Below are 56,786 nucleotides of genomic sequence, written 5' to 3'. Positions count from 1 at the left end.
GGCCTGGCTCCGGAAGCTCCACGACGAGGTCCACGTCACGAGCCTCTTCGTCACCCACGACCAGCGCGAGGCGTTCGAGGTCTCCGACCAGTTGGTCGTCCTCAACGAGGGACGCGTGCAGCAGGCCGGCTCGCCCCAGGAGCTTTACGAGCGGCCCAACAGCCCGTTCGTGGCCTCGTTCCTGGGCCAGGTGAATATCCTGCCCTTGGGGACGATCGCGCCGCATGATCCGCCTCGGGACGTCACCGCGGGCGACCCGCTCCTGCTGGCCGGGGCCGAGGCCGCGGCCGACGCCCAGATTTATGTCCGCCCCCACGACATGGAGATCCACCGCGAGCGCAACGGCCGCCCCGCCTGGCGGGCCGTCGTCACCCGCGTCACGCCTTTGGGCGGCGCCGCGCGGCTCGACCTGACGATCGACGACTCGCACGGCATCCAGCTCGAGCTGCCGAGCGACCGCCTCGCCGGCCTCAACCTCCACGCCGGCGACGCCGTCTTCGTCGTCCCCCGCGTCGCCAACATCTTCGACCCCCACTCCCGGACCTTCCAGCCGGTCGGCGGCGGGACCGACGCGGCACTCTAAGCGCATCGGCCATGAGATTGCCCCGCATCCGCCTGACCGTGCGACAGATGATGGCCCTGGTGGCCGTCGCGGCGGTTGTCCTCGCCCTGGTTCATGGCGCCCGAGAGCTCGTCGCGCCATCGGACTGGGTCGATGTCACCGTGCGGAATGTCCCGCCGGGACTTCGCCAGATCTACCTCATCGCGGATGGTCCGGACGGGCCGAGGGCATTCAACTGGTACTTCGACAAGCTGCTGGCCTGGACGGAGTCCTCTCAGCTCGGTCAGAACTGGTATCGCAACCCCCCATCAGGTCAGCGGTTCGGCCACGTGCAGTGGCCGCTCGCCGGGCGGTACGGCGCCGTGGCGCAACGCTCGGACGGGACGTGGGAGCTGTGGTGGCTTGGGCCCGACGATCTCCGGGGGCCGTCCGCCATGAGATACATCGCGGGCGGAGGGACGGCGGAGGTTCGAATCCCGGACGAGTCGCGGGCCACGTCCCCCACGCCGGAGTTCCTGAAGCAGCTCGGGCTGCCCGATCGGCCGCGGGGCACGCCGTGAGATTTGTCGCCGGACCCTGTAAGCGCCGGTCCTCCCGGGTAAACTGCGGCTCCCGCCGAGTCGGGCCAGCGGTGCCGATCCGTGGAAGCTGCACCAGCAGATCCGGCGGCACGGGGCATCGACGACCGGCATGCCTCCGATCCTCGTCTACGAGGATCCGGACGGTATCCTCGAGACCACCGATGGAGTCACCCACGCCACGCGAATCGCCAAGCTATCGCCCGGCCTGACGGTGCCGATCGTGGTCATCGGCCAGTATCGCCGGAGTCGGTTCAGTTCCCCTTGCGTGAAGGATCGGTTGTGAACGCCAGCGAGACCCGGGCGGAGGTCTTCGCCGCCCTCCAGGGACTGAACGAGATCATCCCCGAGATGCGTGCCGGCCAGCTCCTGGCCGCGGTCGGGGAGCTGTGCTCGGATCTCCACGGGCGCGGCCTCTGGGATGCCGATGATGACGAGTTGCTCGAAGCGGTATGGCAGTTCCGCCGCAACGACGAGGCCGCCGCGACCGCCAGCCGCCAGGGCGCCTGACATCGCGATCCCGCAAACCTGCCTGGGGCAGTCGCCGGCAGGTCGCGTCAGGTGGAATGAAGGCACAGCCGCGGGAAGCAACGCAGCTCAACGACTCAACTTCCCTGCGCGTCGATCAGCGATCCAGCGCTCGCTTCCGCTCGCCATCGCGACGTTTCATTCGATCACGCCCACGAGCTGAAGGTAGATGAGGGGGCCGGGATCCGCGACAACGATCATGATGCCCGAGCGTCCCGCAGGGCTTCCACCTCGTCGTGAAACTCCTGGAGCGTCTGCCCGTATTCGATCCCGTGACGCCTGAGCAGGTCGTCGGTCTCATATCGGTCCAGGTCCAGGGCCTGGCTGAGACGAGCCTGAGGGATCTTCCCCTCGCGATAGAGCCGGACGAGAAAGCTCACCTTCGCGTCGCCGGCGATGTCCAGGCCCTTGGCGCGGAGCAGCCGCTCAATGTCTTCGGGGATCTCGAAGATGACGCTCATACCTTCCTCCGTCGCGATCTGTGCCGCCATCTCAGGTGCATCCTCTCGCCTCCTTCATCGTACCACATCGCATGGGGTATGATGGGGATGGTGCGGTGACGGATCGCTCGGTCCCTCCAGCACGATCGGCAGGCCGCCGATGGCCAGATCCCGGATCCTCCGTTGGATTTGCTCGAAGTCTCCGCCGGAGGAAACAGCCTGGGGCGCGATTCTCGGACTGTGGGCCGGCCCGATCCTGGGTTTTCTCTACTCGTGTGCCCGCATCGGCCCGCCGGGGGTGCTCTGGTTTCAGGGGAAGGGGGGCGAGACGATCCTGACACCTCGCGGCAGGGGAATCCTCAGCGTCGTCTTCCTCGCCGGATCTTACGCGGGGATCTTCGGCGGGTGGGCGATCGCGTCCTGGTATCGACGCAAGTTTGCCGCCACGAAGCCACCGTGCGAGGCCATGGCCGATGAGATGTGGGACAGGGACTGCGACGGGTAGAGGGCCCGAACGACGAGGGATGGTCCGGAACGGCCAAGGTGGATGTTGAGACTCCTTGCGCCCTCGCAGACTCTCCGGGTGGCCGTGGTGGGCGGCGGGTCCAACGCGGCACTCGGAGTATGTGATCCCCAGGGTCACCGAAGACGAAGACCCAAGGGTGACCTGGCGACGCGAGACTTGCCCAACCGTTCTTGCAGCCGCGACACAAGAATTATTCGAATCATGCCACCATTGCGAGAAGAGGCCGAATCCCTCTGTCTGGGGCTGATGATGGGCCTCGTTCAGCCCGTCGAGGTCATCTCATGGGCCGATCGAGCGATTGCCGAAATGGCGAATCCACCGATCGAGGTCATCGACATTGCGACCTCGACGAGACAACCCTCGGACGAATTGGCCCGCCTCCTTAAGCGAGTCCCGGGTCCGGCCAACCTCACGGCGGCAGCTCATCGCGTCCTGGGCATCCTCCGGGCACGCCTGGTCGCCCATGACCTGGCTCTCGATTTCGTCGTCAATTCTCTGTGGATCTTCTCGATTGAGGCGACCATCCCAGAAGTCGAGCGGCGGGCGGCGTCGAACTTCAGCGACGAGTATGAGTGCCTCGACTATTACGGCACGGCGGAAAGCCTGAGGGATGAGGTCGTACGATTCCTTGCCGAGCATACTTCCGAGCCTGACGGTATCGCCTGACATACCGGTTCATGGCGAGAGTTCTCGCAGGAGCGAGTCGGCCCGCGCCGTCGCGGCGTGGACCTCGGCGTCGATCAGCAGAGACAGCTCGGCATGCTCCTCTTCGGTCAGCGACGGGCCTGCATTCGCGGCGACTTCCTTCCCGTCCATCAGCTCGCGCAATCGGTCCCGTTGGGTTGCGGTGAAGAAACGATCGGGAAGTCCCTCGGCCGGGAGTCTTCGAACAGCCGCTTTCAACTCGTCGACTCTCATGAATGCAGCCTATCGGCCCCCGGGCGAATGGGCAAGGACTCGTCCGCGGCCCGCGGCTGCAAGAGTCCCGCCTTCCCCGGCACCCGGTTGTATGGGCCCCCGCGTGCCCCTAGAATGATCTGGAGAGATGGCCCCCTCCCATCCGCCGCGCGAAGACGGCGCGGCGCGGTATGGCGCGGCGCGGAGGGCGGCTCGCGGTGCGCCCATCCGGGCCCCCCTCCCTCGACGCCCGATCCGCCCGGGCCGGGGGTTTCGTCATCGTCGAAACATCGACATAGAAGAGATAGGAACAATATTACCATGAGCGCGGTCGCCCCGATCCAGACCAGTCGGAGGCCGGCACCACGGACCCGACTGGCGAGGATGCTGACCTCCTCCATCGGCCTGAAGCTGATCATGGCCCTGTCCGGCGTGGTCCTCTCCGGGTTCGTGCTCGGCCACATGCTGGGCAATCTCCAGGTCTTCTCGGGGGCCGAGGCGATCAACGCCTACGGCGCCCTCCTGCACAAGGAACCCGCCCTCCTCTGGGCCGTCCGGGCCTTCCTGCTGGCCTGCATCGGCCTGCACATCTACGCCTTCATCGCGCTGACGCGGAAGAACCAGATCGCCCGGCCGCAGGCCTACCAGTCGCGGGTCTACCGCGAGGCCAGCTACGCCTCGCGGTCGATGAAGATCACCGGCCCGCTGCTGCTGGCCTTCATCATCTTCCACCTGCTCCACCTGACCGTGGGCAAGCCGGTCCACCCGGACTTCGTGGAAGGGGACGTCTATCACAACGTCGTGACCGGGCTCTCGGGGATCGTCGGCGTCATCTACATCCTGGCGATGGTCATGCTGGCGTTCCACCTCTGGCACGGGGTCTGGAGCCTCTTCCAGACGCTGGGCCTGCCCGAGGACAAGAACAAGTCCCTGGGGCGGCGGGTCGCCACCGTGTTCACCGTGCTGGTGACGCTGGGATTCATCGCCGTCCCGCTGGCCGTCCTCGCCCGGGTCGTCAAGTAAGCCAGAGAAGAGAAGATAAGCCAAGATTGGAGCCTCCCGTGGAACTCAAATCGAACGTCCCCCCCGGGCCGATCGAGACGAAGTGGACCAAGCACAAGTTCGACATGAAGCTCATCAACCCGGCGAACAAGCGGAAGTACTCCGTGATCGTCGTCGGGACCGGCCTGGCCGGCGGCTCGGCGGCGGCGTCGCTGGCGGAGCTCGGCTACCAGGTCTCCTGCTTCTGCTACCAGGACAGCCCGAGGCGAGCCCACTCGATCGCCGCCCAGGGCGGCATCAACGCCGCCAAGAACTACCAGAACGACGGCGACAGCATCTACCGCCTCTTCTACGACACCGTGAAGGGGGGCGACTTCCGGGCCCGCGAGGCGAACGTCTATCGGCTCGCCGAGGTCTCGGTCAACATCATCGACCAGTGCGTCGCCCAGGGCGTCCCCTTCGCCCGCGAGTACGGCGGCCTGCTCGCCAACCGGTCCTTCGGCGGCGCCCAGGTCTCCCGCACGTTCTACGCCCGCGGCCAGACCGGCCAGCAGCTCCTGCTGGGGGCCTACCAGGCGCTCCAGCGTCAGGTGGGCTTGGGCGCCATCAAGATGTACCCGCGGCACGAGATGCAGGAGCTCGTCGTCATCGACGGCCGGGCCCGCGGCATCGTCACCCGCGACATGGAGACCGGCGCGATCGAGTCCCACGTGGCCGACGCGGTGATCCTGGCCACCGGCGGCTACGGCACGGCGTTCTACCTGGCCACCTACGCCAAGGGCTGCAACACCACGGCCATCTGGCGGGCCTACAAGAAGGGGGCGGCCTTCGCCAACCCGTGCTTCACCCAGATCCACCCGACCTGCATCCCGGTCACGGGCGACCACCAGAGCAAGCTGACGCTGATGTCGGAGTCGCTCCGCAACGACGGCCGCATCTGGGTCCCCAAGAAGAAGGGGGACCACCGCGCCCCGGCGGATATCCCCGAGGACGAGCGCGACTACTACCTGGAGCGGAAGTACCCGAGCTTCGGCAACCTCTCCCCCCGCGACATCTCCTCCCGGGCCGCCAAGGAGGTCTGCGACGAGGGCCGCGGCGTGGGCAAGACCGGGCTGGGCGTCTACCTGGACTTCGCCGACGCCATCGGCCGCCTGGGCAAGGAGACCATCGGCGAACGCTACGGCAATCTCTTCGAGATGTACGAGCGGATCACCGATGAAGACCCGTACAAGGTGCCGATGCGGATCTACCCGGCCATCCACTACACGATGGGCGGCCTCTGGGTGGACTACCACCTGATGAGCACCATCCCCGGCTGCTTCGTCCTGGGGGAGGCGAACTTCTCCGACCACGGGGCCAACCGCCTGGGCGCGAGCGCCCTGATGCAGGGCCTGGCCGACGGCTACTTCGTCATCCCCTACACCCTGGGGAACTACTTCGGCTCCAACAAGTTCGACAAGATCGGCACCGACCACTCGGCGTTCAAGACGTCCGAGGCGTGGGTGACCGACCGGATGAAGACGCTGCTCTCGATCAAGGGGACGCGGACGGTGGACGACTTCCACCGCGAGCTCGGCAAGATCCTCTGGAACGACTGCGGCATGGCCCGCAACGACGCCAGCCTGAAGCACGCCCTCCAGGCCATCCCGGAGCTCCGCGAGCGGTTCTGGAAGGACGTCCGGGTCCTGGGGGAGAACGCGACGGTCAACCAGTCGCTGGAGAAGGCCGGCCGCGTCGCCGACTTCCTGGAGCTGGGCGAGCTGATCTGCCGCGACGCCCTGGAGCGCCGGGAGTCCTGCGGGGCCCACTTCCGCACCGAGTACCAGGCCCCCGACGGCGAGGCCCAGCGCAACGACCAGGACTTCTGCCACGTGGCCGCCTGGGAGTACACCGGCGACAACAGCCCGCCGATCCGGCACATCGAGCCGCTCGAGTTCGAGAACGTCCACCTGCAGACGCGTAGCTACAAGTAATCGCATCGCATCGCATCGCGAGCCCCGGCGGGCCGCCGCCGTCCTCACGGCACCATCGCGGCGGGCCCCGGGCGCACCGATCGACATATTTCACGCGGAGAGAGCGAACCATGGGCGGGAGTGGCGAGGAGAGGAAGATCAACCTGACGCTCAACGTCTGGCGCCAGAAGGACCGCAAGTCCGCCGGGCGATTCGAGACCTACAAGGCGCCCGGCATCAGCACGGACATGTCGTTCCTCGAGATGCTCGACGTGGTCAACGAGGCCCTGATCCTGGACAACAAGGAGCCGATCGCCTTCGACCACGACTGCCGCGAGGGGATCTGCGGCCAGTGCGGCGTGGTGATCAACGGCGACGCCCACGGGCCGCGGCGGGCGACCACGACGTGCCAGCTCCACATGCGGAGCTTCAAGGACGGCGACGTGCTCACCGTCGAGCCGTGGCGGTCCGGGGCCTTCCCCGTGATCAAGGACCTGATGGTCGACCGCTCGGCCTTCGACCGGATCATCGCCGCGGGGGGCTTCGTCTCGGTCCGGACCGGCAACGCGCCGGAGGCCAACGACATGCCCGTCCCCAAGCCGGACGCCGAGCGCTCCATGGACGCCGCCGCCTGCATCGGCTGCGGCGCCTGCGTGGCCGCCTGCCCGAACGCCTCGGCCATGCTGTTCGTCTCCGCCAAGGTCGGCCACCTCAACGCGCTGCCCCAGGGCGCGCCGGAGAAGTACAGCCGGGCCACCGCGATGATCGACCAGATGGACTTCGAGGGCTTCGGCTCCTGCACCAACCACGGCGAGTGCGAGGCCGTCTGCCCCAAGCAGATCAAGCTCGAGCACATCGCCCGCCTCAACCGCGACTACTTCGGAGCCACCCTCCGCATGAAGGAGAAGGTCGACGCCGTGGGCGGAGCCGGCTGAGGTGTAGGTCCGATCCGACGACAACCTGGAGGCCTCCCCGTGAGCCGCGTGCGGTTGATCCCCCTGGGCGTGGGCGAGGCCTTCTCCGCCTTCCACTACACCTCGTGCTACCTGCTGGGCAGCGGCGACGACTGGCTGCTGATCGACTGTCCGCACCCGGTCCGCAAGATGCTCCGCGAGGGGACGGCCGCGGCCGGCTGCCCGATCGACCTGGACCGGATCCAGGCCGCGGCGATCAGCCACCTCCACGCCGACCACTGCTGCGGGCTCGAGGACTTCGGCTTCTTCACGAAGCTGGCCGTCGGCCGCCGGGCGAGGCTGCTGATGCATCCCGACGTCTCGATTCGCCTCTGGGACGACGTACTGGCCGCCGGCATGGACGCCCCCGGCACCACCGGCGCCGCCTCGCCTTCCGCCCCGCCTCGCGAGCTCGGCGACTTCTTCGAGCTGATCGACCTCGACGAGGCCAGGCCGGTCCCATCCGGCCCCTTCTCGGTCGAATGCCGCAGGACGCTCCACGGCGTCCCGACCACGGCCTTCCGCATCTCGGCCGCCGGCAAGACCCTCGGCTACAGCGCCGACACGGCCTATGATCCGACGCTCATCGACTGGCTCTCCCCGTGCGACCTGATCATCCACGAGGCGACCACGCCCGGCCACGGCGGGATGCACACACCCTACGAGAAGCTCGCCGCCCTGCCGGAAGCCCTCCGCGCGAAGATGCGGCTGACGCACCTGCCGGACGACTTCGACGCCGCCTCCAGCGCCATCAGGGTGCTCCGCCAGGGAGAAGACATTCGGATCTAACCACAGAGGCACAGAGGCACAGAGAAGTCGGGAAAGGGAAGGATCCTAGAGGGAAGGAAAGGAACGGCCTGCAAGGGTGCGTTGTCGCCACGCCGAACGCCCCAAATAGATTCAGGAAGTCTTATGAGTTTCCCCATCCCTTCCCCTTTCCCTTTCCCCTCTTCTCTGTGCCTCTGTGGTTAGTCCGTTCGTTTACAACAGGTTCACCACCCGGTCGGCCAGCCCCTTCTCCCCGAGGATGACGTTGAGCTTGCCGCCGGCGATGACCTTCTCCAGGACCTCGAGCTCGCGGAGCCGCATCAAGGTCGGGTTGTCGGCCAGGAGCTTGGCGGTGTTGGCCTGGCTGCGGAGCGCGGCGGTCTCCTCGCGGCGGGTGATGAGGTTGGCCTCGGCGGCCTTGCGGGCCTCGATCACCCGATTCATGAGGTCCTTCATGTCGCCCGGGAGGATCACGTCGCGGATGCCCAGGCCCTGGATCTCCAGGCCGAGGGCCGCCAGCCGACCCGCGAGGAGCGACGCGGCCTCCGCGGCCACGGCGTCCTTGTCCGCGAGCAGGACGTCGAGCTCACGGCCGCCGACGACCGATCGCAGGGCGAGCTGGAGCTCACGGTAGAGGGCCTGCTTGTAGTCTTCGGCCGTGCAGACGGCCTTCCGCGGGTCGACCACGCGGTAGGTGGCGACGGCGTTGATCCGGAGCGTGACCTTGTCCGCGCTCATGAGCTCCTGGCCGGGGACGTCGATGGTCGCCTCGCGGAGGTCCACCTCCACGACGCGTACCTCGGCCGATCCCTTCCAGAAGGCCCACGGGCCCGGGTCGATCAACCCCGAGAACTTGCCGTCGAGGAAGAGCACGCCGGTGCAGCCGCGGCCCACCGAGCCGATCTCGAGCTGCTCCCGCGCCGACGGGTTCGCCAGGATCGCCCGCAGGTCCTCGTGCTCGAACCGCGGCCGGTCCGTGCTCACGACCTCGACGCGGACCTCGCGGAAGTTCGTCCAGTAGACATACGGCCCCGGCGGCAAGATCCGCCCGAACCGGCGGTCCACCCAGACGAGCGCCCGCTGGCCGTCCTCCAGGTCGAGCACCTGCGCCAGGCCCTTCAGCTCGGCCCGCTTCGCGATCAGGTCGAGCTTCTCGTGGACGAGGAACGGCGCCCGCTGACTGACGACCTGGACCTCGACGCGGCCGAACGGGTCGAACAGCCGGTGCGTCCCCTCGCCGAGCAGGCCGCGGAACTCGCCATTCCGGAAGTAGAGCCCCATCTCGTAGCTGCGGATTCGATACGTCTTGAGGAACATCACGGCACACCTCCCGGGCCGAGCCCGAGGTTTCCAGCGACAACAGGAGATCGCAATAGCGAGATGCCCTCGGAGGACGGGACGGCCGGCGGCCACGCGTCCGGTCGCGGAGTCGCGCCTGTCGCCCGCGTTGCCGACGGCTTGCCCCCCGGTGAGCGAGGGCCTTCCGCCGACGCGACGGGCGTTCCCGCGCGCTTCAGGGCGTCGGCACGCGCCGCCCCGACGATCGTCTCCGCCTCGCGCGAGCGCGACTTGGATCGGATCGACGAGGCCGGCCGGTCGGCCGCCCGTCCCCCTCGGGCTCAGTGGTGGAGACGTTTTCAACGTCCCGGTGCGGTGGACAGGAGTCGAACCTGTGACACCCGGGTCCATAGCCCGGTGCTCTACCTCTGAGCTACCACGATCCGGCCCCGCCCCGGTTTCGATCCCCTTCACGGGACACGCCCGGCCGACCGTTCTCACGGGGTCGAGCGCGCCGCGGGCCCGGCGAGGCCGTCCGCTCGCTTGCGAAGAAACGCCGGTGGGAGTCGAACCCACTTCTGCCGGGTTGCAGCCGGCCGCCCGCCCGTCTGGCTCCGGCGTTATCACGATCAGGCGAACGTGAGAGCAGACGTCGATCCCGACGAGGAAGTTCGCGCGGGGGCGGGAAATCCGTCGATCCTCCGGCGACTCACGGCGAATGAGCCCCCGCGACGCGCTGATACGTCACGAAGGCGATCGCCTTCCCGTCCGGCGACCAGCAGGGGACGTTGATCGTCCCCTGGCCGCCGAACAGCCGCGCCAGGACGTCGACCTTGCCGGTGGCCAGGTCCATCCTCCGGAGGGTCACGTCCTGGTCCTCGGGGTGGCCCTCCACGCCCTTCTCATAGCTCAGGAAGACCATGGTGCGGCCGTTCGGGGAGACGTGCGGGAACCAGTTGTTGAAGCCGTCGTCGGTGACGGCCTGCTGGTCGGACCCGTCGCCGTTCATCCGCCAGATCTGCATCGAGCCGCCGCGCACCGAATTGAAGTAGATGCGGCCATCCGGCGAGTACTCGGGGCCGTCGTCGAGCCCCGCCGCCGTGGTCAGGCGGGCCTCCGTGCCCCCTGCCGCCGGGATCGTGTAGATGTCGTACTCGCCGCCGCGACGGCCGCAGAAGGCCAGCGTCTTGCCGTCGGGCGACCAGCCGTGCCAGTAGGACGGGCCCGTCGGCGTGACCTGCCGCGGTGTGCCGCCTTCCACGGGCAGCGTGTAGATGAGCGAGTCCCTGGTCCCCTGAGTCTGGTCGCTGATCACCAGCGTCTTGCCGTCGGGCGAGACGCCGTGGTCGTTGTTGCACCGGGTGGCGAAGCCCGTGTCGATCGCGACCGGTTCGCCGCCCGTCGTGGGGACCCGGTGGATCCGTCCGCCGCCGTTGAAGATCAGCGTCTTGCCATCCGCCAGCCAGTTCGGGGCCTCGATCCGCCTCGGGACGACGTGCACGACGCTCCGATCCGTGGACGCCATCGTCATCGTCTCGAGCGTGCTGTAGAGCACCGGCTGCTCGGAAGGCGGCGGCAGCGGCGAGACCAGCTCGACGTTCGAGAAGACCGCCCGCTCGACCACGTCCTTGTTATGCGAACAGACGCCGATCCCGACGTAGAACGGCCCCTCCAGGACGATCCGCGTCGCCGCGCCGGAGAAGGCGAGGGGTCGGGAGCCGTCCCCGCCGGAGACGAAGAGGGTCGCGTACTTGCCGCGCTTCTCGATCCGGACGCGATGGGGCGCCTTGACGGCGGCCCGGACCTCCTGGGTCCGCTCCCCCTTCTCGGCCCGGAACTGGAGCGAGGTCAGGCCGTCGCCGTGGATGGCGACATCGACGTAGGCCGAGTCGGCATCCAGGCCCTGGCGGATCATCAGGCAGGCCTTGCGATGCGGGTCGGTCCCCGCGCCCTCGAAGGCGATGTCCGCGGCGATCGACGTGTCGCCGGAGACTCGTTTCCAGGCGAACTGGAAGGCATCGCGCGCGGCCCACATGTTCTCGCCGCTGCCGGCCAGCGTGTAGGCATTCCGCCCGGCGTCGAACGCGGACGAGCCCGAGTGCAGGACGTCGCCGACGTCGCCATGGCCCTCGAAGAGGCCGACCGGGCCGTCCCCGGCGGTCGCCCGGCCACACATGGCAAGGGCAAGCAACACCGTACCCATCGGCTTCATCAAGGGCGACATGGCTGATCTCCGGGGCGCGAGCGGGGGCGGAATCTCCGCCAGGATAACGCCGAGGCGAGCAATCCGCGCGGAAATTCCTCGCCCGATTCGTCCATCCTCCGTCCGCGCGCGTCCTGTATGGTGAGGATCGCGGACACGATCCGAACGACTTCCCGGCCCGGACGCTCGGCCGATGACCGAACCGACCGATGATGACACCGATTCCGACGCCGAGCTCGTCGCGCGATTCCAGCGCGGCGATCGCGGGGCCTTCGTGTCGCTCGTCCGCCGCTGGGAAGTCCCGCTGCTGCGGATCGCGGCGCGGGTCACCGGCGACGTCCACGAGGCCGAGGAAATTCGCCAGGCCGTGTTCGTCCGCCTCCTCCGCGCGCCCGGGGCGATCCGCGAGCCGGCTCGGTTCGCGGCCTGGCTCCGCCGCGCGGCCGTGAACGAGTCGATCGCCGCCGTCCGCAGTCGCTCGCGTCGTCGGAACGTGGTGGACCGCGCCCGGGCCCTCGCCCCGGCCGCCGCCGCGACCGGCCCGGATCCCGCGGAGGCGCTGGCGGCCCTCGACGAATCCGCCCGGCTGGCCGAGGCGCTCCGGTCGCTCCCGCCCGACGACCGCGCGTTGCTCTCGCTCCGGTTCGACGAGGGGCTGACCTTCGCGGAGATCGCCGACGCGATGGACGCCCCCGCCAGCACGATCAAGTCCCGCGTGGCCCGGCTCGTGGCCCGGCTGCGCATCCTGATCGCCGATGCGCCCGACGGCTGAGGTTCCCCATGAACTCCCCGCACGCCTCATCCGGCCCCGAGCCCGACCCGATCGAGGAGGACCTCCTCGGCCTCTTCGCCCGGACTGCGCCCGAGGCGTCGCCGACGGACATCGACGCCCTGTTCGCGAGGAAGAATCCCGAAGGGAGACGGACCATGATCCTGAAGCTTGCCGGCGGGGTGATCGCCGCGGCGGCCACCGCGACGTTCGCCTTCTTCCTGACCCCGGGCCATAGCGCCGCGGGCGTCAGCCTGGAGGAGCTCCAGCAGAAGGTGGCGGCCACGCGGACCCTGACCCACACCATGGTCGAACTCGTCGACGACAAGCCGCGCGAGTCGTCCCGGATGATGGTCGTCGCCCCGTCCCTGGTCCGCAACGAGATGGAGGGAGGCTACTCGATCGTCGATTTTCAGGCGAGGAAGACGATGCTCGTTCGCACGAAGGCAAAGTCCGCCATGGTCATCGAGGGGGCCGCCTTCCAGGTTCCCGAGCAGATCAACTTCTACGCCCTCTTCCGGGACATCGCGAAGGATCCGGTGCGAGTCCTCCCCGGCCGAGAGGTCGCCGGCAAGCCCGCCCTCGGGTTCGTCGTGAAGGTCAACGGACAGGAAGGCACCGTCTGGGTCGACCCGGAGACGAAGCTGCCGGTTCGCATCGAGATGGAGTGGAAGGACGGGGGCAAGCGCTGGGTTCAGGTCATGAGCGACTTCGTCTTCGACCGGCCGCTCGACCCCGCACTCTTCACCATGACCCCGCCGGAAGGCTTCACGGTGGAGACCCTCGGCGTGGCCGAACTCTCCCCCGAACCCGCGGAGGAGGACCTGGCGGCCCCGACGCTCACGCCGCTGGTGGGCATCGGCCCGGCGCGGTTCGGCATGACCGAGGAGCAGGTCGTCAAGGCCCTGGGCAAGCCCGATCGGGCGAGCACGGCTGGGAAGATGAGGCTCCTGTCCTATTACTCGCGCGGCTTCGAGCTCATGGTCCTCCCCGAAGGCCAGCCGAAACACGGCCTGTACTGGGCCGTCGCCCTCGGCCAGCACGGGTTCGTGATCAAGGTCCGCGAGTTCCGGGGCAAGACCGACAAGGGGATTGGCCTGGGCGCGAACCGGGATGACATCATCCGGGCGTACGGCCCGCCTGATCGCGAGGACGTCTCGCGCAACAAGGATGTCTTCAAGGACGCGGCGGATCCCGAGAAGCCGACCGGCCAGACGGGGCTGTCTTACGACAAGCTCCAACTGAACTTTGCCCTCTGGGAGGGCAAGGTCTACCAGATCCGGATCACGCCCCCGCCGCCGGCCGCGGCGAAGCCGGCGGGGGATCCGAAGGCGAAGTGATCGCGGCTTGCTTCTTCGGGCCAAGAGAAGCCGCGGCGACGGACCAGGGACGAGGCGAGACCCCTCTCTGGTCCCCTCCTCGCTGCGTGGGGAAGGGGACCAGGATTGGCCTCCTCGGCCCTTGCCCTGGTATCATCCTCTCCATGAAGCCGCTGCCCCACTCGTTCTACGACCGCCCCGCCGAGGACGTCGCCCCGGACCTGCTGGGCAAGCTCCTGATCCGCCGCGAAGGGAACGGCAAGCCGCGCCGAGTCGGCCGGATCGTCGAGGCGGAGGCGTACCTTGGGCCGCACGACCTTGCGGCGCACTCGTCGAAGGGCCGCACGGCGCGGACCGAGGTCATGTTCGGTCCGCCGGGACATGCGTATGTCTACCTGATCTATGGAATGTACAACTGCCTGAACGCCGTGACGGGCCCGGGGAATCACGCCTCGGCCGTGTTGCTGCGGGCGCTCGAGCCGGTCGAGAACATCGACGTCAGCGCCAGCGGGCCGGGCCGCCTCTGCCGGGCGCTGAACATCGACCGCACGCTCAACGGGCACGACATGAGGCGCGGCGGGCTCTTCATCGCCGAGCCCGACGAGCCGGCCCCGCCGTTCGAGATCGTCGCCGGCCCGAGGGTGGGCGTCGATTATGCGGGCGAGTGGGCGGCTCGCCCGCTGCGGTTCTCGATCGCGGGGAACCGGCATGTCTCGCGGCGGTGACGCGGCCGCCGCGTTGTTTTCCCGTCGGGGGCCTGGGATGATGGCGGCTGGCCGAGCGTGCCGCGGGGCCTCGCGGCATCGACGGGCCGTCCGGAGGATCCTCCCATGCCGACGAAGCCGCGCGTGCAGGTGACGCCCGATCACAATTTGGCCCTGGACCTGGTGCGGACCACGGAGGCCGCCGCGCTCGCGTCGGCGCGATGGGTGGGGCGCGGCGACAAGAACGCGGCCGACCAGTCGGCGGTGGACGCGATGCGGCTGCTGTTCAACTCGGTGCCGTTCGAGGGCGTCGTGGTCATCGGCGAGGGGGAGAAGGACGAGGCCCCCATGCTCTTCAACGGCGAGACCCTGGGCGCGGGGGGCGGCACGCCGTTCGACGTCGCCGTGGACCCGATCGACGGCACCCGGCTGGTGGCCAACGGCGAGGCCAATGCCATGGCCGTCGTGGCGGTCGCCCCCAAGGACACGATGTTCAACCCGGGTCCGTGCGTCTACATGGAGAAGCTCGCCGTCGGCCGCGAGGGGCGCGGGATCATCGACATAGGGGCGCCCATCGAGGTCAACGTCCGGATGATGGCCAAGGTCCGTGGCATGGAGCCGGAGGAGATCACCGTCGCCGTCCTCGACCGGCCGCGGCACGCGGAGACCATCGCCAAGCTCCGCAAGGTGGGCGCGCGCGTCTACCTGATCCGCGACGGCGACGTCGCCGGCGCGATCACGGCCGCCCAGCGCGGGACCGGCGTGGACCTGCTCTACGGCATCGGCGGCACGCCGGAAGGGGTCATCGCGGCCGCGGCGCTGAAGTGCCTGGGGGGCGAGATCCAGGGTCGGCTCTATCCCCGCGACGAGGCCGAGAAGAAGGCCGCGCTCGACGCGGGCTACGACCTCGACCGGATCCTGACCACCGATGACCTGGTCCAGGGTGACGACGTGTTCTTCGCCGCCACCGGCATCACCGACGGCGCACTCCTCGAGGGCGTCCGCTACACCCGCGACGGGGCGACCACGGAATCGATCGTGATGCGCTCGCGCTCGGGCACCATCCGGGTCATCCAGGCGGAGCACCGATGGTTCAAGCTCACCACGCTGTCGGGCTCGCGCTACGGCCCCGATCTCGATGCGCACCACGGGCCCGCCGCGGGGCGGCAACGCAGGGGTCATCGATCGGAGGACTAACAGGGCGAAGACAGGAGAGGTACTACCACGGATGACGGTCGAGTAGCGGAGGGGCTGATTGCTCAGCCGCCTCCGCCCTCTTCAAACCGGACGTGCAGGTTTCCCGCATCCGGCTTACCCATATCCTCTGACTCGAAGGTATGCACAGGAGGCCAGCGCAGGGTCGCCTACAGAGCCTGCAAGCCGAGGCTTTGCAGGTGGGCATAGGTCGACACACCTCCCGGTTGCCGGTAGGCGCGCTGGCTCCGTCGATTCAGGTGGCGCGTCAGACGTTCCCTCATAAATCGATTCACGGCCCGGAAGCTCTGCCGCGGGTAGCCATGACGGAAGTATCCGCCCCAGCCCTTCGACCAGCGGTTCAGCTCGCCGATCATCTGCACGATCGGCATGAAGCATCGCCCCGGTCCGGTCAGCTCCCGCACCTTCTCTCGAGCCCGAGCCATCGCCTTGTCCGAAGGCGTCACGTTCAAGTAGGTCCGATCCCGGCCGTAGCGGTCGCGATCGTATCTCAGCGTGAACCCCAGGAAATTCAGCTCCTGCCCCGGCTCGTTCATGTTCACGACGCGGGTCTTCTCACGATTGATCGTCAGCCCGAAGCGCCCTTCCAGCGTCCCTTCGATCCAGCCGATGAGCTGCCTGCCTTGGTATCGCGCCAGCACCACGAAGTCGTCGGCGTATCGCACCAGCCGGGCCGACGCCCATGTCCCCGGCCCGTCGGAGCGGTAGAACCGCTTCTCGAACCAATGCAGGTAGAGATTCGCCAGCAGCGGCGAGATCACCCCGCCTTGCGGCGTCCCCTGCTTCGGTCGAGTCGTTCGGCCCTGCCCGTCCTCGTCCGTCTCGACGATCGGCGCCTCCAGCCAACTGCGAATCAGCCCCTGCACCCCGCGGTCGGCTATCCTCCGTTCCAGGCACTTCATCAGCGCGTCATGCGGGATCGTATCGAAGTACGACTTCAGGTCCGCGTCATAGACTTCGCGGCGACCTGCGGCCAGGTGCCCTGCAATCGCGTCGATCGCCTGGTGGGCATTTCGGCCCGGACGGAACCCGAACGAGCTGTCCAGGAAGTCCGCCTCGAAGATCGGCTCGATCACCAGCAAGGCCGCCGTCTGGACGATCCGGTCCTTGACCGTGGGTATCCCCAGCGGTCGCATCCGGCCGTCCGGCTTGGGTATGTACACGCGCTTCACCGGCTGCGGCCGGTAGCTCCGGGTGCGAAGCTCCTCGGCCAGGGCCTCCAGGTAGACGCCGGCGCCCGGACCATCGATGATGTCCTGACAACGCACGCCGTCCACCCCGGGAGCCCCGTCCTTGGCCAGCACCAGCCACCATGCGGCCATCAGCACATCGTCCCGATAGATCCGGTCATACAGGGCGTAGAACCGGAACTTCGGCTCCTGCTTGGCCTTTCGATTCAGCTTCCATCTCAGCTCGGAGACTTTCGGCGGCAGTTTCACCCCCGACTTCACCTCCGGCTCAGCCGGCGGCCGGTCGGGGTCGATCTTCGCCGCGTGGTCCGTAGTGGGACTCTCGTCCAAGCGGTCCTCCTCGCGTCTGACGTCAGCAGGGATATGGCAGGGGCCCTTCGCTCCGCGGTGGTTAGCCGCCTCATCGCTACTACGGCCCCCTCCGACTCCCGATCGAGCCGAGCCGGCGGTTATGGATTCCCGCCGTTCGTCGCCCCGGGCCATGCCCCGGCCTCGGGCCGCTCGACCGGGCCTCTCAGGTTCCCGTGTCGATCTTTCGACGTCCGCCGTCCCGTATCACCCCGGGGGACCCGACCGCTGCATCTGCTCGTTGCTTCGCGGCCGGCATCAGGCTTCACCAAATCCGGAAGGATGGCCATCCCCACTTGTGTAACGAGGCCGAAGGGTTCGCTTTCGCTACGGCTGGCGCCTTCGCTCACTCGGGCTCCGACGGGCGGGTCGCCCCGCACGCCGCCGAGTTCGCTTCATGGTGAACGAGCAAGTACCATGGACAGTTCCTCTCAACTGCCGAGATCGACCGAGCTTCGCCTGACGCACCGGATCACACGGATGGAATGCAAGAGGAGGAGCAGAAGGGGAAGGGAAAGGAAAGGAAGGGAAGGGAAGGAAGGGAAGAAGACAGACATAAGACAGAATAGATACATTGAGTGTTTATCATGATTCTTGTCCGCTAAGTTTTCACGGATTCTGATCCTGGCCTCGCGTGGTCCCTTGCCTCGTCATTCTCCCTCCCCCATCCGTGTAATCCGTGTCATCCGTGGTAGGGACTCTTCTGTCTTTGTCCCTCTCCCTCCCCCATCCGTGTGATTCGCGTCATCCGTTGTCGGTTGACTTCAGGGCCGCGGCCAGCTCGTCGGGCACGGGCCGGGGCTTGCGGCTCGCCGGGTCGATGGTGACCAGGGTGACGATCGCGTCGGCCGCGACGGTGCCGTCCGCCTTGCGGACCTCCTGGTGGAAGGCGAAGCTGGTGCGGCCGAGGCGCTCGGGGCGGGTGACGATCGTGAGGTTCTCGCCCTGGCGGCATTCCTTGCGGTAGTTCAGGTTCAGGTTCACGGTCACGGTCTGCGCGCCCATGGCGTCCAGGCGGTCGTAGGTCAGGCCGCTGCGGTCGTACCATTCCTCCCGGCCCCACTCCAGGTATTCGACGAACTTGGCGTTGTTGACGTGCCCGTTGACGTCGATCTCGGTGGGCCGGACGACGATCGGCAGCGAGTTCTCCATGGCGCGGCTCCGTGCATGCCGAGGGTCGCCGCGCGGCCGGCGGGAACGGGCCGACCGGTCCCATCCAGGGGGGCCGCGGCGGGCGGGCCTCGCGGCGGGCATTGTACCAGCCGAATCGTGAAATCCCGGAGAGTTTCGCCCCGGAGGGGGACAAGGTGCGTGAAACCCGGGATTCTCGGTGGTACTATTGAGTCTCCTCCGGTCCTCCGGAGCGTCACCAAGTGTCTGGGAAGCTGAAGCCCGCCCCCGATGGCGGCGAGCTGCTCCCGGGGCCATGACGACCCTCTAGGGGTCATCTCCGTCGCGCCTCTCTCTCGCCGCGACGGACCGCGGCCGCACGCGTCGACTGCGTCGCACGATGAATCGTTCAAATAGGAGTGATTAGCGATGTCACGATTGGTTGAAGTCACGGAGCTGGCCCTCCGCGACGCTCACCAGAGCCTGCTCGCCACGCGCATGGCCACCGAGGACATGGTCGGCGCCTGCGAGGATATCGACAAGGCCGGCTACTGGAGCGTGGAGTGCTGGGGCGGGGCCACCTATGATTCCTGCATCCGCTTCCTCAACGAGGACCCCTGGGAGCGGCTGCGGACCTTCCGCAAGCTGATGCCCAACTCGCGGCTCCAGATGCTGCTGCGGGGCCAGAACCTGCTCGGCTATCGGCACTATCAGGACACCGTCGTCGACCGGTTCGTGGACAAGTCGGCGGAGAACGGCATGGACGTCTTCCGCGTCTTCGACGCGCTCAACGACGTCCGCAACCTGAAGCGCGCCATGGACGCGGTCCGCCGGACCGGCAAGATCGCCGAGGGGACGATCTGCTACACCACGTCCCCGCTCCACACCGTCGAGAAGTTCGTCGAGATGGCCCAGCGGCTCAAGGACATGGGCGCGGACACCATCTGCATCAAGGACATGGCCGCCCTGCTGCGGCCCCAGCCGGCCTATGACATCGTCAAGGGGATCAAGGAGAAGTGCGGCGCGGACACGCTGGTGCACGTCCACGTCCACTCGACCACCGGCGTGACGCTCGTCAGCCTGCAGAAGGCCATCGAGGCCGGCGCCGATGTCGTGGACACCTCGATCTCGTCGCTCAGCCTGGGCCCCGGCCACAACCCGACCGAGTCCCTGGTGGAGATGCTGGAAGGGACCGGCTACACGACCCGGCTGGACAAGGACCGGCTCCAGAAGATCAAGGAGCACTTCGCCGCCGTCCGGCCCAAGTATGCGGCCTTCGAATCCAAGATCCTGGGCGTCGAGACCGAGATCTTCGACAGCCAGATCCCCGGCGGCATGATCTCCAACATGGAGAGCCAGCTCCGCCAGCAGGGGGCCGGCGACCGGCTCAAGGACGTGCTCGCGGAGGTCCCCCGCGTCCGCAAGGCGGCCGGCTATCCGCCGCTGGTGACGCCGTCGTCGCAGATCGTCGGCACCCAGGCCGTGTTCAACGTCCTGATGGGCGAGTACAAGGCGCTCACCGGCGAGTTCGCCGACCTGATGCTGGGCTACTACGGCGAGACGATCGCCGACCGCGACCCGGCGATCATCGAGGCCGCCGCCAAGCACGCCAAGAAGGAGCCGATCACCTGCCGCCCGGCCGACCTGCTCAAGCCCGAGTGGGAGGGCCTGCGCGACACCGCCATCGGCCTGAAGGGGTGCAACGGCAGCGACGAGGACGTGCTGACCTACGCCATGTTCCCCCAGGTCGCCCCCAAGTTCTTCGGCACCCGGGACCAGGGCCCCAAGAGCGTGGGCAAGGCCCCCTCCGCCGAGCCCGCCGCCGCCCCCGCCAAGGCCGACGGCAAGGCCAAGCCCGCCGACGGCAAGGGCCCCATCACCGGCCCGGTCACCTACGAGATCACGGTCGGCGACAGGTCCCACAAGGTCACCGTCCAGCCCGCCTGATCCTTGAAGACTGAAACATAACGAAAAATAAAGCGAATTAGAATTTGTCGAGAAAGGAATGTCCGCCGATGAGCGCCAAGAAGACGATGGAGGACCTGACGAAGGACCTCCTCGCCAAGCGGGCCGAGCTGGAGCAGGGGGGCGGCCCCGACCGGCTGGCGAGGCAGAAGAAGGACGGCAAGCTGACGGCGCGGGAGCGGGTGGAGGCCCTCGTGGACCCGGGCAGCTTCGAGGAGATCGGCCTGTTCGCGCAGCACCGGCAGACCCTCTTCGGGATGGCGGGCAAGGAGGTGCCGGCCGACGGCGTGGTCACCGGCGCGGCGTCGCTCGACGGCCGGCTCGTCCACCTGGCCAGCCAGGACTTCACCGTGCTGGGCGGCTCCGCCGGCGAGGTCCACAGCCACAAGGTCGCCGACGTGATGGAGATGGCCCTCCACACCGGCAGCCCCTTCATCTTCATCAATGATTCCGGAGGCGCCCGGGTCCAGGAGGGGATCGACAGCCTCTCCGGCTACGGCCGGGTCTTCTACACCAACGTGGAGCTCTCCGGCGCCGTCCCCCAGATCTCGCTGATCTGCGGCCCGTGCGCCGGCGGCGCGGCCTACAGCCCGGCCCTGACCGACTACGTCATCATGACCAAGCAGGCCCAGATGTTCATCACGGGCCCGCAGGTCATCAAGCAGGTCACCGGCGAGCAGATCACGGCCGAGGCCCTGGGGGGCGCCGACGCCCACATGGCCCACTCCGGCGTGAGCCACTTCACGGCCGAGGACGACGCCGACGCCATCAACATCTGCAAGCGGCTGCTCAGCTTCCTGCCGTCGAACAACCTGGAAGATCCCCCCCGCCTGCCGCACGACAACAACGTGGACCCCAACCCGGCGCTCGCCAAGGTCGTCCCGGTGGAGGGGAAGCAGGCGTATGACGTCCGCGACGTGATCTGCGGGATCGTGGACCGGGCGGACTTCCTGGAGGTCCAGGCCGGCTACGCCCCCAACATCGTGGTGGGCTTCGCCCGGATCCTGGGCCGGTCGATCGGCATCATCGCCAACCAGCCGAGCTACCTCTCCGGCGCCCTCGACATCAACGCCTCGAACAAGTCCAGCCGGTTCATCCGCTTCTGCAACGCCTTCAACATCCCGCTGGTGACGTTCGTGGACGTCCCGGGATTCCTGCCGGGCGTGCAGCAGGAGTACGGCGGCATCATCCGCAACGGGGCGAAGATGCTCTTCGCCTACTCCGCGGCCACCGTCCCCAAGATCCAGGTCATCCTCCGCAAGTCCTACGGCGGTGCCCACCTGGCGATGTGCTCCAAGGACCTGGGGGCCGACCGCGTCTATGCCTGGCCGACCGCCGAGGTCGCCGTCATGGGGGCGGAAGGGGCCGTCGAGATCGTCTTCCGCAAGGAGATGGAGAAGGCCGCGGACAAGGCGGCGAAGCGGGCCGAGCTGATCGACGAGTATCGCAGCACGTTCTCCACGCCGTATGTCTCGGCCGGCCGCCGGCTGGTCGACGACATCATCGACCCGGCCGACACCCGCCGGCACCTGGCCCAGGCGCTGGAGTACCTCCAGACCAAGCGCGATCACCGGCCCCCCAAGAAGCACGGCCTCATCCCCCTGTAATCCGGAGCCAGACCCATGAATTCCGAGACCGTGACTCCCTCGGGGCTGGCCGAGCTGATCGAGGGACTGCGCCGCGAGATCGGCCGCCTGGGCGACCGCGTCGCCGCGCTCGAGGCGGCCACGGCGGCCGCCGGCGTCGTCAGTAACAGCAGCAGCAAGAGTGATCGCGTCGAGGTCAAGGAGGCGGCCCCCGCGTCGGCGGCCCCCGCGGAGGGGCTCAGCGAGGAGCTCGTCCTGGTCATCGCCTCGGCCATCGCGGCCTTCCTGGGCAAGAAGGCGCACATCCGCCAGATCAGCCTGATCCGGACGGGTGCGTGGGCCCAGGAGGGGCGGGTGACGATCCAGGCCTCGCACGCCCTTTCGACACTTCGGTGAGGAGCCAGCCTTGAAACTCAAGATAAATGTGGACGGGAAGTTATACGAAGTGGACGTCGAGGTCTCCGAGCCCGACCAGCCGCAGCCCGGCTACTACGGGCCCGGGATCCACGCGCGGGTGCCGGCCGCGGCCCCCGTCGCCGCACCCCCGCTGCCGCAGACCGGCGGCGAGAAGGTCGCCGACGAGAGCAAGGTCTGCCGCAGCCCGTTCGCCGGCACCGTCTCCAGCATCTCCGCCCAGGCGGGGCAGTCCATCCAGGTCAACGACACCCTGCTGGTCCTGGAGGCGATGAAGATGGAGACCGTCATCACCGCGCCGATCGCCGGCAAGGTGGCCAAGATCAACGTGAGCGCCGGCGACGCCGTCCAGCAGGGGCAGGTGCTCGTCGAGTTCGAGTAATCCCATCGGGTGACCCCCGGAACCCCAACGTATCCCGTAGCCCATCCGACCGAGACCCCGGCCCCCGCGGGCCGGGGAGGAGCAGGAGACCATGAAGCCCGTCAAAGCGATCAATCATATCGGGATCGCCGTCAAGTCCATCGACGACCAGCGCCCCTTCTACGAGGCGACGCTGGGCGCCACCTATGAGGGGAGGGAGACCGTCGCCGACCAGAAGGTCCACGTCGGCTTCTTCCGCGTCGGCGACATCCGCCTGGAACTGCTGGAGCCCTCCGAGCCCGACTCCACCGTGGCCAAGTTCATCGAGAAGAAGGGGGAAGGGCTGCACCACATCGCCTACACGGTGGAGGACATCGAAGGGCGGATCGCCGAGCTCAAGGCCGGCGGGATCCGGATGATCGACGAGAAGTCCCGCCCCGGCTCCCACCACCTGAACATCGCCTTCCTCCACCCCAAGAGCTCGTGCGGCGTCCTGACCGAGATCTGCGAGCCGACCGGCGGCCACGACGAGGCCGGGCACCAGGGCGCATGACCCGAGGGGCCCAGGAGGGGCCGCCTCCGTCCGGCGACCGGCACGCGGTGGAGCTCGACGGCGCGCACGGTCGAGGGCGGAGCCCCCTCCGGCATGGGACCGGGCGAGCCCGCTCGGAGAGATCCCCCGTCGGAAAAATCGCCATTCTTCGCGAGCCCGCGCGGCCCAGGCAGCGTATCCTCTGAATAGAGGAGAGGGGCCGCCCGCGGCCTCGCGCCGCCGGGGCCGGATCGTTCGAATCCTTCGCCCGGGATGAAATCCCGCGAAGGCCGGGTTTCGACGCGGAGACGCATGGACAGGCCCCGCGGGCGGAGCGAGAATCCAGCCGGGGGACGCGCCGCGGCGTCGCACGACCATGAATCTCGATCTCATAAAATCCGAGAATTCGGCCGATCATTCTCGCAGGGCGATGGCAGGGAGGGCGGGCCCCGCGGCCGACGGGGCCGGGCGAAGGGACGAGGGAAGCGACATGACTGCCGCGATCGCCGCCACCGCGCACGCCGTACCGGACGACGACGAACCCAAGCGGCTCCCCCTGGACGCGATCTTCGCGCCCCGGACGGTGGCGATCATCGGCGCGACGGAGAAGGAGGGGAGCGTCGGCCGGGCGGTGCTCCGGAACCTGATCGACTCGCCGTTCGGCGCCACGGTCTACCCGATCAACGAATCGCGGGCGAACGTCCTGGGGATCCAGGCCTATCCGACCATCGCGGCGGCCCCCGGCGCCGTGGACCTCGCCGTCGTGGCCACGCCGGCGCGGACGGTGCCCGGGGTGATCGCGGAGTGCGTCGAGGCGGGGGTCGGGGGGGCCGTGATCATCTCCTCCGGCTTCAAGGAGATCGGCGCGGAAGGAGCCCGCCTGGAGCGGGAGATCCTGGACCAGGCCCGGGGCGGGCGGATGCGGATCATCGGCCCCAACTGCGTGGGCGTGATGCGGCCGTATTCGGGCATGAACGCCACGTTCGCCGCCCGGATCGCGCGGCCGGGATCCGTGGGGTTCATCAGCCAGAGCGGCGCCCTCTGCACGGCGATCCTCGACTGGAGCTTCCGCGAGAACGTCGGCTTCAGCGCGTTCGTCTCCGTGGGCTCGATGATCGACGTGGACTGGGGGGACCTCATCGACTACCTGGGGGACGACCCGTACACGAAGTGCATCGTGATCTACATGGAATCGATCGGCGATGCGCGGTCGTTCCTGTCGGCCTCGCGCGAGGTGGCCCTGACCAAGCCGATCATCGTCATCAAGGCGGGCCGGAGCGAGGCCGCGGCCCGGGCGGCCGCCTCGCACACCGGCGCCCTGACGGGCAGCGACGAGGTCCTGGACGCCGCCTTCCTCCGCGCCGGGGTGCTCCGCGTGGAGAGCATCTCCCAGGTCTTCGACATGGCGGAGGTGCTCGCCAAGCAGCCCCGCCCCCGGGGCCCGCGGCTCGCCATCCTCACCAACGCCGGGGGGCCGGGCGTCCTGGCGACCGACGCGCTGATCCAGAACGCCGGCGAGCTGGCCGAGCTCTCGCCGGAGACGATCGCGGCGCTCGACGCCTGCCTGCCCGCCGCCTGGAGCCGCGGCAATCCGATCGACATCCTCGGCGACGCCGGCCCGGAGCGGTATGCCGGGGCCCTGTCCGTCGCCGCCAAGGACCCCAACATCGACGGCCTGCTCGCCATCCTCACGCCCCAGGCGATGACCGACCCCACCGCCACCGCGGAGCAGCTCCGGCGGCACGCCCGGATCAGCGGCAAGCCCGTCCTGGCGAGCTGGATGGGGGGGGCCTCGGTGCAGGCCGGCGAGCAGATCCTCAACCAGGCCGGCATCCCGACCTACCCGTACCCGGACGCCGCCGCCGCGGTCTTCACCCTGATGTGGCGCTCGTTCTACAACCTGCAAGGCCTCTACGAGACGCCGAACCTGCCCGCCGGCGGCGAGTCCGCCGCCCTCGCCCGCGAGCGGGCCGAGGCGATCATCGCCCCCGTCCACGGGGAGGGGCGGACCCTGCTCACGGAGGCCGAGTCCAAGCGGCTGCTGGCCGCCTACGGGATCCCGACGGTCCGGACGATCGTCGCCGACTCCCCGGCCGCCGCCATCGCCACCGCCGAGGAGATCGGCTACCCGGTCGTCCTCAAGCTCCACTCGCGGACGATCACCCACAAGACCGACGTCGGCGGCGTCCAGCTCAACCTCCGCGACGCCGACGCCGTCCGGGGCGCCTATCACGCCATCGAGGCCGCCGTCCGCCGCCTCGGGCCCGCCGGCCCGGGCGGCTTCGAGGGCGTCACCGTCCAGCCGATGGTCCGGACCGACGGCTACGAGCTGATCCTCGGCAGCAGCCCGGATCCGCAGTTCGGCCCGGTCCTCCTCTTCGGCACCGGCGGCCAGCTCGTGGAGGTCTTCCGGGATCGGGCGCTCGGCCTGCCCCCGCTCAACAGCACGCTCGCCCGGCGGATGATGGAGCAGACCCGGATCTACCAGGCGCTCCAGGGCGTCCGCGGCCGCCCCGCCGTGGACCTCTTCGAGCTGGAGCAGCTCCTCGTCCGCTTCAGCCGCCTGGTGGTCGAGCAGCCGCTGATCCGCGAGATCGACGTCAATCCCCTGCTCGCCTCCCCCGAGCACCTGCTCGCCCTCGACGCCCGCGTCATCCTCCATCCGCCCGACGTGGACCTGGACTCCCTGCCGAGGCCCGCCATCCGGCCCTATCCCACGCGGTACGTCTCGCCCTGGACCGCCGAGGACGGGACGGCGTTCACCCTCCGGCCGATCCGCCCGGAGGACGAGCCCCTGCTCGTGAAATTCCACGGCACGCTCTCGGAACGGAGCGTCTCGCTCCGCTATTTCCACGCGATGAAGTACACGGCGCGGGTCGCCCACGAGCGCCTGACCCGGATCTGCTTCATCGACTACGATCGCGAGATGGTCCTCGTCGCCGATCGCCGCGATCCCTCCACCGGCGAGCATGAGATCCTCGCCGTGGGCCGCCTGAGCAAGTCCCGCGGCACCGACGAGGCCGAGTTCGCCCTGGTCGTCTCCGACCCCTTCCAGGGCCTGGGCCTGGGCTCCGAGCTCCTCAGCCGCCTGGTCTCCATCGGCCGCGACGAGGGCGTCCGCCGCATCTTCGGGGACATCCTCCCGGAGAACACCGAGATGCAACGCATCTGCGAGAAGCTCCGCTTCAAGATGACCCACAACCTCCAGGAGTCGGTCATCCGGGCGAGCCTCGAGCCCTGAGGGGTCGACCGGGCCGGGAATGCGCCACAACTCGGGCACGATCCCGAGCCGCGTCGCGCCGGCCCTCGGGGGGCCCGGCGGTTGGCAGAGCCCCGCTCGTCAGCCAGCCGGGGATATCGGCCTCCCTCCTCCCTCGCCGCCAGCGAGCAAGGGGGTAGCTCCCCATGAACTCCCCGCAAGCATGGAGTGGGCGTGGCGGAGTGAGGCGACCCACGCCCCGCGAGCCTTCGCCTCCCGACACGCCCATCCGCCAACCCTCAGCACACGTCGGACAGGAATCTCCGGAATGCGCCTTGCATGAACGAAGAATCATGCCGGGCATTCTCTTCCGACCGGTCGAGGCTCCGCGTTGACGATCCCGTACCCGCTGCGCGGCGACTTTCCCCCCCCGCGGAGTTCGACCGGGCCACGATGTCGGCCTGATCCGAAACAGGGGACCAACCCATGGCGACCGGGATCGAAATCAAGGATCCGAAGGTTGACGGTCTCCCGAAGGCAGCGGCCGTGCCCAGCCGCCCCCGGTGGCGGTCGGTCGACCGGTTCGAGGGGCTGGCGAAGCGGGCCTCGGAATTCACGAGCGGCCCGTGGGGCACGCACGCGGCATTCGGCCTGCTCGCCTTCTGGCTGGGGGCAAGCGTCGTCGTCGGCTGGGACAACGCGTACTCGATGGTGGACGAGATCTCCACGATGTCTTCGTTCCTCCTGCTGTTCCTCCTCCAGCGATCCCAGTCCAAGGACACGCTGGCCATGCAGGCGAAGCTCAACGAGCTGCTGGCCGCCGTGAATAAGGCGAGCCCGCAGCTCATCAACCTGGAGGACCGCAGCGAGGAGGAGGTCCGCGAGATCCACGACCTCTACCAGGACCTCCGGACGGCCGAGTCCGAGTCCCATTCCATCGAGGAGCTACGCGCCAAGGTCGTGCGGGAGACCGCCGAGGCCGAGGAGGAGGAGACTCAACGCTCGTAGTGGTCCCGATTCACGCCGTCGAAAGCAGCCGGAGTTGCGGCAGCATCGCTTGAAGGGCTTCTCGCTTCCGCAGGGGCAGGGGTCGTTGCGTCCGAGCTTCTCGCAAAGCTCCTTGTCCCCGTGGACGACCCTCCGCCCGCGCTTCACGTGCGTCTCGCTGGGGATACCCCCTGCGCCGTTTGCTCATGACCTCGAAAGCAGGCCGCATCCTCGCCCCGTTCGAATGACGGTCGCATGATCCACCTCCTCGGCCTTTGAGTTCCGCGCGGCTGCACGGTCGCCATGGAAGAGCCGCCGGGCCTTTCGCCTCGTCGGCAGACAATCGCCGGGGGGTTGGGGTTCGCGCGGCGGGTCATTCCTCGGATCGCGGATGCCGTCTCAATTGCGGCTCGCGCCGAGTAGCGGCATACTCTCAGGGAAACGGCCTCGTGGTGATACTGCGAGGTGCCCTCATCACGGGAGACGACCCCGTTGCCGATCAGCACACATCAGAAGCGCAAGGCCTTCGCCAAGCTCCACGAGTCGGGCTGCTTCGTGCTGCCCAATCCCTGGGACCTCGGCAGCCTGAGGCGGCTCGAGAAGCTCGGATTTCCCGCGGTCGCGACGACCAGCGCCGGGTTTGCATGGTCTCGAGGGAAAGAAGACTACGGGGTCACCCTGGACGATCTGCTGGCCCACCTTCGCGAACTTTGCCCGGCGACGGACCTGCCGGTGAACGCGGATTTCGAGAACGGGTTCGCCGACGAGCCCCGAGAGGTCGCGCGGAACGTCGAGTCGGCCGCGCTCGAGGGCGTCGCGGGGTTGTCGATCGAGGATTGGGGGCGAGACGGCCAGTACGACCTGAGGCTCGCGGCCGAACGGATCCGCGCGGCGAAGGCTGCCCTGACGCGAGGCGGGGATTATCGGGACGTGATCCTGGTCGGCCGCTGCGAGGCCATGCTCCACGGCGAGACCCGCATCGAGCCCGTGCTCGAGCGTCTGACGGCCTATGCGGCGGCCGGCGCGGATTGCCTGTACGCGCCGGGCGTGAGGGATCCGGATCACATCCGGGCCATCGTCGGGGCGGTGGCGCCGAAGCCGGTCAACGTGCTCCTGATCTCACCCGAGCTGAGCGTGCGGACCCTCGCCGCCCTGGGCGTGCGCCGGGTCAGCGTCGGCAGCCGGCTGGCGGCCGTGGCCTGGAAGGCGTTCGACGACGCGGCCCGGCAGCTCGCCGACGAAGGACGGCTCCCCGCGTCGGCGTACGGGCGGGGGTGAAGGCTCGGGGATCTCGCGGTGCCGATGGATATCGCAACCCCCCTCACCCCAGCCCTCTCCCGCCGAGCGGAAGAGGGAGAGGGGAAGGAGTCGGGACAGGGCCTCGAGGAAGAAATCAGGCGCGGCCCACCCGACGCTCAGGCGGAGGGGTGCCAGCCGGCGTCGGCCCAGAGCTCGCCGCTGACCGCCGAGTTGCAGATCATGAAGTAGATCGCGTCGGCGATCTCGGAGGGGTCGATCAGCCGCTTGAGCTGGGTGTACGGCAGGATGTTCTTCTCGATGTACTCCTGGCCGAGCGCCCGGACCATGGGGGTGTCGGTGAAGCCCGGGTGAATCGTGGCGAAGCGGACGCCGTGGTAGACCGCCTCCTTGCCGAGGGTGGCGGCGACGCCGTCGAGCGCGGCCTTGGTGGCCGAATAGGCGACCTGGCCGGGGATCCCCTGCTTGGAGATCGAGCCGATGAAGATCACGGTCCCCTGGATGCCTTCCTCGGCCGACCAGCGGCCCTTGCCCTTGCGCGCACGCTCTTCGGCGATCCGGGCCACGGTCTCGATGGCCCAGTAGACGGGGGCGACGAGGTTGACCTCCATGACCAGGCGGAAGTCGTCCATCGGGTATCTGGTCGCGTGGCCGGTCTGCTTGTCCATCTTCACCGCGATCTGGTCGCGGGTGATGCCCGCGGCCGGCACGCAGACGGCGGGCGCCCCGTGCTTGCCGCACATCAGGTCGAACGCCTTCTGGCGGAAGGCCGCATCGGTGACGTCGCCGATGATCGCCTCGGCGACCGGGCGGTCCATCCGGTCGTTGATCATCCGAGCCACGTTGATGACGTTCTCGGAACGGTCCACCAGCCCGACGGCGCCGATGCCGCGCTCGGCCAGCTCGATCGCGATGGCCTGGCCGATGCCGCTGCCGGCCCCCGTGATCATCGCCGATTTGCCCTTGATATTCATGGTCATCCCCCCTATCGCATCGAAAAAATGGAATCCAGATTGGTTCGACAGGCTCGTATCCCATGCGGAGAACGTCGCGACGGCTAGCCGCGGGGCCGGACCGCCCGCTCGATGGCCCGGAGGCGGGCGTCGATGTCGGCGAGGCGGGCGAGGATCGCCTCCTCCGCGGCCCGGACCCGGTCCGCGACGGAGCCCGCGTCCGGGGGCGTGGGCATCCCCGTCGCGTCGGCGGCGGCCCGGGCCGCCTGGTCCTGCATCCGCTTCAGCTCGACCATCCGGGCCAGCGACTGCTTCAGCGCGTCCATGAACGCCGGCGTCCGCATGAAGCCCTCCATGCTCCGGCCCAGCGCCTCGAGCCACTGGCCCTGGAGCTGCTCCGCGGACTTGCCGCCCACCATCCCTTCCAGCAGGAGCCGCGACTGGATCGCGGTCTGCTCGAAGTAGCCCCTCCAGAATTCGAGGAACTCACGCGCCGGATCCGCGGCGTCCGCCGGTCCCGGGTCTTCTCCCGATGTTGGCATGGCCGGCCCTCGCGTTCGTTCTCGTTCCCGGCGGCCACGCCGCCCCGGGCGGCCCGACCACGATTCCCCAGCGGTCGCTTATCCTTCAATCATCATCATGACAGATCCCGCGCGCCTGTCAAGGGGGCAAATGCTGTAACCGCAATAAAGGAGTGGTCTCCCCAGAACTCCAGAAAAACTCGATCGAATCGGGGCGTCGGCGAGCATGCACGTTGGGAATTTTTTGCAATTGCGGAATTTGGTCGACGGGCCCGCGGGGGAGATGAGCCGTATCGACCTTTCGGGCGGACGGGAGGCGTCGAAGTGGACCGGGGGGATAGGGGGACGCGGACCGGGCGGAGGCCCGGCGACGTCCCCGGGGAGACCCGCCGGGCCCGGTGGATCGAGAGGATCGCGATGACCACGAGCGATTCGATCCGCGTGGGACCGCGCTCGCGATGGCCCCCGAGGGGGAGTCAGGGATGGAAAGGGGACGGCTCGCGGGCCCGGCCGGGACCTATCGCCCCGGGGCCGCCCCGATTCGCAATCAAGTCCAGTCGCGCATCCATTACCAACTTAATAATTTACACTAATTCATATTATATATTAGCTTTACCGACCCTCGGGCCGCCGCTGGAGAGGCCCCGAATCCGCCCCACCTCCGCGGGGGGAGGAACCATCCTCGGTCCGATCATCCTGCCCGACCATTAGGCGATCCTGATCCCATCGTAGGGGCCCGGCGAGCCCCCCGCAATGTCGAGTTCGCGCAGAAGAACGTCAAATTTGCGCAAGGCGTGCCGGCTGCCGGCGGCTCGGGGCCGCGGCCTCGCGCCGGCGCCCTCGCGGGGCGGGCCCCCGATTCTGCGACCGCCCCGCGCTCGGTCATGGTCTCGGCGGGGGAACTTCGATATCCTCGAAAGGGTCGGAGCGACGCCCGACGACCGCCACGGAACGGCGATCGCGTCGGATGCCCCGGCAGGGGGACAGGCCCCGCGCGGCGAATCGCGAGGGGCCCCGATCCGCTATCCACTTGAATGCCGAATGTAGCCGAAACCACCGAAGACGTGTCCCGATCGAGCCGGGAGACCCCCGGCCCGTGGATTCCCCTGAGGTCATCATGAGTGAAAATCTACCGAATTCTTCTAATCTTGACGCGTGGGTGAAGAGTGCCTCGAAGTTCGCGCCGGGCGGTAAGGCGGAGAACCTGGACTGGAAGACGCCCGAGGGGATCGACGTCAAGCCGCTGTACACCCGCAAGGACGTGGAGGGGCTCGACTACGCCGACACGCTGCCGGGCTTCGAACCGTTCGTCCGCGGGCCCCAGTCCACCATGTACGCGGTCCGGCCCTGGACGATCCGCCAGTATGCCGGGTTCTCCACCGCCGAGGAATCCAACGCCTTCTACAAGCGGGCGCTCGCGGGCGGCGGCCAGGGGATCTCGGTGGCCTTCGACCTGGCCACCCACCGCGGCTACGATTCGGACCACCCGCGCGTCCAGGGGGACGTCGGCAAGGCGGGCGTGGCGATCGACTCCGTCGAGGACATGAAGATCCTCTTCGACGGCATCCCGCTCGATAAGATCAGCGTCTCCATGACCATGAACGGCGCCGTGCTCCCCATCCTGGCCGGCTACGTCATCGCGGCGGAGGAGCAGGGGGTCTCCCAGGACAAGCTCTCCGGGACGATCCAGAACGACATCCTCAAGGAATTCATGGTACGCAACACGTACATCTATCCCCCCGGCCCCTCCATGCGGATCGTCGCGGATATCATCGAGTACACCGCGCACCACATGCCCAAGTTCAACTCGATCTCGATCTCCGGCTATCACATGCAGGAGGCGGGCGCCACCCAGGCGCTCGAGCTCGCCTTCACCCTGGCCGACGGCAAGGAGTACGTGAAGACGGCCCTGGCCAAGGGCCTGGACGTGGACGAGTTCGCCGGCCGGCTCAGCTTCTTCTTCGCCATGGGCATGAACTTCTACCTGGAGGTCGCCAAGCTCCGCGCCGCGCGGCTGCTCTGGTGGAAGATCATGAAGGGCTTCAACCCCAAGAAGCCGAAGTCGATGATGCTCCGGACCCACTGCCAGACCTCCGGCTGGTCGCTCACCGAGCAGGACCCCTACAACAACGTCGTCCGGACCGCCATCGAGGCCATGGCCGCGGTCTTCGGCGGCACCCAGTCGCTGCACACCAACTCGTTCGACGAGGCGATCGCGCTCCCCTCGGACTTCTCCGCCAGGATCGCCCGCAACACCCAGATCATCATCCAGGAGGAGACCCACATCTGCAGCGTGGTGGACCCCTGGGCCGGCTCCTACCTGATGGAGCGGCTGACCCAGGACATGGTCGATAAGGCCTGGGGGATCCTCCAGGAGGTCGAGCAGATGGGCGGCATGGTCAAGGCCGTGGAGTCCGGCTGGGCCAAGCTCAAGATCGAGGAGTGTGCCGCGGACAAGCAGGCCAAGATCGACTCCGGCAAGGACGTCATCGTCGGCGTCAACAAGTATCGGCTCGAGAAGGAAGACCCGGTCGAGATCCGCGAGATCGACAACACCGCCGTCCGCGAATCCCAGATCGCCCGCCTCGAGCGGATCCGCGGCTCGCGGAGCCAGGCCGACGTGGACCACGCCATCGCCGCCCTCACCGACTGCGCCCGCTCCGGCGAGGGGAACCTGCTGGAGAAGACCATCCAGGCCGTCCGCGTCCGGGCCACCGTCGGCGAGATCTCCGACGCGCTCGAGAAGGTGTGGGGCCGGTTCCGCGCCACCAATCAGGTGATCTCCGGCGTCTACGGGGCGGCCTACGGCATGGACCAGGAATGGCACGACCTGAAGGCGGAGGTGGACGCCTTCGCGGAGGCCGAGGGGCGCCGGCCCCGCGTGATGATCGCCAAGCTCGGCCAGGACGGGCACGACCGCGGCGCCAAGGTCGTGGCCACGGCGCTGGCGGACCTCGGCTTCGACATCGACATCGGCCCGCTCTTCCAGACCCCGGAAGAGGCGGCCCGCCAGGCGATCGAGAACGACTGCCACGCCGTCGGCGTCTCCACCCTCGCCGCCGGCCACAAGACCCTCGTCCCGGCGCTGGTGAAGGCCCTCAAGGACCAGGGCGCCGACGACATCATCGTCTTCGTGGGGGGCGTCATCCCCGCCCAGGACTATGACTTCCTCTACCAGGCCGGCGCCGCGGGCATCTTCGGCCCCGGCACGCCGATCCCGACCTGCGCCCACCAGGTCCTCGAGGCCATCAAGTCCAAGGCCGCCCAGGTCCACGCCTGAGCCGACGCGGGCCCCGGCCTTGACCTACCCTCACCCACTCCGGCCGGGCGACGCATCAACTCGTCGCCCGGCCGCTTTCATTCTCTCGGCATCGAGCCCGACTGATTCTCGCCTGTTCGCCCCGGCCCGTTCCTGGTAAGACCCCGGGCGCGGACTCATCCCGACACCCGCCGGGGCCGATACCCATGCGCCTTCGCCGATCCCTCGCCGTCATCCTCATCCTCACCCTCGCCCCATCGACCGCCCGGGCCGGGACCGAGGTGAAGCTCGACAGGGACTACCTCGCCGGGGTGATCGAGAAGCTACCGCCCAGCCCGTTCGAGAAGAAGGGCCAGTACAGGGGCGAGGTGAACGCGTATCGCCTGCGGGCGATCGACCCGAAGCGGCGGCGATTCCTCGCCTCCTGCCAGGTCGAGGGCTCGTTCACGCCGCCCGCCGCCGGCCCGATCTCGGAGCGTGCGAGCCAGTCGAAGGGCCACGAGAAGGGCCAGCGCAAGTTCCGCTTCGAGATCACCGCGGGCATCAACGTGGAGGCCGGCCCCGACGGCACGCCGCGGTTCCACGTGGACGTCGAGGAGGTGAAGAAGGCGGAGCTCGAGGGACTCGCCGGCCTGCTCGCGAAGTTCATGGGCCGCTTCTTCGACGAGATGGTCACCCAGATCGCCGACGGCCGCGCCGCGATCCTCAACCAGAAGCTCAACGCCGAGGTCGCCAAGCGTGCCGCGGCCATGAAGGAGTACGGGGTCTTCTGCGGCATCGACTACCATCCCGACGACGTCGTCGTCCGCTTCGACCTGACTCGGTACAAGAAGGAGGGGATCGCCGGCTACGTCTTCGCCGCGCCGAGGCCCGGCACGGTGCCGCTCTATCGCTTCCAGGACCGGCGCAACGGCACGCACGAGTTCTCGCTCAGCCCGGGCGGCCCAGGACGTGCCGACGTCATCGACGAGGGCATCGCCTGCTACGTCCCCGACGACCACGCCGCCGGCTCCGTGATCGTCCACGGCTGGACCGGCCGCCACGACCGCTTCTACACGACCTCCGAGAACGGCGAAGGTGCCCCGCGCCGACTGCTCAAACCCACCGGCCCGGCGTTCCGGGTCTATCCGGATCCCGTCCCCGACTCCGTCCCCCTCTACCGCTTCGTCGATCCCAACCGCGCCCGGCATTTCTACACCACGCACCCCCACGCCGAGTTCGCCAAGTAGGCGCTCGATCGGACCGCGGCGTCCAACCGATTGTCGATGCAATGCATCGACTATTACCCCGGCAAGGAAGTTGATCAAGCTCACGGATATCGAACGGCCTCCTGAATCCCCCCACGCTCGGGGACGCGAAATCCGGCTCTCCCCCTTACGAAGGGGGAGTCGGAGGGGGTGCTTTGTGCCGGCCAGGGCGATCGAATTCACCCCCCTGAATCCCCCCTTCGTAAGGGGGGAAGTGAATGCGGGCCGGCTTCCCTGTCGGCGGTAAGAGCCCAATTACGGTGATCTTCTTCCTTGCCGAGGTAATATCATGGGACTCGCTCAGGTCCCGACATCGTGCCTCGTGGTTCCTTGCAGTGGCGCAGCAGGTCCGCCCGCCCGTGGTCTTCCACCACGGCCACCCGACCGATCCGCGTGCTGCCAGGAGTGTTGAGATCTGCCCTCGCGATCCGCGACGGCGCCCTGAGATCCGATCCCGCGGTCCCGCATCTGCCGGTCTTCCCGGTGGACCGGCCTGCCTTTTCGGATAGACTACCTGAAGGGGACCGATGGGAACAAACGTACCGAATCAAACAGCTCTCCGAGCCGAGGCGGACATGAGCACGACCTCCCGGCCGACGACGGCCCGCAAAAAGGTCGTCTATCCCGACAGCGACGGTCGGCGCATGGCGGACAATACCCAGCAATTCCAGTGGATCGTCACCATCAAAGATGGCCTCGAAGTCCTCTTCCGCGATCGCCCCGACGTCTTCGTCGCTGGCGATCTCCTCTGGTACGCCGAGGAGGGCTATCCCAAAGTTCGCATGGCCCCCGACGCCATGGTCGTCTTTGGTCGCCCCAAAGGCTACCGCGGCTCCTACATGCAGTGGGTCGAGAAGGGCATCGCCCCTCAGGTCGTCTTCGAGGTCCACTCGCCCGGCAACCGCCGCGCGAAGCTCGAACGGAAATTCCAGTTCTATGAGGACCACGGCGTCGAGGAGTACTACTATTATTATCCCGCCAGCGGGAAGCTCCTCGGCTGGCGACGCGTGCGAGGCAGACTCCAGCCCATCCCCGACATGAACGGCCACGTCAGTCCGCGACTGGGCATCCGCTTCGAGCCCCGCAAGGGACCGGACTCGTTGATCATCCGCGACCCCGATGGCCAGCCCTTCCTCACCGCCATCGAGAACGCGGCCCTTCGCGAGAAGGCCCGCCAGCAAGCCGAGGCCGCCGAGCATAAGGCCGAGGCCGCCGAGCATAAGGCCGAGGCCGCCGAACGCAGGGCCGAGCGCCTGGCCGCGAAGCTCCGTGAACTCGGCATCGAGCCGGACTGATTCGACGACGCCGAAGAGATCGAGTCGGGATGTCCGGCCATCTCGCCACTGGACGCATCTGTGGCTTTATGTCCACCATGCCCGCCCCTGGCAGCCACTGCCGCGGACTCAATCCGACACCCGACGGGACCGATGTCCATCCGCCCTGGCCAATCCTCTCGAGCCTGCGTCAGGGCTTCGCGGCATTCTCATCGTCCTCGCCGTGCCCCTCCTTTGCTCCTTGGCTTCCGATTCCGCTTGGCCACGGATTCCCCCGTTTCCCCACTCCGAGTTCGCCAAGTCGTCAGGTTTGCGTCGGCCCGTCATGCAACGCTGGCAGGGGACGCATCGCGGATTCAACGGCTGTCGTTGCCGCGCCCATTCTGATTCCAGCGTTTGAGTCTTCGACGAGGCAAGTCATGGCAGAGAAATCCATCCTGACGACGATGACCGGCGAGATCTTCATGCCCGTCCGCATCCACTACCGCGTCCTGAAGCGTTCGCTGCGAGGGATTCGAGGCCGGGCCACCCGCCGGGTGACGCCGCGTCGCCCCCCTCGCTCAGGTCGGCTCGCCCCAGCTCCATTCGATCTGGTAGACGCTGTCCCTGAGGATGTCTCGCGGCCGCCAGAGCCACCAGTCGCGGTCGAGGGGATTGGCGAAGTCCTGGGTGAGCGACGGGGCCTCCTTCCGGGCCGAGCCGCGCGGGAAGACGTAGAGGGTCGGCGGCGTCCTCGGCTTGCGTCCGCCCGCGAACGTGACGGCCAGCTCGGCCTCGGAGAGGTCGTCGGCGGCGAGCATCCCGGCCCAGGTCTTGCCGGCGGCGTCGGGCTGGAAGCCGTTCCAGATCGTCCCCTGGATCACGATCCGCGACTCCTTGCCGGGCTGGCATCCGGCGATGTCGATCACGAGCTCCCGGCGGAGCACCGGCCGGGTTCCCCCGCCGAGCGCCTCCCGCGCGGCCGGGCCGCGGACCGTGTAGGGATGGTTGACACAACGGAGGTCGAACTCGAAGCCCTCGGTCAGGAAGGCGAAGACGAGCCGTCGATTGTCCGCGGTGACGTTCTGCTTGCGGACGATGTCCAGGACCTGCGTGTAATTCGTCGGCTCGACCCGCCCGGCGGTCGCGGGATCGGCCCCCGTCGGCAGCCGCTTCCAGCCGGAGAGGTCGAAGAAGATGCTCCGCCGCATGATCGAGATGCCCGAGTAATCGGGCGGCGTGCCGGGCCCCGGGTCGTCGTGGTCCACGGCCTGAGGCGGCACCGGGGCATCGGACCGATAGCGGTTCGACGCGGCGAGGCACCGCGGCACGAGTGACCGGCAGCCCTCCCGGCGGCGCTCGATGTCGGCCAGCGTCGCCTCGGCCGAGCGTCGGAGATCCTCTAGGCCCGGCTCGTCGGCCAGCATGTCGCAGGCCCCTCGGGCCGTGGCGATCGCGTCGGCCCAGGCGGCCTCATCGTCCGTCGAGGCCGATTCCGCCCGCAGGCTCAGGCTCTGTGCCCGGAGGATCTCCGCCTTGGCGGATCCCGCGACCTTGGCATCATGCGCCGACCGCTGATAGGCGATGTAGGCCACGCCGGCCGTCCCCAGGATGATCATCGCCGCGACCGTGGACAGGTACGCCACGGCCAGCCTCCGCCGCTTCCGCTCGATCTCCGCCCGGGCGACCGCCTCGGCCCGGGCGATCTCCGCGGCCCGCAGCCGGTCCCGCATCGACTCCTGGTACGCCGCGACGGCCTCCGCCACGGCCTCGGCGTCCTTCGGCCTGGCCGTCGGCTCGGCCTGGAGGCAACGGCGTGCCAGCTCGACCAGCTCGTCGTCCGCGCCGCAGCCGGCCAGCCGCTTCCGCGCCGCGTCGAGATCCGCCCGCATCGCCTGCCGGTGGGCATGATCCCCGGGCCGATCGACGAAGGGAGGCTCGCCGGTCAGGAGCTCGCAGAGGATGGCCCCCAGGGCGAAGACGTCCGACCGCTCGTCCACACGATCGACCTGCCCGAGCGCCTGCTCGGGCGGCATGTAGGCCGGCGTCCCCATCACGTCGCCGGCCAGCGACCGGCCGTCCCGCGCGACATCCCCCCCGGGCCCCGCCGCCGCCGGCTCCGGTCGACCCGCCGGCTCGAGGACCTTGGCCAGCCCCCAGTCCATCACCTGGACCTCGCCGAAGGCGCCGACCATGACGTTCTCCGGCTTCATGTCCCGGTGCACCACCCCGCGGGCATGCGCGTAGCCGAGGGTCTGGCAGACCGACTCGAAGATCGAGACGTACCGCATCAGGTCGTGCCGCAGGTCGGGGCGGCCGGCGAACAGGGCCGCCAGGGTATGCCCGTCGATCAGCTTCATCGTGTAATAGGGCCGGCCGTCCTCCAGCTCCCCGATCTCGTGGATCGGCGGGATCCCCGGATGCTGCAACCGCCCCGACACCCGCGCCTCCTCCACGAACCGTCGCCGCAGCTCCGGCCCGGGATCGCGGAAGAGCACCACCTTCAGCGCCAGCTCGCGATCGAGCTGCCCGTCCCTGACCCGATAGACGACCCCCATCCCCCCCCGCGCGATCTCGCCGAGATTCTCATACCGCCCGAGCGAAAGGACCTCCCCCGGCCCGTCCGCCCCGCATCCCCCTTCGGGCCGGATCACCGTCGCGCCGACCTCCGTAGCCTCGGAATCCCCCTCGATCAGGGTGGGCGAATCCGTCGTCGATGTCTCCTGCGGTCGCCTGTCCATGCCCACCCCATGTCCCCTCGCCGAGTCCACCATCGGCGGTGCGGCCGATCGAGCCACCGGGCATCCCGCCGGGATCACCCTGGAAGTGACGGGGCCGCAAGCCGACCGCCTGCTGAAGATACACTTCGCCAAGCAGTTCCGGGAACCGTACGCCGTGGATCGATTCCCCCCATCCAGGCTGCCCGCGGCCCTCGCGGGACTCGATCTCTCATCGACTCTTCCGGCTTCCCTCGCGGCAATCTTCACGGACGGCGGGCAGAATCTCCGACCGGAGGGCGCGGTCCCGACCCGGCCGGCCCATCACATCGAGCCCCCCGCCACACCATCTCTCCCCACGCCACCCCCGCTGCCGCCTCATCTCCCCGCCCCGCGCCGCAGGCCCCTGAATTGCACGACCCCGGGGGACCTGCGGCGCGGGGAGTCATCCCGGCCGGAGGGAACCAAGCTCGCCGAAGACGCACCGCTCTCACCCGATCTTCCCCGTTCCCTGGCCCCGATCTTCACGGCGGGTCGCCACAATTGCCGCCGGGAGGCCGGCAACGGCGCCTCCTCCATTCCTCGCAGCTCGGAGTCGTCCCCATGATCGGCAAGACGGATAGCCCGCGGCGATCGGCGTTCACCCTGATCGAGCTCCTGGTCGTCATCGCGATCATCGCGGTCCTGATCTCGCTCCTGCTGCCCGCGGTGCAATCCGCACGCGAGGCGGCCCGCCGCGCCCAGTGCATCAACAACCTCAAGCAGATCGGCCTGGGGTTCCACAACTTCGAGGGGACCAACGGCTTCTTCGCCCCCACCTGGGCCATCTCCAACACGTTCCTGAAGCCTCCGTTCCAGCCGATCGACCTGACGACCCTGCCGCCGGCCAATGGGAACTACATCCCCGCGTGCCCCTCGCAGTTCGGCCTGGTCTGCAACAACCCCCTGGACATCCAGTCGTGGGTCCCCATGATCATGGGCTACACGGAGCAGACCGCACTCTATAACTCGATGAACATATCCCTGGCCTTCCCCCAGCCGGAGAACACCACGGCGGTGGGCACCCAGCTCAACTTCATGGTCTGCCCCTCGGCGCCGGGCGGCCTCCGCACGGCCCCGTACCTCAACGCGCTCAACGGCAAGACCGTCAAGCTTGCCGCGGGCGACTACGCGGTGGACGACGGGATCGACGATAGTTGGCTGACGGCCAACAACATCGCCCATCCGGCCGGCACGATCGTCGCCGGCCTGCTCAAGGGGAATACGCTCCGGCGGATCGCGGACGTCACCGACGGCACGAGCAACACCATCCTGATCTCCGAGGATGCAGGCCGGCCGGATTTCTTCATCCAGGGCCGCCAGCTCGCCTACGGCCAGTCCTACGCCTGGTATCGCGGCGGCACGCCCCCCACCATGGACAACGAGGGCTCGGGCGCCGGCTGGGCGGACTACGGCAGCGAGTTCTTCACCGACGGCGACGGCTCCAACAAGCACACCAACTACAGCAGCAACAACGAGATCTACTCGTTCCATCCCGGCGGGGCGAACCACGCCTTCGCCGACGGCTCGGTCCATTTCGTCAAGGAGAGCGTCGCCCCCTCCGTCTTCGCGGCGATGATCAGCTACAACGGCGGCGAGATCATCTCCGCCGACCAGTATTGATCCCGGATCGGGCCGCCGAGACCTTGCCGAGCCAGACCATGCCTCAACATCCCCGCCGAGCGATCGTCCGCGGCATCGCCGTTAGCCTCCTGGCCGCAGCCGTCGGCTGCTCACCGGGCACGCCGGCCGGGCAGGTCCCGGTCCACCCCGCGCGCGGGCAGGTCCTTTACAAGGGGAAGCCCGTCGCCAACTTGCAGGTCACGTTCCGCCCCGCGGCCGCGGCGACGGCCGGCGCCGGGGCGTCCTCCAGGACCGCGGACGTCCCCACGCCCACCGGCCGGACCGACGCCGACGGCAAGTTCCAGCTCCATACCTACCTCGGCAGCGATGGCGCCCCGGCCGGCTCCTACCTCGTCGGCATCGCGCCCGCGTCATCCCCCACCGAGACGCGGAACGTCATGCAGAAGGTCCAGCCTGACCCGACCTCGCGGGCCGCCATGGATGCCATCCGCGGCCACTACTCCGACCCCGACCGTTCCGGCCTGAGGGCGGAGATCAAGGAAGGCGACAACGAGATCCCGGCCTTCGCCCTGAAGTGACGTGAGAGGACCTCTCCCATGACGTTCCCGCGATCCTCGATCCGGCTCGCCGTCGCGCTCGCGGCCTCCGCCGCGCCCCTGTTGCTCTGCGGGGCCTCCCTCGCGGCCGGCGACGAGCCTCCGCTGCGGCTGAACCAGGTCCAGGTCGTCGGCACGCACAACTCGTACCACATCGCGCCGGTCGGCGGCATCCTGGGGTTGATCGCGGCGTCCGATCGCGCGATGGCCGAATCCCTGGACTACACCCACCGGCCCCTCGACGAGCAGTTCTCCCGGCTGGGCATCCGTCAGATCGAGATCGACGTCTTCGCCGATCCGGAGGGGGGCCGGTACGCCGAGCCCGCCGCCCGCACGGTGCTCCGCTCCGCGGGCAAGGATCCCGGTCCCGACCCGAACGCTTCCGGGCGGCTCCGCAAGCCCGGACTCAAGGTCTTCCACGTCCAGGACATCGACTTCCGGTCCACCGCGACGACCCTCGACGAGGCGCTGGGGCAGGTCCGCGGCTGGTCCGCCGCCCATCCCCGGCACGTGCCGATCTTCGTGATGATCGAGGCGAAGCACGAGGCCTTCCCGGCCTTGCCGACGCGGCCGGCCCCCTTCGGCAAGGCCGAGCTCGATGCCATCGACGCCGCCATCCGCGCGGCGTTCCCCCCGGCGACGATCCTCACGCCGGACGACGTCCGCGGCGAGTCCCCCACGCTCCCGGCCGCGATCGCGGCCAGAGGCTGGCCCACCCTGGAATCGTGCCGCGGCAAGGTCTACTTCGGGCTGATCAACGGCGGCCCGATCCGCGACCTCTACCTGGAGGGCCATCCCGCGCTCCGGGGCCGGGCGATGTTCGCCGAGGTGGCCCCCGGCGAGCCGGCCGCGGCCTTCTTCCAGGTCGAGGACCCGGCCGTCGACTTCGAGAAGGTCCGCGAGCTCGTCCGCGCCGGCGGCATCGTCCGCACCCGCGCCGACGCCGAGACCGTCGAGTCCCGCCGCGACGACCCGACCCGCCGCGACCGCGCCCTCGCCAGCGGCGCCCAGTTCGTCAGCACCGACTACCCGGAGCCCCGCGCCGAGTTCTCGTCCTACGCGTGCCGACTCCCCGGCGGGGCCGTCGCGCGGCCCAATCCGGCCCTCGTCCCCTCCGCCCGCGTCCTCGACCTCGAGCCGCTGGGGCCGGGGGGGAAGCGACCATGAAGTCCCGGCCCTCGACCTGAACCGGCCCGGCCTCACCTCCGGGCGGATCGCTCGCTCGCGGTGGCGTAGGCGTCCAGGATGCCGGTGCGGCCGGGGTGGATGGCCTCGAGACGGAGCTTGGACTTGACCGGGTAGGACGGACGCTCCCCGGCGCCGGTGAAGATGATCAGCCGCTGGCCGTCGGGCTCGACGAGCAGCTCGTCCACGGTCTTCAGGTCGTGCTGCGCGAGGTGCGGCAGCGCCGTCCGAAGGATGAACCGGAGCCAGCCCCCCGTGAAGGCCGCGTCGGTCGCCGGCGCCGCGGAGCTCCCGTCGATCGCCGCCAGGTCGGGATTCATCCCCGCGGCGGCGGGCGTCGCGGCGCCGAGGTCGGACCGGACGACAGAAAGGGTCTCGAACGGGCGTTCGCGGTTCCGCCTCAGGATCATGGTCCGGAGCGCCAGGAGCTCGTGGGTCTCGCTGTGGCGGAAGACGACCTCCCGCACGCCGGTGCCCACCGTGATGAAAAGGACCGTCAGCAGGAAGACGGCCAGCACGATCCGCTGATGGACGTCCCTGTGCCGGCTCCAGATCTCGAGCTTCCGCGTCAGCACGATTGAGGCCACGGCCAGGTCGAAGGCGAGGTGCACGCCCAGGGCCGTCGTGGCGGTCGCCCGGCCGTGCGTCAGGTCGTCCACGGCCCCGCGAAGGTCCACGCTCGCCCACCAGAGGACGGAGAAGGCGGTCGCCGGCGCCAGGGCGATCAGGGCACGGACCGGGATCCGGCGGTTGACCAGATCCGCGATCGTCGAGGCCGCCAGCAGGCTCAGCGGCACCAGCAGGAACAGCTCCATCGTCCCGTGGGGGCCGGCCGGCCAGACCGCCGGCAGGAGGCCGGCGACGCAAAGCCAGAGGAACCAGAAGGCGCCGCCGACCGTCTCCGGCGTGTTCTCGTCGTCGAGCAGCCCCAGGCGAAACGCCCGCGCCGCCCCGTAGACGCCCAGCGGCAGCGTCACCGGCGCCAGCTCGAAGAGCCGGGCCAGCAGCGACGAGCCGCCCCCCCACGACGGGAAGGCGAGCCCGGAGAGCGCCTCCCAACCGTGCGAGCGGAACATCAGGACCTGCCAGGGCACCGCCAGCAGGGCGGCCATCCCGGCCACGAGGAGCGCATCCACCGTGCCCGCGCCCAGGCGCCTCGCCAGCCGCCGCGGCCAGGGCACGCGGCGAGGAGCGGCCAGCCCGCGCGGCCGCGGCCGGAGCCGGGTCGACGGGTTCCGCGACCGATCGGCCCCGATATAGACCGCATGCAGCGCCGCGATCGGCACGACCACGAGCGCGAACGCGTCCAGGGTCAGGAGCGCAAGGCCCAGGCACGACCCCTCGGCGACGGCCCAGACCGAGGGACGGGTCCAGAGGCTCGACCGGATCAGGTCCCGCCGCGCGCGGAGGTGCCAGCCGTAGCAGAGCAGCGCGGCCGTCGTGGCGGCGACCGCGAGCGTCGTCGGCGTGGCCTGCTGCATCCGGAGCAGCAGGTTGGGGTTGAAGCCCAGCAGGAGCGCCGCGGCGAAGCCCACGCCGCCCCCCCGCCAGAGCCGGCCGTGGAGGTACACGAGCATCACCACCAAGGCCCCGGCGACGTAACTGGGCAGGACGCTCCCCATCGGGTCGTGGTCCGAGCTGAGGCCCATGCCGACCGCCGCCAGCCAGGCGTAGAGCGGGGGCTGATACGACACCGCGCGGAACGCGGCGGCCTCGCCCACCGGGCCGATCGCGTCGGCCGCGGGGACCTGGTCCACGACCAGCCCGTCGTCCAGGACCGCGAGCGCCCGCAGCCCCCAGAGCGGCCCCGGCGGGGTCAGGTCCCAGGAATTCAGGGCCACCAGCCCCGGCAGGATCGCCACCAGGACGACCAGCGGGAAGAAGACCGCCGACCGCGGCGCCGGCCGGATCAGCGGCCTGGGCGCCTCCTCACGGCGCGCGGCGGGGGCAACCGCGGCGCCGGCCCCACCCGGAGCCTCGCCGCCCAGCCTCCGCGATCGTCGCGACAGACCCGCATCCATGGTCGCCGCCGTTCTCGTCATGGCTCTCGCCGCCGCCTCGATTCGAACTCGGCCGGCCGGCGCCTGCTTCGACTTGCCTACGTGGCGGACCTTACCATATCAGGCCCGGCGGGCAAAGCGAGATCGCCCCCCGCATCTCCTCCCGGCCGATGCCCTCGCGCATGCGCGGATCCATCGCCGGCCGCAGGCAGGAAAGTGGAATTGCTCTCCCCCCTTTATCGGCGGGATCACCCCGACGGCCACAACCAAATCGCCCCGGTCGCCGGACGAAGCCGGCGATCTTTACAGTTCCGCGCGGCGGAGCCGCAGGGCGTTGGTGACGACGCACAGGGAGCTCATCGTCATCGCGGCGCTCGCCAGCATCGGGCTGAGCAAGAGCCCGGTGAACGGATAGAGGAGCCCCGCCGCGATCGGCACGCCGAGGATGTTGTAGAGAAAGGCGAACATCAGGTTCTGGCGAATGTTCCCGAGCGTCGCCCGGCTCAGGCGGATGGCCCGGACGATCCCCCGAAGGTCGCCCTTGACCAGGGTGACCCCGGCGCTCTCCATCGCGACGTCGGTGCCGGTCCCCATGGCGATCCCCGCATCGGCCTGCGCCAGGGCCGGGGCGTCGTTGACGCCGTCGCCGGCCATCGCGACCTTCCGACCTTGGGCCTGCATGTCGCGGATGACCTCCGCCTTGCGGTCGGGGAGGACGTTCGCCCGGACCTCATCCAGGCCGAGCGTCCGGGCCACGGCCCGCGCCGTGGCCTCCGCATCGCCCGTGAGCATGACGACGCGAAGGCCCTCCCCATGCAGCAGCGAGACCGCCTCCGGCGTCGTCGCCTTGATCGGGTCGGCGATCCCGAGCAGGCCCGCCGCGCGGCCGTCGATCGCGACGAGGACCACCGTCTGACCATCGCCCCTGAGCGACTCCGCGCGAGCTTCGAGCGAGCCCGGCTCGACGCCGAGCGCCCGCATCAACGCCGCGTTCCCGATCGCGACCTTCCGCCCTCCCGCCGTCCCCACCACGCCCAGCCCGGTCCGCGACTCGAACGAGCCGGCCTCCGCCGGGACCAGCCCGCGGGCCTCCGCGCCCTTCACCACGGCGTCGGCCAGCGGATGCTCGCTCGCCCGCTCCAGCCCGGCGGCCAGCCGCAGGAGATCGGACTCATCCTGGTCCGAGATCGCCTCGACCGTCACCAGCGCCGGCTTCCCCTCGGTCAGGGTCCCCGTCTTGTCGACGACGACCGTATCCACCTTGCCCAGGACCTCCAGCGCCTCGGCGTCCTTGATGAGGATCCCCTCCTGGGCCCCGCGGCCAATCCCGACCATGATCGACATCGGCGTCGCCAGGCCCAGGGCGCACGGGCAGGCGATGATCAGCACGGCCACGGAGGCGAGCAGGGCATGGGCCAGCCTCGGCTCCGGGCCGAGCGTCGCCCAGGCGGCGAAGGTCGCCAGCGCGACCGCCACCACCGCCGGGACGAAGTACGATGACGCGACGTCCGCCAGCCGCTGGATCGGCGCCCGGCTCCGCTGCGCCTGGCCGACGAGCTGGACGATCCGCGCCAGCATGGTCTCGCCCCCGACCTTCTCCGCGCGCATCACCAGGCCGCCCGTGCCGTTGACGGTGCCGCCGATCAACGACATGCCGGCGACCTTCTCGACCGGCAGCGACTCGCCGGTGACCATCGACTCGTCGACGCCGCCCCGGCCCTCGAGCACGACGCCGTCAACCGGCACCCTCTCGCCGGGCCGGACCCGCAGGCGGTCGCCGACCTTCACGTCGCCGAGCGGGACGTCCGACTCCGTCCCGTCCCCGCGGATCACCCGGGCCGTCTTCGGCGCCAGCCCGAGCAGCGCCCTGATGGCGCCCGACGTCCGCCCCCGAGCCCGGAGCTCCAGCATCTGCCCCAGGAGCACCAGCGTGACGATGGTCGCCGCCGCCTCGAAGTAGACCGGCACCGCGCCGCCATGCCCGCGGAACGAGTCCGGGATCAGCCCAGGGAAGAGGGTGGCGAGCACGCTGTAGGCGTACGCCGTCCCCGTCCCGAGCGCGATCAGCGTGAACATGTTGAAATGCCTGTTCACGAGCGACGCCCAGCCGCGGGCGAAGAACGGCCAGCCCCCCCAGAGCACCACGGGGGTCGCCAGCGCGAGCTGGATCCAGGCCGAGGCCCCCGCCGGGATCAGGCCGCGGACCGCCGGCACCATCTCGCCCATCGCCAGGGCCAGCAGCGGCAGCGTGAGCGCCAGGGAGGCGCGGAACCGCCGGGTCATGTCGTCAAGCTCGGAGGTGTCCTCCTCGAGCGTCGGCGTCATCGGCTCCAGCGCCATGCCGCAGATGGGGCAGGGGCCCGGCCGGTCGCGGATGATCTGCGGGTCCATCGGGCACGTGTAGAGCACCTTCCCGCCCGAGGCCGCCGGCGGAGCCACCGTCACGGCCGCCGCGGCATCTCCCGAGCCCGGCAGGCCGATGGTCGTCAGCACGACGGGGCCGCCGCTCGCCTCGTGCCCGGCCATCGCGCGGGGCTTCGCCTCGCCGTGCTCGTCCAGGTAGGCCGACGGCTCGGCGACGAACTTCTTCCGACAGCCCTCGCTGCAGAAGAAATAGGACCGCCCCGCATGCTCGGCCCGCCCCGCGGCCTGCTTCGGATCGACGGTCATCCCGCAGACCGGGTCGATCTCGCGGGCTGGTGTGCCGGCCGACTCGTGATGTCCCGCCTGGTGCCCATGCATCGTTCGCCCTCCTCCTCACCTGGCCCTCACCGCAGGAACCGCGAGAGGACCGTCCGGACCTCGTCCACGAGCTGCTCCCGACTCATGGGCTTCGCCCGCGAGTGCTCCGCCCCCGACCCGTGGCCCAGGACGCACGACTCCAGGTGCCTGGTCAGCAGCTCCACGCCCAGGGCGTCCAGCGCCGACCGCGTGGCGGCGATCTGGTTGAGGACCTCCACGCAGTACCGATCCTCCTCCACCATCCTCTGGATCCCCGCCACCTGCCCGGCGATCCGGTTCACCCGGGCCCTCACCTTCCGGTCCACCTCGCGGGCCATCGTCCTCGCCCCCATTATACCCCCGTGGAGTATCCACCATCGCCCCGATCATATACCCCCACGGGGTATTGGTCAAGGGCCCCGGGGCGGCGCCTCCCCGCGGATTTCCCGGCGACCCCTTGCGGGCGCTAGACAGCCTGTCTACAATCCTCCTGTAGACAACCTGTCTAGCGTGGCCAGGGGGCGACGAGGTCCGGGGAGCCGGTCGGGATGAAGCGGGGCGGGCGAGACGTCACGGAGGCCGAGCTGGCGGTCCTGGAGGTCCTCTGGGAGGAGGGCGGGGTCACCGTCCGCCGGCTGATCGACCGGCTCTATCCGGCCGGGGGCGCCTCGGCGCACGCGACCCTCCAGAAGCTGCTGGAGCGGCTGGAGGCCAAGGGGTGCATCGGCCGCGACCGGACCGGACCGGTGCAGGTGATCGCGGCGACGGTCGACCGCGAGGCGCTGGTCCGGCGTCGGCTCCGGGACGTGGCGGACGACCTCTGCGGCGGCTCGCTCTCCGCGATGCTCAGCCACCTGGTGAACCCCCGTCGGCTCCGCCCCGGCGACCGCAAGGCGCTCCACCAGTTGCTCCGGCAGCTCGAGGATGAAGAGACCCGCGGCGAGGAATCCTGACGGGGGGCCATCATGTTCGAGATGGGCACCGACGCCGACGGCCTGCTCCGCGCGGCGTTCGACAACGCCGTGCTGGTCTCCGCGCTGGCCCCGATCGTGGCGCTGGTCGACCGGTTCGCGAGGCGGCCGGCGCTCGGGCACCGGCTCTGGCTCCTGCTCCTGGTGAAGCTCGTCACCCCGCCGATCGTGCCGATCGACCTGACGCTGCCCTGGCCGTCTCGGTCGACGGCCCGCCCGCCAGCCACGTCCGCCGGCGAGATCGGCCCCCGGGCCGTCCCCGCCCGGCCCGCCGGAGCGTCGACCGGGCCCGGGGCGGTCGCGGCGGCCTCGTCCCCGGGGCAGGCCCCCGCGCCGGCGGCGGCGGCGAGCCCGCCGCGGGACGCCGCGGCCGATGGCCTCGCCGAGTGGATGCCGGCCCTGCTGTCGGCCTGGTCGGCGGGCTCGATCCTCTGGGGCGCCGGCTACCTGATCCAGTTCGCCCGGATCCGGCGCTGGCTGGGCTCGCACGCGCCGGCGCCGTCGGACGTGCAGGGCCTGACCGACGCCATCGCCGCGTCGCTGGGCCTGGCCCGGGCCCCGCGCGCCTGGCTCGTCCCCGGCCGGCTCTCGCCGGCGGTCTGGGGGCTCGCCGGGCGGCCGGGGCTGATCATCCCGGAGGAGCTCTGGAGCCGACTGGACGAGGACCAGCGGGCCTCGCTGGTCACGCACGAGCTCGCCCACCTCCGCCGCCGCGACCACTGGATCCGCCCGCTCGAGATGATCGTGACGGTCCTCTACTGGTGGTTCCCGGTCGCCTGGTGGGCCCGCCGCTCGCTCCGCGAGGCGGAGGAGCAGTGCTGCGACGCCCTGGTCCTGCGGGCCCTCCCCGGCTCGCGGCGGAAGTACGCCCGGACGCTCCTGGACACGATGGACTTCCTCGCCGAGGCCCCCGCGCGGCGGCTCGTCCTGGGCATCGGGCTGGGGGACGCCTCGCTCCTGAAGAGCCGCCTCGTCGGGATCATGAAGGGGACGACCGCCCCGGGCCTCTCCCGCCGCGGCGCCGCGGGACTCCTCGGCGTCGCCGGCGTGATCCTGCCCCTTTCCATCCCCGGGGACCTGGCCCCGCGGCGATACCGGGTGATGGATCTTGGCAGCCTGGGCGGGGCCTTCACGAAGGCCAACGACATCAACGACCGCGGCGAGGTCGTCGGCCAGTCCGAGACCCTCACCGACGAGCTGCCGCAGGCGTTCCGTACCCGGCCCAATCGCCCGATCGACCCGGCCACCGATTTGCTCCCGGTGCCCAGCCTCCAGTCCATCGCCCGGGCGATCAACAACCGCGGCGAGGTCCTCGTCTGGGCGACCACCCGGAACATGGTGGATGCGACGTACTGGCCGTCACAGCTCGGCCTGGGGGGGACCGTGGGGGCTCGCCGGGCCTCGTACAGGGTCCTCGGAGACAGGGTCACGCCCCTCGGCACGCTCGACGAGCGGAGCTTCCCGCCCATCGAGGAGCTGGATCCCAGGCGCCTGAGCTTGTTACGGAACTTCCAGCCCGCCGAGGACTACAACACCTGGGAGGCCGCGTGCACGCACGCCCAGGCCATCAATGACGCCGGCGAGGTCGTGGGGGTCGTCATCGACAACCGCGAATGCACGTCGGGCTTCCGCACCGAGCCCGGCCGGCCCATCGACCCGAGCCGTGACGACTTCGGCGACACCGGCTCCCGGTTCCCGCGATTGGGGAGCAAGCAGGTCTTCCCGGGCGCCATCAACGCCCGCGGCCAGGTCATCGGCCGGACCCTCGGTCCCGACGGCCGGTCCCATGCCTTCCGGTCGCGACCCGGCCGGCCCGTCGACCTGCGCACGGACGACCTGGGTGATTGCTGGCCCGCCGCGATCAACGGCCGCGGCCAGGTCGTCGGCTCCTGCATCGTGGGCAACGGGGACAGCGGCGTGGTCAGCCACGCCTTCCGGACCCCGCCGGGCCGACCCGTGGATCCCGCCCGCGATGACCTCGGGACCCTTGGAGGGCAGCGGAGCACCGCCACCGACATCAACGATCGCGGCGAGGTCGTCGGCGACTCGGAGCTGAGCCCGAACGTCGGGGGGCACGCCTTCCTCCACGACGGCCGCGGCATGCACGACCTCAACGACCTCATCCCCGCGGATACCGGCCTGACCATCCTGAAGGCGCACGCCATCAACAACCGCGGCCAGATCGTCGGCCAGGCGGAGTGGGTCGGCCCCTCGTCGAACGCCTTCCGCGCCGTCCTCCTGACCCCCGAGTCGGACCGGCTCCCGGGCCTCATCGTCGGCCTCGCGTCGCTCCTGGCCGTCCCGGCGATCGCCTGGCCCCGGGCGCTGCAAGCAAATCATGTCCCGTCGTGATGACTTCATCAACGTTCAATGTGAAAGGAGCGTGCAGGCCCTGATCGATGACGGCGGGGGCCGGCGTCCCGGCCCCCCGCGAACGCGGCATCCGCCCTGGGCGACCCGGCCCGGCGAGGCCGCCATGATGTCCGCCTGACGGGCCCACGCGCGCCGCCGGATCGCGGTGCGCGCTGCGATCGAGCCGGACGGCAAATCCGCGCCAAGGCCGGCCCGCCGCCGCCTGCGCCCCCCGTGCGCGCCGAATTCCCGCATCCATCACGTGTCCTCACTCATTCCCATCCCCGGAGCAACGCCCATGAGTTCGTCCCTGACACGGCCCGGAACGCGCGATCGTCACTGCATGCGAAGGAATCGAGGGCGGGGCCGTGACCGCCGGCCGCGGCTCGAGCCGCTCGAACGACGCGCGCTGCTGAGCGCCGGATCGCTCGACCCGACCTTCGGCTCGGGCGGGTCCGTGACGACCGATTTCCCGCTGGTCCCGGCCACGGCGCAGGGGACCGGCGGCGTGGTGGACTCGTCCGGCCGGCTCGTCGTCGCCGGCCTCGTGAGCGACGCCGACGGCGACTTCACGACCGTGCTGATGCGGTACACCCGCGGCGGGGCCCTCGACCCCACGTTCGGGCAGGGGGGGCGGATCGTCACGCCGATCGTCGGCCGCCAGGTCCTCATCGGCGTCAGGCCCAGCGTGGCGCTCGACGCCTCCGGCGACATCCTCGTCACCGGCCCGCTGAGCCGCCCGCCGTACTCGCCCGACTGGGCGGTCAACGACTTCGCCGTGGCCCGCTACACGCCGGGCGGCCGGCTCGACACGACCTTCGGCGACCACGGCATCGCCGCGACCAACATCGGCTACGCCCTCGGCTCGACGGTCCTGCCCACCGACGACACGCCGAGCGCCATCGCAGTCCAGCCCGACGGCAAGATCGTGGTCTCGGGGACGACCTCGGGCAACCCGTACGACTTCGGCATCGACTACGCGTTCGGGGTCGCCCGGTTCAACGCCGACGGCAGCCTCGACGCCGGCTTCGGGACCGGCGGCCACGCCGTCGCCGCACCCTCGGGCCCGTACAGCTATAGCTTCAACTACAGCTACGCTTACGATCTCGCCCTGGCTCCGGACGGGAAGATCGTGGTCGCGGGGACGACGACGTCCGACGAGGGCAGTTCCTGGTACTACACCGCGGCCCGGTTCACGACGGCCGGCCAGCTCGACACCGGGTTCGCCTCGGACGGCATCTACTTCGGCCGCTCCGCGGGATTTTTCGCCTTTCCCGGCGACGCGCCGGTGGTCGTCCAGGCCGACGGCAAGGTCGTGCTCGGCGAGACGATCTCCTGGAATTTCTCGCTCCAGCGGCTGAACGTCGACGGCACGCCCGACGCCTCGTTCGGCACGGCGAGCGTCGTCACGACGGTCCTGCCCACGACGTCCCGCCTGACCGACCTGGCCCTCCAGCCCGACGGCAAGATCCTGGCGGTCGGCTGGAACAGCAGCGGGACGACGTCCACGAACACCGGCTTCGTCCTGGCCCGTTACTCCGGGACCACCGGCGCGGCCGACGCCTCGTTCGGGACCGGCGGCGTCTCGATCACCAGCCCGCCCGTCGCCCAGGATCGCGCCAAGGTTGCGGCCCTCCAACCCGACGGCAAGATCCTGCTCGTGGGGTACACACCCGTTCCGTCGCCCCTCTCGCCCGTTGCCACGGCCATCGAGGTCGCCCGGTTCGACGCGCGGGGGGGCCTCGACACGCATTATGCCTCCGGCGGCCGGAACACCGCCACATTCACGGGCTCGCGAAAGGACACGGCCTCGGACGTGGCGACGCTGCCCGGTGGCCTCGTACTCGTGGCCGGGACCACCTCGACCGGCGCCTCGCCCTACGGCGGCGGCTCGTTCGGCCTGACCGAGTACCTGCCCAACGGCTGGCTCAACCCGTTCTTCGGCCAGGGCGGCCGCGTGATCACCAGCTTCGGCGGGGACAACGATACCGCCTCCGCGATGGCCGTCCAGCGCGACGGCAAGATCGTGGTCGTCGGCACGACCGAATCCCTGGACACGAGCACCTACACGACCACCCGGAAATTCGCGATCGCCCGCTACAACATCGACGGCTCGCTCGACCGCTCGTTCGGCACGGGCGGGCTGCTGACGATCGACCTGGGCGACTCCGACGACACCGCCTCGGGCGTGGCGATCCAGGCGGACGGTAAGATCGTCGTGTCGGGGACGGCCAGCTCGTACGGCTCGAGCGTCGCGGCCGTCAGGGTGACCTCGCGGGGGGCCCTCGACCCGACCTTCGGCGCCGGCGGGATCGCCCTGGCGTCCTCGTCCCCGTACGACGTGGCGAGCTCGGTCGTGATCCAGCCCGACGGCAAGATCGTGCTCGGAGGCTCGACCGTGGACGCGAACTACCAGGCCGAAGGCATGCTCGTCCGCTTCAAGGCCGACGGCACCCTGGACCCGGCCTTCGGCACGGCCGGCGTGGCGACGCTGCCCGGCATGAACGGCATCACCAGCCTGGCGTTCCAGCCCGGATCGGGGATCATCGCGGCCGGAACCGCGACCCAGATCGGCGACACCTATTACGCGACCGTATTCGAGGTCGCGCGATTCACCACGGCCGGCGTCCTCGATCCGGCCTTCGGCACGGCCGGCGTGACGCAGGTCCTGGTGATGCCCGCCACCGACCTCGGCGGCCCGGACTACGCCTATGCGAATGCCGTGGTCGTCCAGCCCGACGGCAAGATCGTCGTGGGGGGCTCCGCATTCAACCTTGGCTACGCCCCGAACTACACGTCGAGCCCCAGCACGGTCGCCCTGGCCCGGCTGAACTCGCAAGGGGCGCTCGCCCCCAGCTTCGGCACGGCCGGCGTGGTGGTCACCTCGCTGGTGAACGCCCCGCCCCAGAACTTCAGCGACGTCTCGCTCGCCCTCGCGCCCGGAGGCAAGATCGTGGCCTCGTACTCGGCCCTGCCCAACCCCTACACCGGCTCCGACTTCGGCGTGGTACGCTTCCTCGGCGACCGCCCGAGCCTCTTCCCCTGGGGTGGCCTGTTGCGGTCAGCGATGACCGTCCTCAGCCAGGCACTCCCCCCCTCCACGACCCCCGCGACACCGATCGTCGCACCCCAGACGTCATCCCGCGGCGGGCTCGGCACCTCGTCGCCGATCACCGCCTCCGCGACCTGCCCGCGCGTCGACCAGTCGCTCAGGCGTGCCGCTTCCAGGCTGTCGCTCCTCGACGAGGCCCTGGGCTCGCTCCTGGACACGCCCTGAGCCGCGCCGCGAACGTCGGGATCGCGGCTCAGCGGCCCGCTCGCGGCGGGCCGTCGCCGATCCGGATTCGCCTGGCCTGGATCCCGTTCATGCCCGATCGCTGCGCGAAGGGCCGGGGCTCGGGCTGGGCGAAGCCGTTGCGGTCGACGGCCCGCGCCCGCAGCTCATAGGTCCCGGGCTTCAGGCCCTCGAGGGTGACGGACCACGGCGCGAGGCTATACCTCATCGGCCACTCGCGCGGCCGGCCGTCGCGGCCAAATCCCCAGATCCGGGCGGGGTCGACGCCCGCGGGCAGCTCGGCCGCGAGGTCGGAGGGCGGCGGGTCCATGCGGCAGGCCTTCCACGTCGCGGTTGCCCACGCAGGATCGTCGTCCTTCAGCTCCGCGGCCCGTGCGGGCGCCGGCTCGGGTATCGGCCGGAGCCAGCATTCGACGCGGTCGAGGCCGGGCCAGCCGACCATCGCCGTGCCGCGGATGATGGCCGGCGTGCCGGTCGCGAAGGTCGCCTCGCGCTCGTCGTCGTCGATGTAGGCGGCCGTCTTGAGGTAGGATTCGGGGTCGTTGTCCTCCAGGGCGTAGGTGTCGTTGGCCCGATAGTCGTTGGTGAGGACGACGTGCCGGAGCCACTTGATCGACTTGAAGCCGTGGGCCCACGGGACGATCATCCGGACGGGGCCGCCGCGTTCCAGGGGGATCGGACCGCCGTTGAGCCTGTAGGCGACCAGCGGGGGGAGCTCTCCGGGTGGGGTGTCGAGGACCTGGTTGATCGCCAGCGACGAGCGGAACAACTGCTTCGGGTCGTCGTTGTGGAAGCCCCAGTAGGCGACGCGCCGGACCTCCTTCATCGGCCCGGCCAGGCGGAGGACCTCGCGGAGCGGCACGCCCTCCCAGAGCCCCTGGCCCAGCGGGTAGGCGATGTTGGTGCACTGCATCGCCTTGAGGAAGAGGACGCCCTTCGCCTCGCCGAGCTTCGCGAGCGTGGCCAGGTCCACGGCCGTCCCGTCGTCGATCCGCCGCGGCGAGGGGACCTTCGCCTTCCCCTCCGCGACCACCTCGAGCCGCCAGGCCTCGGGCGTGAGCCGGGCCTTCACGAGCGCCTCGCCCCGGAGCGAATGCGGCACCGGGTCCCCGCGGCTGACGTCGCCGAACTCATCCCCCGGCGTGAGATATCGTCGCCGAGCCTCGTCCGCCCGCGCGTCCGCGGCCGCCGCCGATAAATCGGGGATGGCCCCCGCGACGGTCCCCGCGGCAAGCCCGGCCGCAATCCGAAACGTATCACGACGCGAAGGGTCTCTCATCGGATCGGCTCTCCTCCTGGGAATCGCGGCCGCGCTCAATCTCTTTACTCTACACGCACGGCATAACTACGGCGTTCCGGTTCCGGCTTGCCACTGCCCGCATGCCGGGCGTAGACTTCCGACGGGTGTCGCGTACGCGGGGCGAGCCATGCCGTCCCGATCCCGTGCGACGAAGGTCCTCCTACCCGGGGCGATGACGATGGCCCGCAAGAAGACGAGCAAGCCCAGGGCCGCACCCGTGACGACCGCCGCGAAATCCCTGGCAATCCGGGTCAACCGGAACCATGCGGGCCGGATCGAGCGACTTGCCGCGGCGGACCGGGCGACGGTCCCCGGCCTGCTCGATCGCCCCCTCGTCCACGACGCCTCCAGGATCGGATTCGCCGAACAGGCACCTCATTGCACCTGAGCCCGTCAGCTCGTTACCCGCGCAGTGGAGGCATGGCCATGACAACGATGACCAAACGGGCTTCGACGGCTCCGCCCCCGTCCGGCCGCATGACCGTGGCCGAGTACGAAGGCCTGATCGCCCGCGGCATCCTCGACGAGCGGGCCCGGGTGGAGCTGATCGAGGGGAGGATCGTCAGCAAGATGTCGAAGGGACCGAGGCACTGCGCCGGGGCGGCCCTGGTGCGGCACGTGCTGACGGCGGCGCTCGGGGCCGCCCCGGGCTGGCTCATGCGGATCGAAGACCCCGTGGCGATCCCGGGCCGGGACAGCGAGCCGGAACCGGACGTCTCGATCGTCCGCGGCGGCCCGCTCGACTACCTCGAGGCCCAGCCCCGGCCCGACCAGGTCGGCCTGATCGTCGAGATCTCGGACTCCTCGCTCGCCGATGACCGGGCCCTCGCGGCGACGTACCTTCGCGGGGGAATCCCCCTGTACTGGATCGTCAACCTGGTCGATGGCTGCCTCGAGGTCTACCGGCCGCGGGCGAGGCGCAAGACGCTCCGGCCCGGAGAGTCCGTCGAGCTGGCCCTGGACGGGGCGGTCATCGTCCGGCTCGACGTCGCCGGCCTCATACCTCCGGCCGCTCCGGCCAATCCAGCGAGCGGCCGGCGGCGACGGCCCAGGTAGCGAATCGCTATGTTCGCCCGCGGAGCGGGGCGACCCGACCCGGCCTCCCCGCCGGCCGAGGCAGGCAAGCCAACCCGGAGGCCCCCCGCATCCCACGCTCGCACCTTGCCAGTGGCTCGCCCCTCGCAGAGTGCCGCCGAATCCAGGCCGGTTCATGGGCCCGGCACCCGGCTCCGGGGTCCTCCCTCGGGAGCCGCCTGCGGGGAACCTCGGACGGCGAATCTCGCCTGCGCGAATCTCCCGACAAGCCCCCCCGCCACGATCGCGACCAGGCCGAGAGCATCGATCAGGGAATTGCCCAGGAGCGCGACCTGGTCGAATCGGAGGGTGATCGGCCCACCTGCATAAGTGGTCTTCGGGAGGGACTGGAGCCGCGGATTGACGACCGATTCCATCACGAAGCTACCGAGCCTGCGGAAAGGTCCCCCGTACGCGAAGGCCGAGGCATCGATCCCCGTGTACAGCAGCGTACCGAGGAGCGCGATCGACCCTCCCAACATCATGCCGATCAATGTCTTGTTCAGCGTTCCGGAATAGACCATGACCGAATAGAGGCCCAGATTCAGGGTGACCATCGAAAGGAAGAACCAGGGATGAAGCAGGATGTCCCATCCTCCGACGATCCGAAGCATGACCACGTTGAGCGATGCCAGGACCGACAACCTCATCAATGCGGCGGTGGACAGCTTGTTCCAGAAGTGCATGGTCGCAGACCCTGCGGAGGAGCCTGAGGGATGATCGCGACTCGATCTCCAGATCGGCCGCCGGCGACATGATCGGCGACTCCACGCTATCGAATCGGCGCCCATTTTCCACACCGCTCCGGGCGCGGACATCAACATGCGAGCCGAAACGGGCAGCGACGACTTCCGTGCCATCCGTGGTTCATCCCGACTTGCTCGCCGACGACCGACGGAGAAAAGACGATTCGACCTGCCTCGTGACCGAGGCGAGGACCGTCGCCCTCACCCCCGTGGCGAAGCCGCTTCAAGTCGATGCGGGGACCTACTCCCAGCAGGGTAAGGACGTGATCGCCTGCTTCGACCTGCCTCGCGGTCCATCGCGGCTGGCGATGGAGTAAGCGGCCCTAGCTC

The 56,786-nt window shown here is 69.5% G+C and carries 49 protein-coding genes and 1 tRNA gene (1 of these 50 running past the window's edge); 34 read left to right on the top strand and 16 right to left on the bottom strand.

Annotated features, from left to right (window positions below):
- The 4 genes from G6O54_RS13500 to G6O54_RS13485 all read left to right on the top strand — a co-directional run.
- Positions 1–583, top strand: partial view of a sulfate/molybdate ABC transporter ATP-binding protein gene (locus tag G6O54_RS13500; protein WP_165226185.1) — the 3' portion only. It extends 515 nt beyond the left edge of the window; 583 of the gene's 1,098 nt are visible here — the last part of the coding sequence; its start codon lies off the left edge, out of view; it ends in the stop codon at positions 581–583.
- Positions 584–594: 11 nt separating this feature from the next.
- Complete coding sequence (locus G6O54_RS13495; protein ID WP_165226107.1) at positions 595–1,122, top strand: hypothetical protein; 528 nt, start codon at positions 595–597, stop codon at positions 1,120–1,122.
- Positions 1,123–1,252: 130 nt separating this feature from the next.
- Complete coding sequence (locus G6O54_RS13490) at positions 1,253–1,426, top strand: hypothetical protein (protein WP_165226105.1); 174 nt, start codon at positions 1,253–1,255, stop codon at positions 1,424–1,426.
- Positions 1,423–1,650: a hypothetical protein gene (locus G6O54_RS13485; RefSeq protein ID WP_165226103.1), complete on the top strand. Its 228-nt coding sequence runs from the start codon at positions 1,423–1,425 to the stop codon at positions 1,648–1,650. Before G6O54_RS13490 ends, G6O54_RS13485 begins: the two co-directional genes overlap by 4 nt.
- A gap of 215 nt (positions 1,651–1,865) precedes the next feature.
- On the opposite strand, the gene G6O54_RS13480 is transcribed toward G6O54_RS13485, so the two are convergent.
- Positions 1,866–2,159: a UPF0175 family protein gene (locus G6O54_RS13480; RefSeq protein ID WP_165226101.1), complete on the bottom strand. Its 294-nt coding sequence runs from the start codon at positions 2,157–2,159 to the stop codon at positions 1,866–1,868.
- A 109-nt stretch (positions 2,160–2,268) separates the two neighbouring features.
- On the opposite strand from G6O54_RS13480, the gene G6O54_RS13475 reads away from it, so the two are divergent.
- The gene (locus G6O54_RS13475; protein WP_165226099.1) at positions 2,269–2,613 is read left to right on the top strand and encodes a hypothetical protein; all 345 of its coding nucleotides are present in this window, start codon (positions 2,269–2,271) and stop codon (positions 2,611–2,613) included.
- 177 nt (positions 2,614–2,790) lie between these two features.
- A complete protein-coding gene (locus G6O54_RS13470; protein WP_165226097.1) occupies positions 2,791–3,300 on the top strand; it encodes a hypothetical protein in 510 nt (169 codons plus the stop codon).
- 9 nt (positions 3,301–3,309) lie between these two features.
- On the opposite strand, the gene G6O54_RS13465 is transcribed toward G6O54_RS13470, so the two are convergent.
- Positions 3,310–3,450 (bottom strand): hypothetical protein, encoded by a 141-nt coding sequence (locus G6O54_RS13465; RefSeq protein ID WP_165226095.1) that lies wholly within the window; start codon positions 3,448–3,450, stop codon positions 3,310–3,312.
- A gap of 402 nt (positions 3,451–3,852) precedes the next feature.
- On the opposite strand from G6O54_RS13465, the gene G6O54_RS13460 reads away from it, so the two are divergent.
- The 4 genes from G6O54_RS13460 to G6O54_RS13445 all read left to right on the top strand — a co-directional run bounded on the left by G6O54_RS13460 (position 3,853) and on the right by G6O54_RS13445 (position 8,227).
- The gene (locus G6O54_RS13460; RefSeq protein ID WP_165226093.1) at positions 3,853–4,554 is read left to right on the top strand and encodes a succinate dehydrogenase cytochrome b subunit; all 702 of its coding nucleotides are present in this window, start codon (positions 3,853–3,855) and stop codon (positions 4,552–4,554) included.
- Between the two features lie 38 nt (positions 4,555–4,592).
- Positions 4,593–6,506: a fumarate reductase/succinate dehydrogenase flavoprotein subunit gene (locus G6O54_RS13455; RefSeq protein WP_165226091.1), complete on the top strand. Its 1,914-nt coding sequence runs from the start codon at positions 4,593–4,595 to the stop codon at positions 6,504–6,506.
- A gap of 110 nt (positions 6,507–6,616) precedes the next feature.
- A complete protein-coding gene (locus G6O54_RS13450) occupies positions 6,617–7,420 on the top strand; it encodes a succinate dehydrogenase/fumarate reductase iron-sulfur subunit (RefSeq protein ID WP_205678772.1) in 804 nt (267 codons plus the stop codon).
- A gap of 39 nt (positions 7,421–7,459) precedes the next feature.
- Positions 7,460–8,227 (top strand): MBL fold metallo-hydrolase, encoded by a 768-nt coding sequence (locus G6O54_RS13445; RefSeq protein WP_165226089.1) that lies wholly within the window; start codon positions 7,460–7,462, stop codon positions 8,225–8,227.
- A gap of 192 nt (positions 8,228–8,419) precedes the next feature.
- Here the strand turns inward: G6O54_RS13445 and G6O54_RS13440 are convergent, their stop codons facing one another.
- The 3 genes from G6O54_RS13440 to G6O54_RS13430 form a co-directional block, all read right to left on the bottom strand.
- The gene (locus G6O54_RS13440; RefSeq protein ID WP_250846871.1) at positions 8,420–9,523 is read right to left on the bottom strand and encodes a slipin family protein; all 1,104 of its coding nucleotides are present in this window, start codon (positions 9,521–9,523) and stop codon (positions 8,420–8,422) included.
- 512 nt (positions 9,524–10,035) lie between these two features.
- Positions 10,036–10,106, bottom strand: a tRNA-Cys gene (locus G6O54_RS13435).
- An 87-nt stretch (positions 10,107–10,193) separates the two neighbouring features.
- Positions 10,194–11,708 carry a TolB family protein gene (locus G6O54_RS13430; protein ID WP_205678771.1) on the bottom strand — a complete coding sequence of 505 codons (1,515 nt, stop codon included), beginning with the start codon at positions 11,706–11,708 and terminating at the stop codon, positions 10,194–10,196.
- Positions 11,709–11,880: 172 nt separating this feature from the next.
- On the opposite strand from G6O54_RS13430, the gene G6O54_RS13425 reads away from it, so the two are divergent.
- The 4 genes from G6O54_RS13425 to glpX all read left to right on the top strand — a co-directional run bounded on the left by G6O54_RS13425 (position 11,881) and on the right by glpX (position 15,676).
- The gene (locus G6O54_RS13425) at positions 11,881–12,459 is read left to right on the top strand and encodes an RNA polymerase sigma factor (protein WP_165226085.1); all 579 of its coding nucleotides are present in this window, start codon (positions 11,881–11,883) and stop codon (positions 12,457–12,459) included.
- Between the two features lie 8 nt (positions 12,460–12,467).
- On the top strand, positions 12,468–13,796 hold the full coding sequence (locus G6O54_RS13420; RefSeq protein WP_165226083.1) for a LolA family protein: 1,329 nt from the start codon (positions 12,468–12,470) through the stop codon (positions 13,794–13,796).
- 143 nt (positions 13,797–13,939) lie between these two features.
- Positions 13,940–14,500 carry a DNA-3-methyladenine glycosylase gene (locus G6O54_RS13415; protein WP_165226081.1) on the top strand — a complete coding sequence of 187 codons (561 nt, stop codon included), beginning with the start codon at positions 13,940–13,942 and terminating at the stop codon, positions 14,498–14,500.
- Positions 14,501–14,605: 105 nt separating this feature from the next.
- Positions 14,606–15,676 (top strand): class II fructose-bisphosphatase, encoded by a 1,071-nt coding sequence (glpX, locus tag G6O54_RS13410; RefSeq protein ID WP_165226079.1) that lies wholly within the window; start codon positions 14,606–14,608, stop codon positions 15,674–15,676.
- A 167-nt stretch (positions 15,677–15,843) separates the two neighbouring features.
- On the opposite strand, the gene ltrA is transcribed toward glpX, so the two are convergent.
- Both ltrA and G6O54_RS13400 read right to left on the bottom strand, forming a co-directional pair.
- Positions 15,844–17,127: a group II intron reverse transcriptase/maturase gene (ltrA, locus tag G6O54_RS13405; RefSeq protein WP_439650245.1), complete on the bottom strand. Its 1,284-nt coding sequence runs from the start codon at positions 17,125–17,127 to the stop codon at positions 15,844–15,846.
- A gap of 849 nt (positions 17,128–17,976) precedes the next feature.
- A complete protein-coding gene (locus G6O54_RS13400; protein WP_165226075.1) occupies positions 17,977–18,384 on the bottom strand; it encodes an acyl-CoA thioesterase in 408 nt (135 codons plus the stop codon).
- A gap of 387 nt (positions 18,385–18,771) precedes the next feature.
- Here G6O54_RS13400 and G6O54_RS13395 point away from each other — a divergent pair, with 387 nt between their 5' ends.
- The 7 genes from G6O54_RS13395 (at position 18,772) to G6O54_RS13365 (ending at position 27,407) form a co-directional block, all read left to right on the top strand.
- Positions 18,772–20,289, top strand: coding sequence for a methylmalonyl-CoA carboxytransferase subunit 5S (locus G6O54_RS13395; RefSeq protein WP_165226073.1), 1,518 nt, complete (start codon positions 18,772–18,774; stop codon positions 20,287–20,289).
- 68 nt (positions 20,290–20,357) lie between these two features.
- Positions 20,358–21,914: an acyl-CoA carboxylase subunit beta gene (locus tag G6O54_RS13390; protein WP_165226071.1), complete on the top strand. Its 1,557-nt coding sequence runs from the start codon at positions 20,358–20,360 to the stop codon at positions 21,912–21,914.
- Positions 21,915–21,929: 15 nt separating this feature from the next.
- Positions 21,930–22,289 (top strand): hypothetical protein, encoded by a 360-nt coding sequence (locus G6O54_RS13385; protein ID WP_205678769.1) that lies wholly within the window; start codon positions 21,930–21,932, stop codon positions 22,287–22,289.
- A 10-nt stretch (positions 22,290–22,299) separates the two neighbouring features.
- The gene (locus G6O54_RS13380) at positions 22,300–22,689 is read left to right on the top strand and encodes a biotin/lipoyl-containing protein (RefSeq protein ID WP_165226069.1); all 390 of its coding nucleotides are present in this window, start codon (positions 22,300–22,302) and stop codon (positions 22,687–22,689) included.
- 91 nt (positions 22,690–22,780) lie between these two features.
- The gene (mce, locus tag G6O54_RS13375) at positions 22,781–23,221 is read left to right on the top strand and encodes a methylmalonyl-CoA epimerase (protein ID WP_165226067.1); all 441 of its coding nucleotides are present in this window, start codon (positions 22,781–22,783) and stop codon (positions 23,219–23,221) included.
- Positions 23,222–23,690: 469 nt separating this feature from the next.
- Complete coding sequence (locus tag G6O54_RS13370) at positions 23,691–26,441, top strand: bifunctional acetate--CoA ligase family protein/GNAT family N-acetyltransferase (protein ID WP_165226065.1); 2,751 nt, start codon at positions 23,691–23,693, stop codon at positions 26,439–26,441.
- Positions 26,442–26,885: 444 nt separating this feature from the next.
- Positions 26,886–27,407, top strand: coding sequence for a low affinity iron permease family protein (locus G6O54_RS13365; RefSeq protein ID WP_165226063.1), 522 nt, complete (start codon positions 26,886–26,888; stop codon positions 27,405–27,407).
- On the opposite strand, the gene G6O54_RS38820 is transcribed toward G6O54_RS13365, so the two are convergent.
- On the bottom strand, positions 27,345–27,554 hold the full coding sequence (locus tag G6O54_RS38820) for an SEC-C metal-binding domain-containing protein (RefSeq protein ID WP_205678768.1): 210 nt from the start codon (positions 27,552–27,554) through the stop codon (positions 27,345–27,347). The genes G6O54_RS13365 and G6O54_RS38820 overlap by 63 nt on opposite strands.
- A 324-nt stretch (positions 27,555–27,878) precedes the next feature.
- On the opposite strand from G6O54_RS38820, the gene G6O54_RS13355 reads away from it, so the two are divergent.
- Positions 27,879–28,664 carry an isocitrate lyase/PEP mutase family protein gene (locus tag G6O54_RS13355; RefSeq protein WP_165226061.1) on the top strand — a complete coding sequence of 262 codons (786 nt, stop codon included), beginning with the start codon at positions 27,879–27,881 and terminating at the stop codon, positions 28,662–28,664.
- A 137-nt stretch (positions 28,665–28,801) separates the two neighbouring features.
- Here G6O54_RS13355 and G6O54_RS13350 read toward each other — a convergent pair whose 3' ends face one another.
- Both G6O54_RS13350 and G6O54_RS13345 read right to left on the bottom strand, forming a co-directional pair.
- Positions 28,802–29,617: an SDR family NAD(P)-dependent oxidoreductase gene (locus tag G6O54_RS13350; protein WP_205678767.1), complete on the bottom strand. Its 816-nt coding sequence runs from the start codon at positions 29,615–29,617 to the stop codon at positions 28,802–28,804.
- 83 nt (positions 29,618–29,700) lie between these two features.
- Entirely contained in the window at positions 29,701–30,138 is a 438-nt protein-coding gene (locus G6O54_RS13345; RefSeq protein WP_165226057.1) for a hypothetical protein, read from the bottom strand.
- 1,096 nt (positions 30,139–31,234) lie between these two features.
- Here G6O54_RS13345 and scpA point away from each other — a divergent pair.
- The 3 genes from scpA (at position 31,235) to G6O54_RS13330 (ending at position 35,918) form a co-directional block, all read left to right on the top strand.
- Positions 31,235–33,397, top strand: coding sequence for a methylmalonyl-CoA mutase (gene scpA / locus G6O54_RS13340; RefSeq protein WP_165226055.1), 2,163 nt, complete (start codon positions 31,235–31,237; stop codon positions 33,395–33,397).
- A 185-nt stretch (positions 33,398–33,582) separates the two neighbouring features.
- Positions 33,583–34,605 carry a hypothetical protein gene (locus G6O54_RS13335; RefSeq protein WP_165226053.1) on the top strand — a complete coding sequence of 341 codons (1,023 nt, stop codon included), beginning with the start codon at positions 33,583–33,585 and terminating at the stop codon, positions 34,603–34,605.
- Positions 34,606–35,198: 593 nt separating this feature from the next.
- Complete coding sequence (locus G6O54_RS13330; RefSeq protein ID WP_165226051.1) at positions 35,199–35,918, top strand: Uma2 family endonuclease; 720 nt, start codon at positions 35,199–35,201, stop codon at positions 35,916–35,918.
- Between the two features lie 539 nt (positions 35,919–36,457).
- On the opposite strand, the gene G6O54_RS13325 is transcribed toward G6O54_RS13330, so the two are convergent.
- Entirely contained in the window at positions 36,458–38,617 is a 2,160-nt protein-coding gene (locus G6O54_RS13325; protein ID WP_165226048.1) for a serine/threonine-protein kinase, read from the bottom strand.
- A gap of 579 nt (positions 38,618–39,196) precedes the next feature.
- On the opposite strand from G6O54_RS13325, the gene G6O54_RS13320 reads away from it, so the two are divergent.
- From G6O54_RS13320 to G6O54_RS13310, 3 genes are read left to right on the top strand one after another with little or no spacing between them, the layout of a single operon-like run.
- Positions 39,197–40,255, top strand: a complete 1,059-nt coding sequence (locus G6O54_RS13320; protein WP_165226046.1) for a DUF1559 family PulG-like putative transporter — start codon at positions 39,197–39,199, stop codon at positions 40,253–40,255.
- 38 nt (positions 40,256–40,293) lie between these two features.
- Positions 40,294–40,794 carry a DUF4198 domain-containing protein gene (locus tag G6O54_RS13315; RefSeq protein ID WP_165226044.1) on the top strand — a complete coding sequence of 167 codons (501 nt, stop codon included), beginning with the start codon at positions 40,294–40,296 and terminating at the stop codon, positions 40,792–40,794.
- 18 nt (positions 40,795–40,812) lie between these two features.
- Positions 40,813–41,979: a Ca2+-dependent phosphoinositide-specific phospholipase C gene (locus G6O54_RS13310; protein ID WP_165226042.1), complete on the top strand. Its 1,167-nt coding sequence runs from the start codon at positions 40,813–40,815 to the stop codon at positions 41,977–41,979.
- 32 nt (positions 41,980–42,011) lie between these two features.
- Here the strand turns inward: G6O54_RS13310 and G6O54_RS13305 are convergent, their stop codons facing one another.
- The 3 genes from G6O54_RS13305 to G6O54_RS13295 all read right to left on the bottom strand — a co-directional run bounded on the left by G6O54_RS13305 (position 42,012) and on the right by G6O54_RS13295 (position 47,056).
- Complete coding sequence (locus G6O54_RS13305; protein WP_165226040.1) at positions 42,012–44,018, bottom strand: glycosyltransferase family 39 protein; 2,007 nt, start codon at positions 44,016–44,018, stop codon at positions 42,012–42,014.
- 282 nt (positions 44,019–44,300) lie between these two features.
- Positions 44,301–46,739 carry a heavy metal translocating P-type ATPase gene (locus G6O54_RS13300; RefSeq protein WP_165226038.1) on the bottom strand — a complete coding sequence of 813 codons (2,439 nt, stop codon included), beginning with the start codon at positions 46,737–46,739 and terminating at the stop codon, positions 44,301–44,303.
- Between the two features lie 26 nt (positions 46,740–46,765).
- Complete coding sequence (locus G6O54_RS13295) at positions 46,766–47,056, bottom strand: metal-sensitive transcriptional regulator (protein WP_165226036.1); 291 nt, start codon at positions 47,054–47,056, stop codon at positions 46,766–46,768.
- A 210-nt stretch (positions 47,057–47,266) separates the two neighbouring features.
- On the opposite strand from G6O54_RS13295, the gene G6O54_RS13290 reads away from it, so the two are divergent.
- The 3 genes from G6O54_RS13290 to G6O54_RS13280 all read left to right on the top strand — a co-directional run bounded on the left by G6O54_RS13290 (position 47,267) and on the right by G6O54_RS13280 (position 53,318).
- Complete coding sequence (locus G6O54_RS13290; protein ID WP_165226034.1) at positions 47,267–47,671, top strand: BlaI/MecI/CopY family transcriptional regulator; 405 nt, start codon at positions 47,267–47,269, stop codon at positions 47,669–47,671.
- A 12-nt stretch (positions 47,672–47,683) separates the two neighbouring features.
- Positions 47,684–50,041 carry a M56 family metallopeptidase gene (locus tag G6O54_RS13285; RefSeq protein WP_165226032.1) on the top strand — a complete coding sequence of 786 codons (2,358 nt, stop codon included), beginning with the start codon at positions 47,684–47,686 and terminating at the stop codon, positions 50,039–50,041.
- A 343-nt stretch (positions 50,042–50,384) separates the two neighbouring features.
- Positions 50,385–53,318, top strand: a complete 2,934-nt coding sequence (locus G6O54_RS13280) for an NHL repeat-containing protein (RefSeq protein ID WP_165226030.1) — start codon at positions 50,385–50,387, stop codon at positions 53,316–53,318.
- 28 nt (positions 53,319–53,346) lie between these two features.
- On the opposite strand, the gene G6O54_RS13275 is transcribed toward G6O54_RS13280, so the two are convergent.
- Positions 53,347–54,615, bottom strand: coding sequence for a molybdopterin-dependent oxidoreductase (locus G6O54_RS13275; protein WP_165226028.1), 1,269 nt, complete (start codon positions 54,613–54,615; stop codon positions 53,347–53,349).
- A gap of 148 nt (positions 54,616–54,763) precedes the next feature.
- On the opposite strand from G6O54_RS13275, the gene G6O54_RS13270 reads away from it, so the two are divergent.
- Both G6O54_RS13270 and G6O54_RS13265 read left to right on the top strand, forming a co-directional pair.
- The gene (locus G6O54_RS13270) at positions 54,764–55,024 is read left to right on the top strand and encodes a hypothetical protein (RefSeq protein WP_165226026.1); all 261 of its coding nucleotides are present in this window, start codon (positions 54,764–54,766) and stop codon (positions 55,022–55,024) included.
- A 38-nt stretch (positions 55,025–55,062) separates the two neighbouring features.
- The gene (locus G6O54_RS13265; protein ID WP_165226024.1) at positions 55,063–55,692 is read left to right on the top strand and encodes a Uma2 family endonuclease; all 630 of its coding nucleotides are present in this window, start codon (positions 55,063–55,065) and stop codon (positions 55,690–55,692) included.
- Between the two features lie 152 nt (positions 55,693–55,844).
- Here the strand turns inward: G6O54_RS13265 and G6O54_RS13260 are convergent, their stop codons facing one another.
- A complete protein-coding gene (locus G6O54_RS13260; RefSeq protein WP_165226022.1) occupies positions 55,845–56,396 on the bottom strand; it encodes a hypothetical protein in 552 nt (183 codons plus the stop codon).
- Between the two features lie 167 nt (positions 56,397–56,563).
- Between G6O54_RS13260 and G6O54_RS13255 the strand changes: the two genes are divergently transcribed.
- A complete protein-coding gene (locus G6O54_RS13255; protein WP_165226020.1) occupies positions 56,564–56,773 on the top strand; it encodes a hypothetical protein in 210 nt (69 codons plus the stop codon).
- Positions 56,774–56,786: the final 13 nt, after the last annotated feature.

It is taken from the genome of Aquisphaera insulae, assembly GCF_011064615.1.
GTDB lineage: Bacteria > Planctomycetota > Planctomycetia > Isosphaerales > Isosphaeraceae > Aquisphaera > Aquisphaera insulae.
The sequence above is the reverse complement of the archived record's forward strand: the minus strand, read 5'-3'. Positions and strand labels throughout refer to the sequence as shown.

Excerpts from the sequence above, each read along its gene's own strand:
- G6O54_RS13495 (WP_165226107.1), top strand. The coding sequence starts at position 595 with ATGAGATTGCCCCGCATCCGCCTGACCGTGCGACAGATGATGGCCCTG.
- G6O54_RS13490 (WP_165226105.1), top strand. The coding sequence starts at position 1,253 with ATGCCTCCGATCCTCGTCTACGAGGATCCGGACGGTATCCTCGAGACC.
- G6O54_RS13480 (WP_165226101.1), bottom strand. The coding sequence starts at position 2,159 with ATGGCGGCACAGATCGCGACGGAGGAAGGTATGAGCGTCATCTTCGAG.
- G6O54_RS13475 (WP_165226099.1), top strand. The coding sequence starts at position 2,269 with ATGGCCAGATCCCGGATCCTCCGTTGGATTTGCTCGAAGTCTCCGCCG.
- G6O54_RS13465 (WP_165226095.1), bottom strand. The coding sequence starts at position 3,450 with ATGGACGGGAAGGAAGTCGCCGCGAATGCAGGCCCGTCGCTGACCGAA.
- G6O54_RS13460 (WP_165226093.1), top strand. The coding sequence starts at position 3,853 with ATGAGCGCGGTCGCCCCGATCCAGACCAGTCGGAGGCCGGCACCACGG.
- G6O54_RS13450 (WP_205678772.1), top strand. The coding sequence starts at position 6,617 with ATGGGCGGGAGTGGCGAGGAGAGGAAGATCAACCTGACGCTCAACGTC.
- G6O54_RS13440 (WP_250846871.1), bottom strand. The coding sequence starts at position 9,523 with ATGTTCCTCAAGACGTATCGAATCCGCAGCTACGAGATGGGGCTCTAC.
- G6O54_RS13430 (WP_205678771.1), bottom strand. The coding sequence starts at position 11,708 with ATGTCGCCCTTGATGAAGCCGATGGGTACGGTGTTGCTTGCCCTTGCC.
- G6O54_RS13425 (WP_165226085.1), top strand. The coding sequence starts at position 11,881 with ATGACCGAACCGACCGATGATGACACCGATTCCGACGCCGAGCTCGTC.
- G6O54_RS13420 (WP_165226083.1), top strand. The coding sequence starts at position 12,468 with ATGAACTCCCCGCACGCCTCATCCGGCCCCGAGCCCGACCCGATCGAG.
- G6O54_RS13415 (WP_165226081.1), top strand. The coding sequence starts at position 13,940 with ATGAAGCCGCTGCCCCACTCGTTCTACGACCGCCCCGCCGAGGACGTC.
- glpX (WP_165226079.1), top strand. The coding sequence starts at position 14,606 with ATGCCGACGAAGCCGCGCGTGCAGGTGACGCCCGATCACAATTTGGCC.
- G6O54_RS13400 (WP_165226075.1), bottom strand. The coding sequence starts at position 18,384 with ATGGAGAACTCGCTGCCGATCGTCGTCCGGCCCACCGAGATCGACGTC.
- G6O54_RS13395 (WP_165226073.1), top strand. The coding sequence starts at position 18,772 with ATGTCACGATTGGTTGAAGTCACGGAGCTGGCCCTCCGCGACGCTCAC.
- G6O54_RS13390 (WP_165226071.1), top strand. The coding sequence starts at position 20,358 with ATGAGCGCCAAGAAGACGATGGAGGACCTGACGAAGGACCTCCTCGCC.
- G6O54_RS13385 (WP_205678769.1), top strand. The coding sequence starts at position 21,930 with ATGAATTCCGAGACCGTGACTCCCTCGGGGCTGGCCGAGCTGATCGAG.
- mce (WP_165226067.1), top strand. The coding sequence starts at position 22,781 with ATGAAGCCCGTCAAAGCGATCAATCATATCGGGATCGCCGTCAAGTCC.
- G6O54_RS13370 (WP_165226065.1), top strand. The coding sequence starts at position 23,691 with ATGACTGCCGCGATCGCCGCCACCGCGCACGCCGTACCGGACGACGAC.
- G6O54_RS13365 (WP_165226063.1), top strand. The coding sequence starts at position 26,886 with ATGGCGACCGGGATCGAAATCAAGGATCCGAAGGTTGACGGTCTCCCG.
- G6O54_RS13350 (WP_205678767.1), bottom strand. The coding sequence starts at position 29,617 with ATGAATATCAAGGGCAAATCGGCGATGATCACGGGGGCCGGCAGCGGC.
- G6O54_RS13345 (WP_165226057.1), bottom strand. The coding sequence starts at position 30,138 with ATGCCAACATCGGGAGAAGACCCGGGACCGGCGGACGCCGCGGATCCG.
- scpA (WP_165226055.1), top strand. The coding sequence starts at position 31,235 with ATGAGTGAAAATCTACCGAATTCTTCTAATCTTGACGCGTGGGTGAAG.
- G6O54_RS13335 (WP_165226053.1), top strand. The coding sequence starts at position 33,583 with ATGCGCCTTCGCCGATCCCTCGCCGTCATCCTCATCCTCACCCTCGCC.
- G6O54_RS13330 (WP_165226051.1), top strand. The coding sequence starts at position 35,199 with ATGAGCACGACCTCCCGGCCGACGACGGCCCGCAAAAAGGTCGTCTAT.
- G6O54_RS13325 (WP_165226048.1), bottom strand. The coding sequence starts at position 38,617 with ATGGACAGGCGACCGCAGGAGACATCGACGACGGATTCGCCCACCCTG.
- G6O54_RS13320 (WP_165226046.1), top strand. The coding sequence starts at position 39,197 with ATGATCGGCAAGACGGATAGCCCGCGGCGATCGGCGTTCACCCTGATC.
- G6O54_RS13315 (WP_165226044.1), top strand. The coding sequence starts at position 40,294 with ATGCCTCAACATCCCCGCCGAGCGATCGTCCGCGGCATCGCCGTTAGC.
- G6O54_RS13310 (WP_165226042.1), top strand. The coding sequence starts at position 40,813 with ATGACGTTCCCGCGATCCTCGATCCGGCTCGCCGTCGCGCTCGCGGCC.
- G6O54_RS13305 (WP_165226040.1), bottom strand. The coding sequence starts at position 44,018 with ATGGATGCGGGTCTGTCGCGACGATCGCGGAGGCTGGGCGGCGAGGCT.
- G6O54_RS13300 (WP_165226038.1), bottom strand. The coding sequence starts at position 46,739 with ATGCATGGGCACCAGGCGGGACATCACGAGTCGGCCGGCACACCAGCC.
- G6O54_RS13295 (WP_165226036.1), bottom strand. The coding sequence starts at position 47,056 with ATGGCCCGCGAGGTGGACCGGAAGGTGAGGGCCCGGGTGAACCGGATC.
- G6O54_RS13290 (WP_165226034.1), top strand. The coding sequence starts at position 47,267 with ATGAAGCGGGGCGGGCGAGACGTCACGGAGGCCGAGCTGGCGGTCCTG.
- G6O54_RS13285 (WP_165226032.1), top strand. The coding sequence starts at position 47,684 with ATGTTCGAGATGGGCACCGACGCCGACGGCCTGCTCCGCGCGGCGTTC.
- G6O54_RS13280 (WP_165226030.1), top strand. The coding sequence starts at position 50,385 with ATGCGAAGGAATCGAGGGCGGGGCCGTGACCGCCGGCCGCGGCTCGAG.
- G6O54_RS13275 (WP_165226028.1), bottom strand. The coding sequence starts at position 54,615 with ATGAGAGACCCTTCGCGTCGTGATACGTTTCGGATTGCGGCCGGGCTT.
- G6O54_RS13270 (WP_165226026.1), top strand. The coding sequence starts at position 54,764 with ATGCCGTCCCGATCCCGTGCGACGAAGGTCCTCCTACCCGGGGCGATG.
- G6O54_RS13265 (WP_165226024.1), top strand. The coding sequence starts at position 55,063 with ATGACAACGATGACCAAACGGGCTTCGACGGCTCCGCCCCCGTCCGGC.
- G6O54_RS13260 (WP_165226022.1), bottom strand. The coding sequence starts at position 56,396 with ATGCACTTCTGGAACAAGCTGTCCACCGCCGCATTGATGAGGTTGTCG.